General features: G+C 55.8%; 43 protein-coding genes and 7 pseudogenes (1 of these 50 only partly in view). 17 read left to right on the forward strand and 33 right to left on the reverse strand.

Translation table 11 applies throughout. The annotated features are described in order from the left end of the window. Positions 1–65: 65 nt before the first annotated feature. The gene (locus tag H6973_08935) at positions 66–338 is read left to right on the forward strand and encodes a hypothetical protein (protein ID MCP5125742.1); all 273 of its coding nucleotides are present in this window, start codon (positions 66–68) and stop codon (positions 336–338) included. A gap of 131 nt (positions 339–469) precedes the next feature. On the opposite strand, the gene H6973_08940 is transcribed toward H6973_08935, so the two are convergent. Continuing rightward, positions 470–3,061, reverse strand: a complete 2,592-nt coding sequence (locus tag H6973_08940) for a protein kinase (protein MCP5125743.1) — start codon at positions 3,059–3,061, stop codon at positions 470–472. A 215-nt stretch (positions 3,062–3,276) separates the two neighbouring features. On the opposite strand from H6973_08940, the gene aroC reads away from it, so the two are divergent. Then, positions 3,277–4,386, forward strand: a complete 1,110-nt coding sequence (aroC, locus tag H6973_08945) for a chorismate synthase (protein ID MCP5125744.1) — start codon at positions 3,277–3,279, stop codon at positions 4,384–4,386. A gap of 48 nt (positions 4,387–4,434) precedes the next feature. Here aroC and H6973_08950 read toward each other — a convergent pair whose 3' ends face one another. Continuing rightward, positions 4,435–5,028: a DUF3782 domain-containing protein gene (locus H6973_08950; GenBank protein ID MCP5125745.1), complete on the reverse strand. Its 594-nt coding sequence runs from the start codon at positions 5,026–5,028 to the stop codon at positions 4,435–4,437. A gap of 233 nt (positions 5,029–5,261) precedes the next feature. On the opposite strand from H6973_08950, the pseudogene H6973_08955 reads away from it, so the two are divergent. Together H6973_08955 and H6973_08960 are read left to right on the forward strand one after the other, a co-directional pair. Further along, a pseudogene (locus H6973_08955) lies at positions 5,262–6,436 on the forward strand (IS630 family transposase). Between the two features lie 70 nt (positions 6,437–6,506). Beyond that, positions 6,507–7,681: pseudogene (locus tag H6973_08960) on the forward strand (IS630 family transposase). Positions 7,682–7,834: 153 nt separating this feature from the next. Here the strand turns inward: H6973_08960 and H6973_08965 are convergent. The 3 genes and pseudogenes from H6973_08965 to H6973_08975 form a co-directional block, all read right to left on the reverse strand. Further along, positions 7,835–8,554: a hypothetical protein gene (locus H6973_08965; protein ID MCP5125746.1), complete on the reverse strand. Its 720-nt coding sequence runs from the start codon at positions 8,552–8,554 to the stop codon at positions 7,835–7,837. A 61-nt stretch (positions 8,555–8,615) separates the two neighbouring features. After that, a pseudogene (locus H6973_08970) lies at positions 8,616–9,796 on the reverse strand (IS630 family transposase). 48 nt (positions 9,797–9,844) lie between these two features. Further along, positions 9,845–10,864 carry a hypothetical protein gene (locus H6973_08975; protein ID MCP5125747.1) on the reverse strand — a complete coding sequence of 340 codons (1,020 nt, stop codon included), beginning with the start codon at positions 10,862–10,864 and terminating at the stop codon, positions 9,845–9,847. A 296-nt stretch (positions 10,865–11,160) separates the two neighbouring features. Here H6973_08975 and H6973_08980 point away from each other — a divergent pair. Further along, a pseudogene (locus H6973_08980) lies at positions 11,161–11,940 on the forward strand (transposase). 11 nt (positions 11,941–11,951) lie between these two features. Here the strand turns inward: H6973_08980 and H6973_08985 are convergent. From H6973_08985 to H6973_09000, 4 genes and pseudogenes are all read right to left on the reverse strand, one after another. Next, positions 11,952–12,488, reverse strand: a pseudogene (locus H6973_08985) (IS630 family transposase). Beyond that, positions 12,443–12,823 carry a transposase gene (locus H6973_08990; GenBank protein MCP5125748.1) on the reverse strand — a complete coding sequence of 127 codons (381 nt, stop codon included), beginning with the start codon at positions 12,821–12,823 and terminating at the stop codon, positions 12,443–12,445. The pseudogene H6973_08985 and the gene H6973_08990 overlap by 46 nt, the downstream one beginning before the upstream one ends. A 31-nt stretch (positions 12,824–12,854) precedes the next feature. Next, complete coding sequence (locus H6973_08995) at positions 12,855–14,672, reverse strand: DUF4214 domain-containing protein (GenBank protein MCP5125749.1); 1,818 nt, start codon at positions 14,670–14,672, stop codon at positions 12,855–12,857. Between the two features lie 350 nt (positions 14,673–15,022). Beyond that, positions 15,023–15,841: a carbonic anhydrase gene (locus H6973_09000; GenBank protein ID MCP5125750.1), complete on the reverse strand. Its 819-nt coding sequence runs from the start codon at positions 15,839–15,841 to the stop codon at positions 15,023–15,025. 117 nt (positions 15,842–15,958) lie between these two features. Between H6973_09000 and H6973_09005 the strand changes: the two genes are divergently transcribed. After that, a complete protein-coding gene (locus H6973_09005; protein MCP5125751.1) occupies positions 15,959–17,098 on the forward strand; it encodes an MFS transporter in 1,140 nt (379 codons plus the stop codon). Between the two features lie 151 nt (positions 17,099–17,249). Here the strand turns inward: H6973_09005 and H6973_09010 are convergent, their stop codons facing one another. From H6973_09010 to H6973_09040, 7 genes are all read right to left on the reverse strand, one after another. Next, entirely contained in the window at positions 17,250–17,660 is a 411-nt protein-coding gene (locus H6973_09010) for a ClpXP protease specificity-enhancing factor (GenBank protein ID MCP5125752.1), read from the reverse strand. 120 nt (positions 17,661–17,780) lie between these two features. Next, positions 17,781–18,524: a cytochrome c1 gene (locus H6973_09015; GenBank protein MCP5125753.1), complete on the reverse strand. Its 744-nt coding sequence runs from the start codon at positions 18,522–18,524 to the stop codon at positions 17,781–17,783. Then, positions 18,521–19,765: a cytochrome bc complex cytochrome b subunit gene (locus H6973_09020; protein MCP5125754.1), complete on the reverse strand. Its 1,245-nt coding sequence runs from the start codon at positions 19,763–19,765 to the stop codon at positions 18,521–18,523. The genes H6973_09015 and H6973_09020 overlap by 4 nt, the downstream gene beginning before the upstream one ends. Continuing rightward, positions 19,765–20,364: a ubiquinol-cytochrome c reductase iron-sulfur subunit gene (gene petA / locus H6973_09025; protein ID MCP5125755.1), complete on the reverse strand. Its 600-nt coding sequence runs from the start codon at positions 20,362–20,364 to the stop codon at positions 19,765–19,767. Before petA ends, H6973_09020 begins: the two co-directional genes overlap by 1 nt. A gap of 274 nt (positions 20,365–20,638) precedes the next feature. Continuing rightward, positions 20,639–22,117 carry a RimK family protein gene (locus tag H6973_09030; protein ID MCP5125756.1) on the reverse strand — a complete coding sequence of 493 codons (1,479 nt, stop codon included), beginning with the start codon at positions 22,115–22,117 and terminating at the stop codon, positions 20,639–20,641. 37 nt (positions 22,118–22,154) lie between these two features. After that, entirely contained in the window at positions 22,155–23,276 is a 1,122-nt protein-coding gene (locus tag H6973_09035) for a GNAT family N-acetyltransferase/peptidase C39 family protein (GenBank protein MCP5125757.1), read from the reverse strand. Positions 23,277–23,353: 77 nt separating this feature from the next. After that, complete coding sequence (locus tag H6973_09040; GenBank protein ID MCP5125758.1) at positions 23,354–24,253, reverse strand: phosphoribosylaminoimidazolesuccinocarboxamide synthase; 900 nt, start codon at positions 24,251–24,253, stop codon at positions 23,354–23,356. Positions 24,254–24,484: 231 nt separating this feature from the next. On the opposite strand from H6973_09040, the gene H6973_09045 reads away from it, so the two are divergent. Both H6973_09045 and H6973_09050 read left to right on the forward strand, forming a co-directional pair. Then, on the forward strand, positions 24,485–25,615 hold the full coding sequence (locus tag H6973_09045) for a tetratricopeptide repeat protein (GenBank protein MCP5125759.1): 1,131 nt from the start codon (positions 24,485–24,487) through the stop codon (positions 25,613–25,615). Between the two features lie 27 nt (positions 25,616–25,642). Continuing rightward, positions 25,643–27,559 (forward strand): ATP-dependent DNA helicase, encoded by a 1,917-nt coding sequence (locus H6973_09050; GenBank protein ID MCP5125760.1) that lies wholly within the window; start codon positions 25,643–25,645, stop codon positions 27,557–27,559. A gap of 6 nt (positions 27,560–27,565) precedes the next feature. Here H6973_09050 and H6973_09055 read toward each other — a convergent pair whose 3' ends face one another. The 4 genes from H6973_09055 to H6973_09070 form a co-directional block, all read right to left on the reverse strand. Beyond that, positions 27,566–28,039 carry a GNAT family N-acetyltransferase gene (locus H6973_09055; GenBank protein ID MCP5125761.1) on the reverse strand — a complete coding sequence of 158 codons (474 nt, stop codon included), beginning with the start codon at positions 28,037–28,039 and terminating at the stop codon, positions 27,566–27,568. 14 nt (positions 28,040–28,053) lie between these two features. Next, positions 28,054–29,919, reverse strand: a complete 1,866-nt coding sequence (gene recD, locus H6973_09060; protein ID MCP5125762.1) for an exodeoxyribonuclease V subunit alpha — start codon at positions 29,917–29,919, stop codon at positions 28,054–28,056. Positions 29,920–30,063: 144 nt separating this feature from the next. Continuing rightward, on the reverse strand, positions 30,064–31,518 hold the full coding sequence (locus H6973_09065; protein MCP5125763.1) for a TRAP transporter large permease subunit: 1,455 nt from the start codon (positions 31,516–31,518) through the stop codon (positions 30,064–30,066). A 1-nt stretch (position 31,519) separates the two neighbouring features. Further along, positions 31,520–32,053 carry a TRAP transporter small permease subunit gene (locus tag H6973_09070; protein MCP5125764.1) on the reverse strand — a complete coding sequence of 178 codons (534 nt, stop codon included), beginning with the start codon at positions 32,051–32,053 and terminating at the stop codon, positions 31,520–31,522. A gap of 239 nt (positions 32,054–32,292) precedes the next feature. Here H6973_09070 and ubiD point away from each other — a divergent pair, with 239 nt between their 5' ends. Together ubiD and H6973_09080 are read left to right on the forward strand one after the other, a co-directional pair. Continuing rightward, a complete protein-coding gene (gene ubiD, locus H6973_09075) occupies positions 32,293–33,756 on the forward strand; it encodes a 4-hydroxy-3-polyprenylbenzoate decarboxylase (GenBank protein MCP5125765.1) in 1,464 nt (487 codons plus the stop codon). 71 nt (positions 33,757–33,827) lie between these two features. Then, entirely contained in the window at positions 33,828–34,844 is a 1,017-nt protein-coding gene (locus tag H6973_09080) for a CDP-6-deoxy-delta-3,4-glucoseen reductase (GenBank protein ID MCP5125766.1), read from the forward strand. Positions 34,845–34,876: 32 nt separating this feature from the next. Here the strand turns inward: H6973_09080 and H6973_09085 are convergent, their stop codons facing one another. From H6973_09085 to H6973_09100, 4 genes are all read right to left on the reverse strand, one after another. Continuing rightward, the gene (locus tag H6973_09085; protein ID MCP5125767.1) at positions 34,877–37,372 is read right to left on the reverse strand and encodes a response regulator; all 2,496 of its coding nucleotides are present in this window, start codon (positions 37,370–37,372) and stop codon (positions 34,877–34,879) included. Then, entirely contained in the window at positions 37,362–37,904 is a 543-nt protein-coding gene (locus H6973_09090) for a hypothetical protein (GenBank protein ID MCP5125768.1), read from the reverse strand. Before H6973_09090 ends, H6973_09085 begins: the two co-directional genes overlap by 11 nt. Before the next feature lie 86 nt (positions 37,905–37,990). Continuing rightward, positions 37,991–39,907: a TonB-dependent receptor gene (locus H6973_09095; protein ID MCP5125769.1), complete on the reverse strand. Its 1,917-nt coding sequence runs from the start codon at positions 39,905–39,907 to the stop codon at positions 37,991–37,993. Then, entirely contained in the window at positions 39,907–40,821 is a 915-nt protein-coding gene (locus H6973_09100; protein ID MCP5125770.1) for a diguanylate cyclase, read from the reverse strand. Before H6973_09100 ends, H6973_09095 begins: the two co-directional genes overlap by 1 nt. A gap of 172 nt (positions 40,822–40,993) precedes the next feature. Between H6973_09100 and H6973_09105 the strand changes: the two genes are divergently transcribed. After that, a complete protein-coding gene (locus H6973_09105) occupies positions 40,994–41,683 on the forward strand; it encodes a hypothetical protein (protein ID MCP5125771.1) in 690 nt (229 codons plus the stop codon). A gap of 320 nt (positions 41,684–42,003) precedes the next feature. Here the strand turns inward: H6973_09105 and H6973_09110 are convergent. Then, positions 42,004–42,858: pseudogene (locus tag H6973_09110) on the reverse strand (IS5 family transposase). Positions 42,859–43,054: 196 nt separating this feature from the next. Between H6973_09110 and H6973_09115 the strand changes: the two are divergent. Then, a complete protein-coding gene (locus H6973_09115) occupies positions 43,055–43,942 on the forward strand; it encodes an IS982 family transposase (protein ID MCP5125772.1) in 888 nt (295 codons plus the stop codon). A 67-nt stretch (positions 43,943–44,009) separates the two neighbouring features. After that, positions 44,010–44,591, forward strand: coding sequence for a transposase (locus H6973_09120; protein ID MCP5125773.1), 582 nt, complete (start codon positions 44,010–44,012; stop codon positions 44,589–44,591). Between the two features lie 94 nt (positions 44,592–44,685). Here H6973_09120 and H6973_09125 read toward each other — a convergent pair. The 6 genes and pseudogenes from H6973_09125 to rsmD form a co-directional block, all read right to left on the reverse strand. Next, positions 44,686–45,860 (reverse strand): annotated as a pseudogene (locus H6973_09125) (IS630 family transposase). Positions 45,861–45,966: 106 nt separating this feature from the next. Then, positions 45,967–47,682: a hypothetical protein gene (locus H6973_09130; GenBank protein ID MCP5125774.1), complete on the reverse strand. Its 1,716-nt coding sequence runs from the start codon at positions 47,680–47,682 to the stop codon at positions 45,967–45,969. Positions 47,683–47,864: 182 nt separating this feature from the next. Continuing rightward, positions 47,865–48,524, reverse strand: coding sequence for an NAD(P)H-binding protein (locus H6973_09135; GenBank protein MCP5125775.1), 660 nt, complete (start codon positions 48,522–48,524; stop codon positions 47,865–47,867). 124 nt (positions 48,525–48,648) lie between these two features. After that, positions 48,649–48,900, reverse strand: coding sequence for a YfhL family 4Fe-4S dicluster ferredoxin (locus tag H6973_09140; GenBank protein MCP5125776.1), 252 nt, complete (start codon positions 48,898–48,900; stop codon positions 48,649–48,651). A gap of 65 nt (positions 48,901–48,965) precedes the next feature. Continuing rightward, a complete protein-coding gene (gene coaD / locus H6973_09145) occupies positions 48,966–49,454 on the reverse strand; it encodes a pantetheine-phosphate adenylyltransferase (protein MCP5125777.1) in 489 nt (162 codons plus the stop codon). Positions 49,455–49,514: 60 nt separating this feature from the next. Next, on the reverse strand, positions 49,515–50,117 hold the full coding sequence (rsmD, locus tag H6973_09150; protein MCP5125778.1) for a 16S rRNA (guanine(966)-N(2))-methyltransferase RsmD: 603 nt from the start codon (positions 50,115–50,117) through the stop codon (positions 49,515–49,517). 254 nt (positions 50,118–50,371) lie between these two features. Here rsmD and grpE point away from each other — a divergent pair, with 254 nt between their 5' ends. The 4 genes from grpE (at position 50,372) to H6973_09170 (ending at position 55,231) form a co-directional block, all read left to right on the forward strand. Then, on the forward strand, positions 50,372–50,917 hold the full coding sequence (gene grpE / locus H6973_09155) for a nucleotide exchange factor GrpE (GenBank protein ID MCP5125779.1): 546 nt from the start codon (positions 50,372–50,374) through the stop codon (positions 50,915–50,917). A gap of 111 nt (positions 50,918–51,028) precedes the next feature. Further along, the gene (gene dnaK / locus H6973_09160) at positions 51,029–52,945 is read left to right on the forward strand and encodes a molecular chaperone DnaK (GenBank protein ID MCP5125780.1); all 1,917 of its coding nucleotides are present in this window, start codon (positions 51,029–51,031) and stop codon (positions 52,943–52,945) included. Positions 52,946–53,057: 112 nt separating this feature from the next. After that, complete coding sequence (dnaJ, locus tag H6973_09165) at positions 53,058–54,182, forward strand: molecular chaperone DnaJ (protein ID MCP5125781.1); 1,125 nt, start codon at positions 53,058–53,060, stop codon at positions 54,180–54,182. An 86-nt stretch (positions 54,183–54,268) separates the two neighbouring features. After that, positions 54,269–55,231, forward strand: coding sequence for an endonuclease/exonuclease/phosphatase family protein (locus H6973_09170; protein ID MCP5125782.1), 963 nt, complete (start codon positions 54,269–54,271; stop codon positions 55,229–55,231). Positions 55,232–55,355: 124 nt separating this feature from the next. On the opposite strand, the gene phaC is transcribed toward H6973_09170, so the two are convergent. Together phaC and H6973_09180 are read right to left on the reverse strand one after the other, a co-directional pair. Continuing rightward, entirely contained in the window at positions 55,356–57,176 is a 1,821-nt protein-coding gene (gene phaC / locus H6973_09175) for a class I poly(R)-hydroxyalkanoic acid synthase (protein MCP5125783.1), read from the reverse strand. Between the two features lie 169 nt (positions 57,177–57,345). Continuing rightward, positions 57,346–57,671: the 3' portion of a phasin family protein gene (locus tag H6973_09180; protein ID MCP5125784.1), read on the reverse strand. Its footprint extends 136 nt past the window's final position; the window shows 326 of its 462 coding nt (coding positions 137–462); its start codon lies off the right edge, out of view — the gene reads right to left on this strand; the stop codon is at positions 57,346–57,348.

The raw sequence follows: 57,671 nt of genomic DNA on the forward strand, positions 1-57,671 counted from the left end.
AATGATACAGGGTACAGTAATAAAACCATTAACTAACTAACTACCAAAGCGAGGAACCCGACCTGATGAAAAATGAGATTGCTCGACCTGTGAAGGCCAAACGCTACGCCAACGAGGGATTGATGCCTGTCGATAAGTACAGTTGTCCCTATCGTGGCGAGGCCTCCTGTGTCAGCGCGAGTGGCGGCAGTTACTGCGGCGGTTACGGGGGCGATGCCCCCATCAAAGGCACACAACTTCACTCGGTTCGGTGTCTGGAGGAGAACAACGCGGATTTTGCGCTCTATCATTGGTTGAAAATGCCGCGCCGCTTGGCTTATCCCTTGTCCCATCGTTAGTAGAAGCATTTTTCCGGTAATCACGCACCCGTCAAACGGGCGTTCAACATAGACATAATGCGCCAAGGTCGGCTTGTAACTCCCTGGTGGTGAATGCAAATTCACTCTGGATTCGCCACCATTCTTATCGCCTATTGCGCAATCTGGACCCGAACCTTCTGGTCGTTGCGCCATTCGCCAACAATTTTCTGGCCACCCTCGTAGAGCACTCCCTGGCCGTGCTTGCGGCCGTTGCGCCATTCACCCTCGTAGCGATCCCCGTTGCTGTAATAATAGGTTCCCTGACCATTCGGCCGATCGTTAGCGAATTGCCCTTCATAGCGATCGCCACGATTGGCGTAAAGGTAAACTCCCTGGCCATTCTTGCGACCGTTCCGCCATTGTCCATCGTAGCGGTTACCGCTGCGATAGTAGTAGGTTCCTTGCCCATTGATGACTCCGTTGCGCCATTCACCTACATATTTTTCGCCCCGTCCGGCGTAGACATAAGTCCCCTGACCATGCATTTTGGCGTTGCGGAAGTCCCCAGAATACTCACTGCCATCCGGGTAACGGTAGGTTCCCTGACCATTTTCGCAATTGCCGCTGAGACAGTTGGGCGCTTGGCGCCCGAGAGTGGCGACTTGGCGCTCCGGCGATTCGGGTTTAACCGGTTTAACTGCTGGAGGCGGTGGTTTCGGGGTAACGGCGGGCGGTTCTGGCGAGGTCGTTGCAACCATTTCCGGTTTCTGCTCTAGCACGGTCCTGGATGCTTGCTCCGCAGGTTGCGGCACCGACACCAGATCAATCGGCGGCACAACCGGCATTTGCGGTTCAGGAGCGGGAGGCGGTGGTTCCGATTTAGGCGCGGGCGGAGCAGCAATTGGTTTTGGAATTTCGGCCAGCGCCAACTGTTGGCGCAACCGGGGCAGTTGCGCGTAGTTTGGGTCGATGGACTCCATCCGGCTCAGGTAACTCCTAGCGCGAGAGAGATTGCCATCCTTGATTGCTGCACTCACCAGCTCCGCGTAGCGCTCGGCGATGCGGTCGATTCCGGCTAAGGCTTCCGCGTTGCCGCGATCCAGCTTTAGCACTTCGTTGTAACAATCCGCCGCATTACCACCTTGCCCGACGGTCAGCCGATTGGCCCGTAGGTGGGCCGCGCATTCGTTTAATAACGCAGCAATTCTAGCGCTGTCATCGACGGGTGGTTTAACGACTGGCGCAGGCGGCGCGGCCCGATCCTCACGCAATTGCTTGCGGACCGCCTGGCGCAACGCCAGCAAGCGTTGATGGTCGGGAACCTGCTGCAAGCCCTGCTCAATGCGCAACAGGCTGGTCTCATAGGCGTGTCGGCGCTGTTCGTCCAGCGCTTGAGTCAGGTACTCATCCGCCTGGCGCTGGCGCTGCGCCGTTTCAGCCTTCTCGCGCTCCATCGCCTCAGCCTGTCGACGGGCCTCCTCTTCTTGGCGTTGCAGGTCCATCTGCTGCCGCAAAACGTTCTGCTTCAAGCTCAACAGGTCCGGATGATCGGGCATCGCCTGCAAGCCCTGCTCAATGTACGCCAGACTGACTTGCAAGGCTCCATCCTGGCGGGCGCGCTGCGCCTGTTCAAAGAACTGTTCGGCTTGCAAACGGGCTTGACGTTGCTGTTCCTGCGCCTCCACCGGTGGAGTCTGAGTATCAACATCTACTGCGGGGGTCTGAACCGGCGCGGTGGCTGGCGGTATTGCCGCGACGGGCGTTTCAAGCAGCGGCTTCACTGGCGTTGAAACCACCGGCGGTGGTGCGGGTCGGATCGTGGGCCGGTATAGAAACCAGTAGCCGCCCGCCAGCGCTGCGCCCGCCAACGCCGCCACAGGTATGCCGATTTTCCAGCCCAGTCCACGGCTCGGTCGCGCCCCGGGAGTCACAACCGGTTGCGCTGGATCGGTCACGCTGAGCAGATCAAAGTCGCCAGCTTCGACAGCGTCAATTGCCGCGATCACTTGCTGACCGCTTTGAAAACGCTGGTTGGGATCTTTCTCCAACAATTTGTTCAGTAAGGGCTGAAAACGCCTGAGATGCGGCGGCACTTCAGGCACGGGCGACGTCACATGCATCATAGCCAGCGCAAAGCTATCTTCCGCCGTGTAGGGCACATTGCCGGTCAGCATTTCGTAGAACAGGACGCCGAAACTGTAGAGGTCGGCGCGAGCATCCACCCCCTGACCGCGAATTTGTTCCGGACTCATGTAGCGTGGGGTGCCTAGCGATAGCCCGGTGCGCGTCATGATTGAATTCGCGCCCAAGGTCTTGGCGATGCCAAAATCGGTCAGCACCGGCTGGCCATTTTCGCGGAACAGGATATTTTGCGGTTTAATATCCCGGTGGATCACGCCGCGTCGATGCGCATAATGCAAAGCGCCCGCGATCGCCCGTCCAATGCTCAAGGTCTCCGTCAATTCAAGGCCCTTGCGGATGCGCTGTTGCAAGGTGCCACCCGGCAAATACTCCATCGACAGATAATAATTACCTTCATGGGAGGCAATATCATAGACCGTGACGATATGTGGATCGCTGAGTTGCGCGATGATACGGCCCTCGCGCAGGAAACGCTGGGCGAATTCTTCATCAGTAGTCAACACTGGCTTGATGACTTTCAGCGCGACGTGGCGATGCAATGACTGTTGAAGGGCGAGATAAACGATCGCCATGCCGCCTTGTCCGAGTTCGCGCTCAATCTGAAAACCTGGAATATGCATGTCTGAATCCCGGAATGCTGGTCTCGATGGCCGCAACCGATGGTCGGTTCAACCTGCGGTGTCGCCTGATGCTGTGGTGCGTTATGATAGGGTTCAATCGACCTGATTGATGATCGTTAACCCGGTTTACGGCAAGCGATACCTGGATATTTTTTATTGAATTTATAGATAGCAAATCCTGTGCCGCCGTTCCGCATTCGAGGATCCTTTTTTCCATGTCCGGTAATACCTTTGGCAAGCTGTTCACGGTCACCACCTTTGGCGAAAGCCACGGTCCAGCGCTTGGGGCGATTGTGGACGGTTGTCCCCCCGGTCTGGAGCTGTCCGAGGCCGACTTGCAACAGGACCTGGAGCGGCGGCGGCCGGGCAAAAGCCGGCATACCACCCAGCGGCGTGAACCGGATGCGGTGCGCATTCTGTCCGGAGTCTTCGAGGGTCAAACGACAGGCGCGCCTATTGGGCTGCTGATTGAAAACGTGGACCAGCGATCGAAGGATTATAGCGAGATTATGGATCGTTTTCGTCCGGGTCACGCTGACTATACCTATCATCACAAGTACGGGTTACGCGATTATCGGGGCGGGGGACGGTCCTCGGCGCGGGAAACAGCGATGCGGGTGGCGGCTGGCGCCATTGCCCGGAAATACCTGCGCGAACGCTACGGCGTACAAATTCGCGGCTATCTGGCCCAGCTTGGCCCGATCCGTCCCGCCAAAGTGGTCTGGGAGGAAGTCGATAACAATCCATTCTTTTGCCCGGACCCGGATAAAGTGACCGAACTGGAAGTATTCATGGATGCGCTGCGCAAGTCCGGCGATTCGATTGGCGCGCGGGTGACTGTTGTGGCGACGGGCGCGCCGCCGGGCTGGGGAGAACCGGTGTTCGACCGGCTGGATGCGGACATTGCCCATGCCTTGATGAGCATCAACGCGGTCAAGGGCGTGGAAATCGGCGCGGGGTTCGCCTGCGTCGAGCAGCGCGGCACAGAACATCGCGACGAGCTGTCTCCTGAAGGATTTTTAAGCAATCACGCCGGGGGGATGCTGGGCGGAATTTCCACCGGCCAGGACATCATCGCCAGCATCGCCCTGAAACCGACCTCCAGCATTCGATTGCCGGGGCGGACTATCAACATTCATGGTGAACCGGTGGAAGTTGTTACCGAGGGCCGGCACGATCCCTGTGTCGGCATCCGTGCAACGCCGATTGCCGAGGCCATGCTGGCGCTGGTGCTGATGGATCACGCCTTGCGCCACCGTGCGCAGAATCTAGATGTGCGTTCAACGACGCCGGTGATTGCGCCCTCTCCGCCAACCCCACTATAGCGATTCCTCGATAAGTTGTGGAATCATCTCACCGACGAGGTAACAAAACTACCACGCTTTAGGCTGAAAGCGTTCATCGTTGCGAATCACTAACTGTTCCCCGCTCTGGCCAATCACATAAAATCCTTGTCGATAGGCATATTGGGCCACATTGTCCGGAATCACCATCGCCGATACAGCGCCAAGCACCCGTTTGTTCGCATAAGTCGGCAATAACCGTTTAAGTTTGTCCAGTCGCTCGCGATGTTCATTCACATCGTCCACCGACAGCAGGCTTTTGCATTCAATCGCAATCACGTCCGTGTCATTGACCACCAGTAAATCCACTTCAATCCCTTCGATTCCGCGTTGTGCGCTGACGTTCTGGTGCACTTCATGAACCGCGATCCCGCGTTCCTGAAACAGTCGCACCGCTGCTGGCCGCACGGCGTCTTCAATGTAGTCGCCTAAACGATCACCCAATTTATGAATCGCCGTCGCCATGGATTTGATCTTCTGATCGGTCTCCTGAAACTTGCGGTCCGTGTCTTGCGAACGCTCTTTGAGCAACCGCTCGGTCTCCTGAAATTTGCGCTCCGTCTCTTTTTGCGCTTCGGCAACTTCTCGAAATAATTGCAAGATATCTTCGTAAGTGGTGGACATCATTCGTTCCTCCGGTCGTAAATGGCTCCACTATATCGCTCATTAATCCTTTGGATAAAAAAACCACCCTGGCTTCCCAAAGGCGGTTCATCGACTTACGTTCTTTTCTCGCCCCTTTGAAAAAGCAGCATCCAGTTCCCCCCTTTGAAAAACGAGCATCTAGTGGGCTGACACAGAAGTTTTGACAGGTAGCGGTGGGTGCCCTATGGTTGAGATCAACAGGAGGAATCACCATGGCCCACAAGTATCTGGTTGATCTAACTGAAGAGGAGCGGGAAGACCTGCTGAAGGTCATTCATAAAGGCAAGGCAGCGGCGCGCAAGGTTGCCCGTGCCCATGTGTTGCTGCAGGCTGCGGAAGGGGCGACGGATGAGGCCATTGCCCAAAGCCTTCACTTGGGGATTTCGACCGTTCATCGTACCCGTCAACGGTTTGTCGACGAAGGGTTGCTGGCGGCGTTAAGCGAGCGGCCACGAGTCGGTTTGCCCCCGGCCTTGACCGGCAAACAGGCCGCCTTTCTGGTCGCCTTGGCCTGTAGTACCCCGCCCGCTGGCCGTTGTCAGTGGACTCTCCAATTGTTAGCGGACCGCTTCATGGAACTCCGGCCCATCGAAGCCATTTCCCGTGAGAGTGTGCGGCGCATCCTTAAAAAAACGACCTCAAACCCTGGCAACGTCAAGAATGGTGTATTCCCAGTGTCAGTCCCGATTATGTTTGGCATATGGAGGATGTGTTGGACCTGTACGCCGAACCCGATGATCCTCAATACCCCCAAGTGTGCTTCGATGAAAGTCCGGTGCAATTGACCAGCGAAACCCGCTGTCCTCAACCCGCCCGCCCGGGTCAACCGGCGCGCTATGACTGTGAATACAAACGCGAAGGCACCGCCAATTTATTTCTATTCGTACAACCCTTGCGCGGGTGGCGTCATGTTAATGTCACGAAACAGCGCACCAAACGCGATTTTGCCCAGCAAATGCAGCAACTCGTTGATGTGTACTTTCCGAAGGCGGAGCGAATCCGGTTGGTCGTGGATAACCTCAATACCCACACTCCTGCGGCCTTGTATAGTGTCTTTTCTCCAGAGGAAGCCCGCCGGATCACCCGCAAGCTCGAATTTCATTACACCCCCAAGCATGGCAGTTGGCTCAATATGGCGGAATGTGAGTTCGCTGTTCTCGCCGGCCAGTGTTTGAATCGCCGCATTGCGAACCTCGAAACTTTGCGGAAGGAAATCGCCGCTTGGCAAGGCCCACGCAACCTACGTCAGACCAAAATCCACTGGCAGTTCGGCACCGACTTGGCCCGGGTCAAACTCAAGCGCCTCTATCCTCCCTTGAAATCTTCTGAAACCCCGGTGGACCTAGAAACCTCTGAACCTGTCAAAACTTCTGTGTCAGCCCACTAGTGGGCTGACACAGAAGTTTTGACAGGTAGCGGTGGGTGCCCTATGGTTGAGATCAACAGGAGGAATCACCATGGCCCACAAGTATCTGGTTGATCTAACTGAAGAGGAGCGGGAAGACCTGCTGAAGGTCATTCATAAAGGCAAGGCAGCGGCGCGCAAGGTTGCCCGTGCCCATGTGTTGCTGCAGGCTGCGGAAGGGGCGACGGATGAGGCCATTGCCCAAAGCCTTCACTTGGGGATTTCGACCGTTCATCGTACCCGTCAACGGTTTGTCGACGAAGGGTTGCTGGCGGCGTTAAGCGAGCGGCCACGAGTCGGTTTGCCCCCGGCCTTGACCGGCAAACAGGCCGCCTTTCTGGTCGCCTTGGCCTGTAGTACCCCGCCCGCTGGCCGTTGTCAGTGGACTCTCCAATTGTTAGCGGACCGCTTCATGGAACTCCGGCCCATCGAAGCCATTTCCCGTGAGAGTGTGCGGCGCATCCTTAAAAAAACGACCTCAAACCCTGGCAACGTCAAGAATGGTGTATTCCCAGTGTCAGTCCCGATTATGTTTGGCATATGGAGGATGTGTTGGACCTGTACGCCGAACCCGATGATCCTCAATACCCCCAAGTGTGCTTCGATGAAAGTCCGGTGCAATTGACCAGCGAAACCCGCTGTCCTCAACCCGCCCGCCCGGGTCAACCGGCGCGCTATGACTGTGAATACAAACGCGAAGGCACCGCCAATTTATTTCTATTCGTACAACCCTTGCGCGGGTGGCGTCATGTTAATGTCACGAAACAGCGCACCAAACGCGATTTTGCCCAGCAAATGCAGCAACTCGTTGATGTGTACTTTCCGAAGGCGGAGCGAATCCGGTTGGTCGTGGATAACCTCAATACCCACACTCCTGCGGCCTTGTATAGTGTCTTTTCTCCAGAGGAAGCCCGCCGGATCACCCGCAAGCTCGAATTTCATTACACCCCCAAGCATGGCAGTTGGCTCAATATGGCGGAATGTGAGTTCGCTGTTCTCGCCGGCCAGTGTTTGAATCGCCGCATTGCGAACCTCGAAACTTTGCGGAAGGAAATCGCCGCTTGGCAAGGCCCACGCAACCTACGTCAGACCAAAATCCACTGGCAGTTCGGCACCGACTTGGCCCGGGTCAAACTCAAGCGCCTCTATCCTCCCTTGAAATCTTCTGAAACCCCGGTGGACCTAGAAACCTCTGAACCTGTCAAAACTTCTGTGTCAGCCCACTAGTTCCCCCCTTTGAAAAAGGGGGGTTAGGGGGGATTCAGTCACAACGACCAGGCAAGACGGAAACCCACAACGTCACGGTGTAACTGGAACCGCAGTTGATACCACCCGGGCTTGCTAGTGATGGTGACATTGCTATACCGATCTTAGTGATGGTCAAGGCAGCAGCGGCACTGCTCTCAATGCTTGTGGAATGGCTATGCCTGTTAGTTTAGGAGGTGGGTTTTTCTGAATTTCTCCTGTTGATAAATCAAACGCATAGATAAGTGTACCTCCACCCAAAATATAAAACCTGTTATTCTCAGGGTCTGACGTGAGAGTATTAGCATAAAATCCACTTAACCTAATAGTAGTCTCCAGAATGGTTGATGCCCCACTCAACGGATTAATAACGTAGAAATTACCGGAATTACCATCAGAAACCCGAGCTAGAAGCTTTCCTTCTCTTCCTAACACAACGCCATTTATACTCACATAGTCTAAATCTAATTGTTTGACAGTCTCAGCTCCTGTTGATGAGTCGAAACTATGGAGTACCTTAGAGCCATTAACACCAATGATATAAAATTTACCATTAGCTATATCAGCGGTAAACGTCCATGGAACAAAGGTGCTTGAACTGGCAATAGTAAACGGTGAGTTTATGCCCGTTGAAGGATCAATCTTATAAATTGTCCTATTCTCCGGCCTGAATCCCATCACAACTCCGGAACCTACAGTTATTATTTCTGCAAGATTTGGTACTGGAGGACTCAGTTTTTGTTGCTTTAGGAACGATCTTGTTGCTAAATCAAAAGTGTAAATGCTTTGGTCAGCCGTGGTGATGTAGAAATGGCTAGCTTCAATGTCAATTGCGAGTGAACTCCACGCGCCCAATGAAACTTCGACAGGTGAAGAAGCTACCCCAGTTAAAAAGTTGACATTGTAAATCAGATTTTTACCCGTAGTGGGCTGACACAGAAGTTTTGACAGGTTCAGAGGTTTCTAGGTCCACCGGGGTTTCAGAAGATTTCAAGGGAGGATAGAGGCGCTTGAGTTTGACCCGGGCCAAGTCGGTGCCGAACTGCCAGTGGATTTTGGTCTGACGTAGGTTGCGTGGGCCTTGCCAAGCGGCGATTTCCTTCCGCAAAGTTTCGAGGTTCGCAATGCGGCGATTCAAACACTGGCCGGCGAGAACAGCGAACTCACATTCCGCCATATTGAGCCAACTGCCATGCTTGGGGGTGTAATGAAATTCGAGCTTGCGGGTGATCCGGCGGGCTTCCTCTGGAGAAAAGACACTATACAAGGCCGCAGGAGTGTGGGTATTGAGGTTATCCACGACCAACCGGATTCGCTCCGCCTTCGGAAAGTACACATCAACGAGTTGCTGCATTTGCTGGGCAAAATCGCGTTTGGTGCGCTGTTTCGTGACATTAACATGACGCCACCCGCGCAAGGGTTGTACGAATAGAAATAAATTGGCGGTGCCTTCGCGTTTGTATTCACAGTCATAGCGCGCCGGTTGACCCGGGCGGGCGGGTTGAGGACAGCGGGTTTCGCTGGTCAATTGCACCGGACTTTCATCGAAGCACACTTGGGGGTATTGAGGATCATCGGGTTCGGCGTACAGGTCCAACACATCCTCCATATGCCAAACATAATCGGGACTGACACTGGGAATACACCATTCTTGACGTTGCCAGGGTTTGAGGTCGTTTTTTTAAGGATGCGCCGCACACTCTCACGGGAAATGGCTTCGATGGGCCGGAGTTCCATGAAGCGGTCCGCTAACAATTGGAGAGTCCACTGACAACGGCCAGCGGGCGGGGTACTACAGGCCAAGGCGACCAGAAAGGCGGCCTGTTTGCCGGTCAAGGCCGGGGGCAAACCGACTCGTGGCCGCTCGCTTAACGCCGCCAGCAACCCTTCGTCGACAAACCGTTGACGGGTACGATGAACGGTCGAAATCCCCAAGTGAAGGCTTTGGGCAATGGCCTCATCCGTCGCCCCTTCCGCAGCCTGCAGCAACACATGGGCACGGGCAACCTTGCGCGCCGCTGCCTTGCCTTTATGAATGACCTTCAGCAGGTCTTCCCGCTCCTCTTCAGTTAGATCAACCAGATACTTGTGGGCCATGGTGATTCCTCCTGTTGATCTCAACCATAGGGCACCCACCGCTACCTGTCAAAACTTCTGTGTCAGCCCAGTAGTTGAATCGTAACCAATAGCGATGCCATTACCACCAGACGGGCAATGATTCGCCGTTACGTCAAAATTCACCGTCAAGTCTTCATACTGACGGATGAAGCTCCCCAAAGCGCTGTGGCCGCTAAACCGCAGCGTATATTCACCGGAGGCATCGGCGCTGAACCAGACATCACGGTTAGTCGCGCCCTGAATCAAGCGCACCCCGTTGCTCGGCATCACCACCGACCACTGGGCGCTGTCGTTCTCAAAGGCATTGAAGGTCACCGGCCCACCGAACAGTGTGCGGAACGGATTGGCGATATTTTCAACATCGGCGGTCAACGCCACCGCCCGGCAATCCTCGGTTGTGCCACCCGTGGTCTGGCGCGGGGTCAGCTTGGGCAGCCCAAGGATCGTTTCAGGTTTGATCAGCTTGAATTCATGGAACTGGCTTGGGTCCTTCGGATAGCCCGCAATCGTTTTATCAAATACTTCCAACCCTACGCGGAATTTGCCATCCATGCCGCCGCCGAAGTTCAGTTTGGTAAAGCGGTAATCAACATCCGTACCCTCGTTCACGCCGCTGCCGTCCGCCAGCAACTCATAGAGGAAATGGCCCTGCAAAGCGGTTTCCGCATACAGATACGGTTCCAGAATCAACCGCCCGGTAGCCACATCATAGAAGCTGATTTGCAAATCCGGCACGAAGCGCAGTTCCGCGTAAGCATGCGTATCCGCCTCACCCGACAACTCGAAGCGTTGCCACGGTTGCGCGTCGTGCAGAACCTGCCATTCCCCGTTGCGGTATTCCAACCCGGCTTTCAGGTCATAGCCGATATTCAAAGTCTGAGTCAGGTCGAGCGCCGCGTCCGCACTGGCCTGATACTCCAGATTCAGCAAAAACCGCCCGTTGATGATGATCGGCACACTGCCGGCCCAGAAGATTTTGGTGAAGCGCTTATTGACCAATGTGTAGCTGTTAGCGTAGGACGCCTGTCCGGTCGCCTGTACCCGCACCTGACTCTCAAAGGATACCGGTCCCTGGACGACAACTTGGCCGTAATCCCCCCGCCCCCCACGGATGTGAGACTCGGCGTGAATCGCCGGCTGAAAATCGACCTTAACCGTGGCGTCCAGGCTAATCTGGCCGTTGCTACTGGTGATACGGCGCTCCTCGGGAGGCGGCAGATCCCCCCAGGAGACGGCAATGGGTACCTCGAATTCGATTATAGTCGAACAGTTTTTGGATAGTTTGCCATGTGCTCAGGCCACTACAGTATTCCTTGCTGGAAGGGCAATCAACATAAAACTGTTTGACTATAACGCTACTGTGCCCGTCCGAGCGTTATTATCGGCGCTATCAGCGCGCGCATCGACCGTTGACCGAGCGAGCACGGCAGGTGTTGCACCGGGTACAGCGCTAGTTACCGCGTCGGTCCATGGTGGTGGTGGCCGATAGCAGCTTTGCGGTGTTGGAGCTGTTGGCGGCGGTCACCTGCGAGACGTTCAGCGTCGTAACGCGGCTGCGGTTGGATGCAGCGCTGTATGCGCCGGCACCGTCACGCGTGGCCGGTCGCGGGGGACGGCCGCGCAAAAAAGGCCAGCGTCTGCCCACACTCGCGCAGGTGGCCACCGACCCGACGACCGACTGGCAGCCTTGAACCGTGGCCCTGTGGTATGGCGAGGTCCACCGGATGGTGGAGATCGCTTCGGGCACAGCCGTATGGTACCACGCGGGCAAACCGCCGGTGGCCGTCCGCTGGGTGCTGATCCGCGATCCCCAGCAACGCTTTGATACTCAAGCGCTGCTATGCACCGATCCCAACGCGCTGGCAGCGGATGTCGTGCGCTGGTTTGTGCGTCGCTGGTCGGTTGAGGTTACCTTCCAAGAGGCGCGAGCGCACCTCGAGATCGAGACCCAGCGCCAGTGGTCGTGGCATGCGATCGCGCGCACCACGCCGATACTCCTCGGGTTATTCTCCCTCGTAACACTCATCGCCGATCGGCTCGTTGTCGGTTGTGCGATACCGGTACGCACCAGCGCTTGGTATCGAAAAACCCAGCCCACGTTTAGTGATGCGTTGGCGCTATAGTCAAACAGTTTTTATATAGTTTTGAAAACTGCCGCCAGCGCATCAAAGAGATTTTGAAAATTTCCAATAATTTTCCTCAACTTTCCCTTAAGAATAGCCCAGTAATTTTCGATAAGATTTAAATCCGGTGAATAAGGAGGCAAAAACAGCAATCGATGACCATTGTCTTCAATGATTTCTCGTGTTTCTTCGGATTTGTGAAAACGGGCATTATCCATCACGATCATGCAATTTTTTGGAAGCACAGGAATTAAGCATTTCTCAAGCCAGGTATTAAATATCTCGGTATCTGTATAAGATTGATAGGCGAGTGGCGCAATAATTTCATTGTTGAGTAGTCCACCCAATAAATTTAGTTTTTCAGTAGGTCTGCTTTTCCTTTCACCAAAAATAATTTCGCCCCTTGGACTCCAGCCATATTCATTTCTGATATTGTTATGAAATCCAGATTCATCCACATAAACAACTTGTTGAGATTCTTCCCCTCGGGATGCATTCGCCTCTAATTGCTGGGCAAACTCCGTCCTTTTTTGTTCATCCCTTTCTTCGTAGAGAAATTGTTTTTTTTATAGGTTATTTTTAGGGCTTTCAATCTTGCTTGAACCGATGAGGGTTTAACAGAAAAATGTTCCGCAATTTGTTTAAGGGTCGCCGAAGGATTGTTTCTAATGTAATCCGTTAAATCAGAGTCACTAAATTTTCTTGCACGAAATTTGGTTCTTTTTTTGGGTTTAACATCCCCCGTTTGCAGATACTGACGAAGCCAACGATTCAGGGTGTCCATCCCTATTTTGAAAAGCGTAACAATATCAATTTTCGACAGGCCATTTAAGTAACTCTGTATCACTCTTGTTCTTAAATCTTCACTATACGGCTTTGACATTACAGTACTCCTTATTGAGCTAACTTCTTCATTATATATTAACTAATAAAAAACTGTTTGACTCTACTTTAGAGTCGCAGACAAAACCAAATACGCAGTGTTCTTTACGTTCACTGGCTTTGGCAACAAAGCGGGCGGTGTAGGGCCGAAGCTGATCATCGACCTGCGATTCTTGCGGGGTCCAGCGCAGCGTACCCTTGCCCAGCGTATCGCTCCCGGAAGCGTTCGACGTCCACTCCGCGCCATAATTGGCGGTGTTCTTGGGAACCTTGGGGTGGGTCATCTCCAGAAACAGCAGTTGAGTAACCTCATAGTCCGCCGTACTGCTGGACTCGATTTCAGCGCTGACATCAATGATTACCTCACTGCGCGGCTCGACGCAGATCGTGCCCGGATAGGTGACTTTGAGCGGGGTATCGTAACTGACGCGCCGTTGGCCGTTGGGACTGCCGTTGCACACCACCGGCGTATCGGCAGCGGTGGGCGTAAGCCGCATCTTCACCGTGGGCGTCACCGGCGCGGGCGGATCGGTCTGAATCAGGGTCAATCCGCTCTCGGGCCAAGTGAGTTGCCGCGTATTGCCGCTGCGCTTCACCCGCAATCCCCGACTCAACGCCTGCATCCCGTTCGTCGTTTGCGGGACATCAATCAACCGGACATCGGTCGAAAACTCCAGGTTATCAAACGCCTCGTTCAGCGCCGCCGGTTCGGTCTGCACCGTGACTTGACTGCCGCTCTGGTTGACCGACGTCGCCCGGCGCAAAAAGCCCTCGCCTTCCGGGGACACCAGCAGATCACCAATTTGTGGCGCAGTCTGCCCGGTAGGCAATTGATAACGCACCTGATCCACGGTCACCGTCTGCCCCAGCGCGTGGTCTGCATCGAGAATCTGGCGCGGCTCCGCGCTTTCATCGGGTGTGCTGGCCGCCGTGGTCACGCTCAGTTCATTGCTCCAACTGCTGTGACCCTGACCGTCGCTCGCCTCGACCTTGACGTAGTACAGCGTTTCTGGACTCAAACCGGTCATGGTCGCGGTAATGGCGTCCACGACCTCCGCATAAACGGTGGCGCGGGTCGGGACAAAGCGCGGCGTCAAGCTGGCATGAAGGAGATAGCGAATTTGCGAACTCGGTGTGTCGTTATCAAACGTCGCCAGCCAATCCATTTGAATCCGGTCGCTCTGCAAGGAGGTCGCCGAAACCAACTCCACCCGTTGCGGTGCTTCCGATACGCCGGTTCCATCGACAATCGCCCCATCCAGGCTCGGATTCGCCGCCAGCCACGTCGCCGCCTCGGTCGGTGTAATCGTTCCATTCGCATCTGCCGCGATGAAGGCGATAAATGCTTGGAGCGCGGCCTTCCGCGTCGCATTACTGTCCTGGTTCTCCAGCGTGTTGGCAAAATTAGCGAGCACCGTCCCCCGTGAATCGCCCGCCTCTAGGCGACTCACCCAGAACGCAAAACCTTCCAAGTCCGGGCTTCGGCTCAGCATGTTTTCATACAAGGCTGTCACGAACTGTTCATTCGTCAAGGACGCTGGGTATTTCGCTTGAAACTCGTCCGATGCGACGAAGAAATCAGCAATGGCATTGACATTGCCCTGAAATGGCTCGAAACCTGCGCCCCCGTCCAGATAAACATCGGTCCAGAAGGTGAGTCCGGTAAGGTCGCCATAATCGGGCAACGTCGAGTTGGGCAACGGCGAGCGGCCAAACGCCGCCGCGTAGAACCAGGCAATCGTCGAAGCTGCTGGCGCACTGAACGCCGCTTGAGCCGGCCTTGATGCAACAAACGCCAGCGCCCCCAGTAATGTCAACAGAATGAACGAGAAACGAATCGAGCGCGTCATGATGTGTATTCCTCCATGTCCAGAATGGATAAAGTATAGGGGAAGAGTTGACAATTGCACCATTCAAATCCCCCCTCACCCCCCTTTGCTAAAGGGGGGAACCAACCGCAGGGGAAATGTCTCCCCCCTTTGAAAAAGGGGGGCTGGGGGGGATTCTGGCTGCGCGCCCCCCTCTCCCTTTATTAAAGGGGAGAGCCAACCGCAGGGGAAATGTCTCCCCCCTTTGAAAAAGGGGGGCCGGGGGGAATTCTGGCTGCGCGCCCCTCACCCCCCTTTGCTAAAGGGGGGGAACCGACAGCAGAGGAAATGTCTCCCCCCTTTGAAAAAGGGGGGCCGGGGGGGATTCCGACCTAAACTCCAAACAGCATTTCCACCGCGCCGCTATCCAGATCATAACGCGCTCCAACAATCTTGAGCCGACCGCTTTCCTCGGCGGCGGACAGCACCGGGGATTTCTTTAAGCGTTGGACGACCATTGAAACATTGGCGCGCATGGCGTTTTCCGCGATATCGCCCATGCCCCAGGACTGGGCTTTTTCGATGGCCGGTCTCAGGTTTTGCACAAGATAACCCAGATCGCCGGGTACGGCGCTATGTTCTCCCTTCTTCTTGCCGCCCTGGTGGCCGCCGCCATGTTCCAGTGCCTCAATAGCAGCCTTGACCGCACCGCACCGTTCGTGCCCCAGAACCACGATCAGCGGAATTTGTAATTCAAAGCTGCCAAACTCAATACTGCCCGTGACCGCTTCATCCAACACTTCACCGGCGCTGCGAATCACCAGCAAGTCACCTAAGCCAAGGTCAAAGAGGATTTCCGGCGGCACCCGGGAATCGACACAGCCAAGTACGGTGGCGAAGGGTTTCTGGGAATGGGCCAGGGCAGCGCGGCGCTGAGGGGTTCGGTTGGGATTGATGACGCGGTTGGCGACAAAACGCTGGTTACCTTCCATCAGGCGTTGCAGGGCTTCCTGAGGTGAATTCACCGGCGTTTCGGGGAGGCCATATCCTCCCGCGCCGGATGCATCCGATACTTGAGGCGGCTTCGGCGCTGAGTCCGGATTGGACTCCGCCATGGGTGGATAACCGACGCAAGCGCTCAGGGTGGTGGTCAAGGCCGTAGCGCTGGACAGGCGCAGGAAATCGCGGCGTGATAAGGTGCTTTCAGACATAAGATTCTCTTTCTCTCTGTGCGTGAAGAGTGAGTTTATGGTGGTTACCCGACTTATTGTAAGAGGTCTACCCGCCATTGGCGGCAGAAGGAGCAACTTTTGGGTGGAATCGTCGTGTTGACGCCAGTACTTTATTTGCGCCTGTCCGGTTTTTACCTGTTTTATTTCGCCACGCTAGGTGTTCTGCTGCCTTATTGGGGACTGTATCTGTTGGCGCTAGGTTTTGCGCCGGCGCGGATCGGCGAGTTGCTGGCCATCTCGCAAGTCACCAAAGTGATCGCGCCCAATCTATGGGGCTGGCTGGGCGACCATACCGGTCAGCGTATCCGCATTGTGCGCTGGGCTTGTCTGGCAACCGTGTTGTGCTTCGTCGGCATCTATGCCGCTGGCGGTTCCTACAGTCGTCTGGCGCTGGTGACATTGCTGTTCAGTTTCTTCTGGAACGCGGCGCTGCCCCAATTCGAAGTGGTCACCCTCAATCATCTTGGCGAACAGGTTCACCGCTACAGTCGAGTGCGGCTTTGGGGTTCTGTAGGGTTTATCGGTGCGGCGGTCGGCATGGGTTGGGTGGTCGAGGATTGGGGTGTGGCGACGGTGCCGACGGCGCTGCTCGGTCTGTTCACGGTATTATGGCTGAACAGTCTGGTCGTGCCGGAATCGATCAAAGCGCCCGATCCGCAACCAACGCCGCCGATCGGTCAAGTGTTGCGCCGACCAGCGGTCATCGCGTTCTTTATCGCCTGTTTTCTCAATCAGGCCGCGCATGGCCCGTACTACGGTTTTTTCTCGCTGTACCTGGAAACTTTTGGTTATTCACGCGAATTTATCGGGCTGATGTGGGGGCTGGGGGTTGCGGTGGAAGTTGCTATGTTCGTATTCATGCACCGCTTGCTACCGCGTTTCGGTCCACGCCGGTTGCTGCTGGCGGCGCTAACTATGGCAACGCTGCGCTGGTTGTTGATCGGCCATTTCGCCGCCAATTTACCTGTCTTGCTGTTCGCTCAGACCTTGCACGCTTTTACTTTTGGGGTGTTCCACGCGGCATCGATCCATCTGGTGCATCAATTTTTCCCCGGAGCGTTGCAGGGGCGTGGTCAGGCGCTTTACAGCAGTTTGAGCTTTGGCGCGGGTAACGCAGTCGGTAGCCTCGCCGCGGGCTATCTGTGGCAAGGGCTGGGACCCGCTATGATGTTCAATCTGGCGGCGATCCTGGCGGCACTGGGGGGATGGGTGGCCTGGCGGCGGCTATGGCCCTAGAAGGAGGCCGCGTTTGACCAGATGGTCATCGGCGCCGGATTCAGCGCGACAATCGCCAGCGCCTGACGATCGGAGCCGGTCAACATCAATACAGTTGCCGCCGTTGCCCCCAGATTCGGTATCTGGAGCGTACCATTTTCCGGACTAAACGCTACTTGACAATCTTCAGCTTCGGTTTGCCGCGACTCGGCTTGGCCGGTGGCTGATCGGATTGTGGCGCATCAGGCGGCGCGGGTGGTTCGTCGCCATCACTCTGTTCTTCGCTAAAGGCCATGCCCTGGCCGTTTTCGCGGGCGTAAATCGCCAACACTGCCGCCACTGGGATTTGCACCACGCGGGCGACCCCGCCAAAACGAGCGTTGAATTCGATCCAGTCGTTGCCCAATCGCAGATCGCGCACCGCCGCTGGATTGATATTGAGGATAATTCGGTTTTCGCGCACGTGTTGTTTGGGGACTTCCACGCCGGGTAGCTCGGTGTTGACCAGGATATGTGGCGTCATTCCGTTGTCTTCAATCCACTCGTAAATGGCGCGAATGAGATAGGGGCGGGTCGAAGTCATCGTGGATCGATTGAGATCATTGGAAAAATAAATTTTCCCCGCTGAAAGCAGGGGCCGAGCCGGTCAGCCGTTTCGCCAGGGAGTGAATAGGGTTGCCGCTCCCCGGCGAAATCAGCATTGTTAATGCACGTCCTTCCAGTATTCCCTCTTAAGCAGATAGAACACTACGAACGCTAGGAACAGGAACAGAACCACCCAGACACCGATCGCTTGGCGCTCCAGCTTAATGGGTTCACCAACATAAGCCAGGAAATTCACCAAATCCGCCATCGCTTCCTTGTACTCCGGTGGACTCATGCTGCCCGGTTGGACCAATTCAAACCCCGTGAGCGTTTTGACTTCATGACCCTCGGCATTTTTATGGACTTCATAGACCGGCTTCTGCATACCCTGGAGTTGCCAGAGAACATGCGGCATCCCCGCATTTGGAAAGATAGCGTTGTTTACGCCAAAAGGCCGGCTGGAGTCCTCGTAAAAAGTCAGCAGATAGGTGTAAAGATAGTCCACTCCCCGAGAGCGGGCGATTAGGGTCAGATCGGGCGGCGTTACGCCAAACCATTGCTTAGCTTCGGTTTTTGGCATGGCATTCTTCATCAGATCGCCAACCTTGGCGCCGGTGAAGATCAGGTTCTCCTTGACCTGCTCGTCGGTCAGGCCAATATCGCGGGCCATGCGGTTATAGCGCTGGTGCTCCAGAGAATGACAGCCCATGCAGTAATTGACGAACAGCTTGGCGCCTTTTTGCAGCGATGCATCGTTGTGCGGGTCAATGGGCGCGGTCATCGGATGGAAGCCGCCGTCACCGGACGCAACAGTCAGACCCGGCAGAGTGAGTAGCGCGAGTGCAATCAGGATTTTTTTCATTGCTCAGTCACCCTTTCCGGTACGGGCTTGGTCTTTTCAATCGCCGGCAGGAACGGCAACACGGCGAAAAAGGCAAAGTAAATGCAGGTGCAAAGTTGCGCCAGACTGGTGCGGGCGGGCGTGGTCGGCAACGCGCCCAAATAGCCCAGGATCAGGAACGACACCACAAACGCCGCTAACACGAGTTTGAAGGCAAGACCGCGATAACGGATGGATTTGACCGGACTGCGATCCAGCCAGGGGAGGAAGAACAGGACGACGATGGCGCCTCCCATGACCAGCACCCCCCAGACCTGGGTGCCCGCGAAGGAGGGCACGGCCCGCAACATGGCGTAAAACGGGGTAAAATACCAGACGGGCGCAATGTGCGGCGGCGTCTTCAATGGGTCAGCCGGATCGAAGTTTGGATGTTCAAGGAAATAACCGCCCATCTCGGGGATGAAGAAAATAACCACTGAGAAGAAAATCAGAAAGACCACCACGCCGACCAGATCCTTGACGGTGTAGTACGGATGGAAGGGAATACCATCTAGCGGGATGCCATCCGGGCCTTTGACTTTCTTGATCTCGATGCCATCGGGATTGTTGGAGCCGACTTCGTGCAGCGCGATGATGTGAGCGACCACCAAGCCAACCAGCACCAGCGGCACGGCAATGACATGCAGCGAGAAGAAGCGGTTCAACGTCGCGTCGGACACCACATAGTCGCCGCGAATCCAGATAGACAGATCAGGACCGATGCCGGGAATTGCGCTGAACAGGTTAATAATGACTTGGGCGCCCCAGTAGGACATCTGGCCCCAGGGCAGCAGATAGCCCATGAAGGCTTCAGCCATGAGGCATAAGAAGATGATGACCCCAAAGATCCAGATCAACTCGCGCGGTTTCTTGTGCGAACCATAAATCAGCGCGCGAAACATGTGCAGATAGACCACGATGAAGAAAGCCGATGCGCCGGTGGAGTGCATGTAACGAATCAGCCAGCCCCAATCAACATCGCGCATGATGTATTCCACTGAGGCGAAGGCGTCAGCGGCGGCGGGCTTGTAGTTCATGGTGAGCCAGATGCCGGTCAAGATCTGGTTAACCAACACCAGCAGCGCCAGGGAGCCGAAGAAGTACCAGAAGTTGAAGTTCTTTGGCGCGTAATATTCCGTCAGATGCTCGCGCATCATCTTGGTCAGCGGGAATCGCTCGTCAATCCAGCCGAGCAGCCCGGTCGTACCTTGTGTATTGGCCATTATGCAGTCTCCGGGTCAACGCCGATTAACACACGGGATTCGCTCAGATACCGGTAGGAGGGCACCACCAGGTTGGTCGGGGCGGGGACGCCCTTATAGACCCGCCCGGCCAGATCAAAGCGCGAACCGTGGCAAGGACAGAAGAACCCGCCTTTCCATTCCGGTCCCAGATCGGCGGGCGCCACATCGGGACGGAAGGTCGGCGAACAGCCAAGGTGAGTGCAGATGCCGACCAGCACCAGGGTTGCCGGGTTAATGGAGCGATAGGCATTCTGTGCGTATTTAGGTTGCTGGCTAGCCACCTCGGAGCGGGGATCGGCCAGTTCGCCATTCAGGGTAGGCAAATCATCCAGCATCTTTTTGGTGCGTTTCAGCAGCCAGACCGGTTTACCACGCCACTCGACGGTCATCATGGCGCCGTCTTCCAGTTTGCTGATGTCGGCTTCCACCGGGGCGCCGGCAGCCTGAGCGCGCTCGCTGGGCGACCAGGATTTTAGAAAGGGGACAGCGACGAACGCCACACCTACGCCGCCGACCACGGTTGCCGTGGCGGTCAGAAAGCGGCGTCTGCCGAGATCGACGGCACCTACCGTACTCATAAGCAGTCTCCCGATTATCGGTTTATCGTTGATATAAAAAGAGTTGGCAGCCCGGAGGGCGTCACGGTCGCGCTGGAACCGGATCATGCGCCGCCGCCGGGCCAAAAATGGGGGCTTCTGCAAAACCCACTGCGGTGATGCTTGGTTAGTTAATCGGCTCAAGCTTCCGTGATGACCACGGTACGAAACAGGATATTACCGCAGTGTGGGTATAGGGTCTATGCGCTTGTCCGGGATGTTTGGATCCAGCCTGGATAAATATTGGGAATTGACGTCACTTTCCCTTCTTCCGATCCAGCCGCCAGACAAAGTCCTCGACGATCCGGCGATACAATTCCTCCTTGAGCACCAGATCCTCAATGCCATGATCGAGATTAGGGTTGTCGTTGACCTCGATCACCACGACGCCCTTGGCAGTTTGCTTCAAATCGACGCCGTAAAAGCCATTGCCGATCAGATTAGCCGCCTTCATCGCATTTTTGACGACGATTTCCGGCGCATTCTCGACCCGGAAAGTCTTGGCCTCGCCTTCGCGGAAGCCGCGACCCTTGCCCGGTTCATGATGGTAAATCTGCCAGTGTTCTTTCGACATAAAGTATTGACAGACAAATAAGGGAACTTTGTTCAGAATCCCTACCCGCCAATCAAACTCGGTGTAAAGAAATTCTTGCGCTAACAGCAAGTCGGACGCTTTGAACAGCTTGCCGGCCATGTCCAGTAGTTCGGCGCGGTCGTTGACCTTGAAGACGCCGCGCGAGAAGGAGCCATCGGGAATTTTCAGCACAATGGGATAGGGAATCTCGCTGTCCACTCGTTCCAGATTATCGCGGCGAACGATCACGGTTTTCGGGGTGCGTACCCGATGGGTGCGCAGCAGTTCGTCCAGATAGACCTTATTGGTGCATTTGAGAATCGAGTCGGGATCATCGATCACCACCATGCCCTCGCTCTCGGCCTTCTTGGCGAACTGGTAGGTGTAGTGGTCGATGCCGGTGGTTTCGCGGATGAACAGAGCATCGAATTCGGCCAGTCGGCCATAGTCTTTTTTCTCGATCAGTTCGATATTGACGCTGCACTCGCGCCCCGCCTTGACAAAGTATTGCAGGGCCTTGGGGTTGGAGGGCGGCATTTCTTCCTTGGGATTATGCAACACCGCCAAGTCGTAGCGATAATTGCTGCGCGCCCGGGGTTGCCGCCAGCGTCGGCTGAGATAGGTCGTTAAGGCGCTCAGAAACATTTCGCCCTGTTCCGCCGACAGCGAGTGCAGGTGCAGGGCCTTGACGGTATCGATGCGCCATTTGCCTTGCCGGCGAAATTCTACCCTCAACAATGGCGAACGGAAGGCGTCGAACAATTGCCGGGCCAGCTCCTGTAGCTCCTTGGCGACGCATTGACCGAAAAAAATGTCCAGTTCGAAGGCGGTGGCGGTAAATCCGGAGCGAGGTTTACCCAGCACCTGCTGAACATGGTCGTCCAGATCCTCGATGTCGAGACTATAAATGGATTTGCGGCTGAGATCGTTGAGGGTGCGCACGCTGGGGATCACCCGGTGATGCCGCGCCTCGGCCAGCAGGGAACAGTAGTAGCCCACGCTCAGATAGCGGTAACTGCGGCACAGGTTCAGCACGCGCTGGCTGCGCCCCGTAGAATATTCCGGTTTAGCCAGATAATCCTTGGCGGCCACCACGGGCAGTTTCGGGAAGTGATTTTTCCAGTCGGTGGGATTTTCCACCAAAATGATGTGATCGGCCATCGGTGTAAAACGTCCTGATAAAGCAGGGGGTATGAGGTTAAAACAGCGCCGGCGGTTCCGGTCGGCGTTGGGAACGGTAAAGAATTAGCACCGCCTTCTGAGCGGCTTTGCCATAGCGGGCCATGCGCTGGAACTCCCGGTGAGGGATCGGCATGTTGATGGAGTCCGTGACGGTTTCGCCTTTCTCGGTATCCACCAGTGGATCATGGACGTAGATATAATGGTCATCGAAGCCGGTAACGACTACCCAGTGTGGGAAACGTTCGCCATAGATGCGGTAGGAGCTGATCAGCACCAGTGGAATACCGCCCGCTTCAAACTTCTGGCGCAGTTCATCCACGCTCAGGCTGCCGCAATGCAAGGCGACCGGTAGTCGTTGCAATTCCTCAATCCAGTCTTCCTGCACCAGCCGCATGACTTCCTTTTTTTCGGGGTTGCGCACCGAGTCCACCAGAAAAACGCCATCTTCATTGACGTAAATTTCGAGATCGAAACCGCGCCGGTAAGCTGACAGCGCCAGACCGTAGGGGCCGCAGCCGCCATGCCCGGAGGTCATAAAAATCGTCGTCGCTTCGCGCCACAGACGCAGCTCCAGTTTGCGGCTCAGCTCCAGCGTTGGGTCCAGGGCTTTCATGGCCATCATCAGCGCTGCCGGGCCGCAGGTGAACTCCAAAGTTTGCTGGTAATATGGTGTTTTGACCAGATCGAGCTGGAGTTGCGGAACCAGGCGCTTTTCGAAGCGCAGCGCCGTCATGTGGTCTTCGTAATAATCCAGCACTTCCTTGAATTGACGATAACCGTGACGACGAAACAGGTTCAGCGAAGGGGGATTGTCGCGGCGCACTTCGAGGCGCATGGACACACAATCGCGCTCCAGCGCTGCGGCTTCGGCGGCTTCCAGCAACCGGTCGCCGATCCGGCGCCGGGCGAAATCCGGATGGACGGCGATGGAATACAGCCGAGCCATCGAAGCGCCGCGCGAAAACAGCAGCAGCACATAGCCGCAAATCTGCTCCGCTTCTTCCTCGACCAGGGTGGTCGCGTGACCACGGGTCAGTAGATGACGGAAACTGCGGCGCGAAAGCCGGTCTGAGTGAAAACAGCGGTTTTCAATCGTCAGCAGAGCGGGAAGATCGGCCAGGGCGGCAAGACGCGGCATAACAGTTCGGAGCGGTTCTACAAGCAGGGAGCCATTAGGCGATAAACAAGAATGAGGAAAGCCAGTGGGATGAAAAATTACTGGCCGGTTAACCGCTCCAGCGCTTCGCGGTACTTGGCGACCGTCTTCTGGACAATCTCCGGCGGCAGCTCCGGTCCAGGCGGTTGCTTGTCCCAATCCAGCGTTTCCAGATAATCGCGCACGAACTGCTTGTCGAAACTGGGGGGATTGACGCCCGGTTGGTATTGATCTGCCGGCCAGAAGCGGGAGGAATCCGGGGTTAGCGCCTCGTCCATCAAAACCAGACTCCCATACTCGTCCAGCCCGAATTCAAACTTGGTGTCAGCAATAATAATGCCTCGCGCCAGGGCGTAGTCGGCGGCTTCCCGATAGAGCCGCAGGCTGATCTCCCGCATCTGTTCTGCTAAATCCCCCCCGATTTTGGCTACGACATGGTCAAAGCTCACATTCTCGTCATGCTCGCCCAGCGCCGCTTTGGTAGAGGGGGTAAAGATCGGCTCCGGCAACCGATCCGCTAACTGCAACTGGTCAGACAGGCGAATCCCGCAGACCATGCCGCTTTGCTGATAATCCTTCCAGCCCGAACCAATCAGATAACCGCGAACAATCGCCTCCACGGGTAAACATTGAAGCCACCGCGCCACCACGGTTCGACCCGCGATGTTTCGACGCTCATCGGGATCCGGCAGCGCTTGCTCCAGGGTCCTTCTGGCCAGTTGCAGATGGTTGGGGACGATTCGCCGGGTGCGTTCAAACCAGAAATTCGATACTGCGGTCAATACCGCGCCCTTGCCAGGAATCGCCGTCGGCAAAATGACATCAAACGCCGACAGGCGGTCGCTGGCCACCATCAACAGGTGTTGATCATCCACGGCGTATAAATCACGGACTTTGCCGCGATAAACCAGCGGCAGGCTGGTGATATCGGGTACAGCGGCGGCATCGGAAACAATCATGCGCGGGTTACTCCTGACCTGAATAAAGCAGAACAACAACGCCGCGCATTTTAATACGATTCGTGTATCGGCGTCGGTATTTTGCATACCTCCGGCGCTTTAGTTCATTGTGCGACCCGATGTTTACCGTCATTTGACCGATTGAGCGTACAATCAATAAAATCTGGAGCAACCCTAAAATTAATCATTTTGCATGGTAATCAAGACCAAGAATAAGATAGAGTTAAATAGATGACCGATTTCGTTGAAGTTTGGCATAACTCAGTTCATCCGCCGAATCAATGGAGGAAAATGATGAACCGGTTTTTACAACCTGGCGCAGGGTTATTGGCGCTCATCGTGGGAATCGCCGGTTGTGCGGCGCCTTATTTACAATCGCCCAGCAAGCCGGTCGCCAAGGCGCCGATCGTCGATCGCAGTACGCGCAGCGCCCGGCGGACGCCAACCTATCCTGCCCAACCCGCTCAACCTGCTCTCCCATCGCCTCAACCTCCGGTGGAAGTCGGGCAGTTGCCACGCGAGGATCCGTTGATGCCCCGCGAATATGCTTCTCCCTATCCAGGGACGCGCTATTCGGCTGAGCGTTATCCATCTGCGCCAACCCCTTACCCGACGCCGACGCCGGCCTATCCAGACGCCTATGGCGCGGCGCCCGCGGGGTCGTTGAACCCGACCTATCCAACCACGCCAGACGCGGCCTACCCGTCGCCGGCCTATCCACCCGGCGCGGCCTACTCCTCGCCCAGTTATCCCTATTACCCTGACGCGCCAGGTGTCGAGCAGGATACCGATGCGCTTTATGAAGCCGCACCAGCGCCGGACGCGCTGCCCCCATCCAGTCCGGTAAGTTCGCAGCCAGCCCGTCCGAAACCAGTGGAGAAGCCGGTGGAGAAGCCGGTTGCCTTGGCGCCGCCCGTCGAACCCGAGCCAGAACCGGAAGTGCCCGAGGTTTCGCTGCCGCTAGCGCCCCCCCCTCAGCGACCTGCGCCGCCGCCCCGTCCTGCGGAATTGCCGCCGGCGGAAATTACCCGCGAAGGCAATCAGGCGGTGGTAGCCCTGTTGGACAGCGCTGATAAATATGTCAAGAGCAACCAGTTGGACAAGGCTGGCGCGGCTCTGGAGCGGGCGCTGCGCATCGAACCTCGTAACGCGGGCATCTGGCATGATCTGGCGCAAATTCGCCTGCATCAGGGTCAGTATCAACAAGCCGAGACGTTGGCCAGCAAATCCAATAATCTGGCGGGCGGCAATCGGGCACTGCAGGCCCGTAACTGGAAATTAATTTCGGTCGCGCGCCAGGCCAGTGGGAACAAGTCCGGCGCTGAAGAAGCCGAGGCGCAGGCTTCGCTGCTATCGCGCTGAACGACGATCACTGGATGAAATAGCGCAATGGACATGGCTGAACTGTTGGGATTCGATGGCCCCCTGGCGCGTCATGCGCCAGGGTTTGCGCCACGCTTTCAACAGCAACAAATGGCCACCGCTGTGGAAGCTATCCTGAATGAAGGAGGGACCTTGATCGTTGAAGCGGGTACGGGTACCGGCAAAACCTATGCGTATCTGGCGCCCGCGCTCCTGTCCGGGAGACGGGTGATCATTTCCACCGGCACCCGCCATTTGCAGGATCAACTCTACCATCGTGATTTGCCCATAGTGCGTCGGGCGCTGAAAAATTCAGCGAAAGTTGCGCTGCTCAAGGGGCGCGGGAATTATTTATGCCGGTATCGCCTGCGTTTGACTGCACAGGAAGGCCGGTTGACCTCCCAGGAACAGGTTGCGGAACTGCGGCGCATCCACACCTGGGCGCGGCGCACCCGGCGCGGCGACATTGCCGACGTTCCCAACGTGCCGGAAAACTCGCCCATCTGGCCGCGCGTCACTTCTACCACGGATAACTGCCTGGGGCAGGAGTGTCCGGATTGGAGCGACTGCTTTCTCGCCAAGGCGCGGCGCGAGGCGCAAGCGGCGGATGTGCTGGTGATTAACCATCACCTGTTTTTCGCCGACATGGCGATTAAGGAAACCGGCTTCGCGGAATTGTTGCCTGGAGCAGAAGCCATTATTCTCGACGAGGCGCATCAATTACCGGAGATCGCCAGCCACTTTTTTGGCCAGTCGTTGAGTAGCCGGCAATTGCTGGAACTGACCCGGGATACGCTAGTGGAACAGGTTCGGGATGCGCCAGATTTTCCGGAGTTGCGTAAACGCGCCTTGGCGCTGGAAATCGCCCTTGCCGTTCTATGCCAGACGCTGGGTTCAACCGATCGCCGGGCGCTCTGGCGTGAAGTGGCTGATGAATCAACGGTACAGGAAGCGATTGCCGAGGTGACTTTGAAGCTGGATGCACTGCGCGCCGCATTGCGCGAAGCCGCCGGGCGCGGCAAAGGTCTGGAGAATTGCTGTCGGCGCGGCGACGATCTCGGGCAACGGTTGCAGACGCTGACGGGAACTGATCGCGATCCCGGCAACGTCTGCTGGTTCGAAACGCGGGGACGGGGGGTGATGCTGACCTTGACGCCGCTGGATATTGCCCCGACCTTCCAGGGACGGATGACGGCGCAACCGGGCGCATGGATTTTTACCTCGGCGACGCTGGCGGTAGGACAGAGTTTTGGCCATTTCGCGGCGCGGCTGGGTTTGGCGGACTATGCAGCGCTCTGCTTGGACAGTCCGTTCGATTTTGCTGGCCACGCCCTATTGTATCACCCACCGGACTTGCCCGATCCAGCGATGCCGCGCTATACCATCGCGCTCCTGGAGGCGGTATTACCGGTGCTGGAGGCCAGTCAGGGGCGGGCATTTCTGTTATTCACCAGTTACCGGGCCTTGCATGAGGCGGCGGAGTGGCTGGCGGGGCGGGTGGACTATCCGCTGCTAGCGCAGGGTCAACTGCCCAAGGCGGCGTTGTTGCAACAATTCCGGGAACTGGGTAACGCCGTGCTACTGGGCACGACCAGCTTCTGGGAAGGGGTGGATGTGCGCGGCGAGGCGTTGTCCTGCGTGATCATCGACCGATTGCCGTTCGCCTCGCCTGGCGATCCAGTGATGCAGGCGCGCATCGAATCGCTGCGTCAGCGCGGCGAGAATCCATTTATGAGTTATCAGTTACCCCAGGCGGTCATTACTCTGAAACAGGGCGTTGGCCGATTGATCCGCGATGTGAGCGACCGGGGGGTGCTAGTGCTCGGCGATCCCCGGTTGTTGAGCAAATCCTACGGGCAAGTTTTTCTGGACAGTCTGCCGCCAATGCCGAGGACAAAAAAGCTGGAACGGGTGCAGGCGTTTTTTAGCAATTCGGAATCATGATCTCGTTCAGACACTACCCACCAGTAGCCTTGTTTTCGATGTTTGTGAATTGAATTCCATGTGATACTGAAAATTATCTTGTGATATGACCTGAAATCCAAGTTTCTGGTAAAGAAAATATGCCGGGTTTTTGAAAAGAACGCTTAATTTTAGTGGCTTGCCTTGCTTTGTTGCCTTCGCTATCTCTTGCTTGAGAATGGCGCTTCCAATTCCGCAATGTTGAAAATCCGGATGGATCTGTATCTCAGTTATTTCATGATAATCGATTGATTCCTTTAACCAAATACCGCCAGCCAACTGGCCGTCCAGCATAATTTTTCTGAATCCCCGCTGACGCCACTTTCTATCGAATGCGCAAAGCTGTTGACTTTCGCTCCATCCGCCAAACTGGTCTTCAATCACCGTCCTGTACGAAAGCTCATACAGTTCCCAGAAATATCCCTTATCAGTTTGATCCGTTTTCTCGAACTGAATGTCCATCTTTCCAGTCTCCATCAGGCGTTTGCGGAATCGCCCGCTCTGCGGCGCTGGAATTGCTCGCTCCCGCGCCGTTCCAGCCACAACCGATCCCGCAACCCCGACGAGCGCCGCAATCGCCGCTCCACCGCTGCTTCAAACACCTCCGGCGCGCCATAAAATACGGCTTGCTGTTTGGCCCGGGTCAAGGCCGTATAAATCAGTTCGCGGCTTAATACCGGTGACGGCTCATTTGGCGTCACGACCAGCACGCATTCAAATTCCGACCCCTGACTTTTATGCACGGTCATTGCGTACACGGTCTCATGCTCCGGCAAACGCGCCGGCGCGAAACTGCGCAGCGCGCCATCGTTCCCCAGGAAGAATACTTTCATCCGCTCCGGTTCCTTCGCATCAGGCAGGGTGACGCCAATGTCACCGTTAAACAGGCGCAGGTTGTAATCATTGCGGATCACCATGACTGGCCGGCCCGGATACCAGGTCTGTCGGGCATCGATCAGCTTTCGACTCTGTAATATCTGTTCACACAAAGGGTTCAGCGCCTCCACTCCAAACAGTCCACTCCGCACCGCGCATAACACCCGAAAGCGGTTAAATTGTTCAAAGATTATTTCTGGAGCAGCGCCAGTCCGCACCGCGTCCAGATAGGGCGCGAATCCGGCGGCAACCGGTTCTTGCAACTGCTCCGGCAATGCTTCTGCGCTCGCCAGGGTGCGCCAGTCAATGTCTGCATAACGACCGTCCAGTAGCATCGCGATTTCTGTTGCCCGGCCCCGGTTCACTGCCTGCGCCAGCGCGCCAATGCCACTGGCGGCGCTGAATCGGTAACTGTGCCGCAACAACACAATGGCGTCGACCAGGGAGGAGGACGATTCCTTGCCGCGCGGCAGCGCTTCGCCGGTCAATGTCGCCAACCGGTTTTGGAATTCGGGGGAAAATCGTCCAGCGCCGGTGCAGAGATCGCCGAGCACTGACCCGGCTTCCACTGAAGCTAGTTGATCCTTGTCACCCAGCAGAATCAGCCGCGTCGAGGGCAGCAGTGCGTCCACGGTCTTGGCCAGCAGCGCTAGTCCGACCATCGACACTTCATCCACGACCAGCACATCCAGAGGCAACGGATTATCGCCATTGTAGCGGAAATACACGGAATCGGGCCGACTGCCCAGCAAGCGATGCAGCGTGGATGCCTCTTCGGGAATTTGCGCCGCCTGGTCATCCGATAAACCGAGTCCCGGCTTGGCGGCGCGTATGGATTCCTGCATCCGCGCTGCTGCCTTGCCGGTCGGTGCGGCCAGCGCAATGCGCAACGGACGCTCGGCCTGCCCAGTCAACAACGCCAGAATGCGCAGGACGGTGCTAGTTTTGCCGGTCCCCGGACCGCCGGAAATTACGCAAACCTGTTTCAGCGCGGCCACCACGGCGGCGATCTTTTGCCAGTCCGGCCCGGTCAATGTCGGGTGACGCGGGAAGAGTCGATCGAGATCGGCGCGCAGTTGGGTTTCATCCATTGGCGCTGGCGCTTCTTTAGCGCGTCGCAACAGATCGCGAGCTAAGCGTTGTTCGTATTCCCAATAACGGTAGAGGTACAATCGACCGCGCCGATCAAGCACCAGGGGCTGACGTTGACCGGGTTGACCAACCACTGGACTAGCGCGCAAGGCGTCCAGCCATTCATTGGTGGGAGGCAGGGTGAATGAGGCTGGCGCTTCCGTTTTGTCGGTCATAATCTGCCAGCGTCGCGCCCATTGGCGTAGATTGACGCAGATATCGCCCTGACCGGTCGCATGGCTGGCTAATGCCGCCGCCAGCGCCAGATCCGGGGAGGGACTGCCGGTCAAACGCTCCATGAAGCGCGCGAAATGCCAGTCCAGATCCGTCACCATCCCCAAGCTGTGGAGAACGGGCAGGGCGTCATCGTGGTTGGCGAGCGTTGCAGGCTCACGCAAATTCATAGCTTCATTATTCAAGGTCGTATCTTCAGAATCCGACTTCTTCGATAAACTTGGCAGCCGAGGGTCAGCGGGCGTTTACTGTCCAGCCGGCTGGAGTTGCCGGAAGAGATCAGCTGCATCGTCGCGGTTGACGCCGCCCCGGTTGTTATCCTGCGGCATCAGCAGTTGAATCGGCGCGGGCTGGCCGGTATGGGTGGGACGATCCAGCCCCAACGTCACCAGCGACGGGAAGGCGATGATTAACGCCACCATGATCACCTGAATGACTACGAACGGCACCGCGCCCCAGTAAATGTCCGTGGTGCGAATCGTCGGCGGCGCAACGCTGCGTAGATAGAACAGCGCAAAACCGAAGGGCGGATGCATAAACGACGTTTGCATGTTCACGCCCATTAAAATCCCGAACCAGACCAGATCAATGCCCAGCTTTTCCGCGACGGGCGCCAGCAACGGCAGAATGATAAAGCTGATTTCAAAGAAATCCAGAAAGAAGGCCAGCAGGAAGACCAGGATATTGACAAAAATCAGAAATCCCATCGTTCCGCCAGGCAAATCGAGCAGCAGATGCTCGACCCACAAATCACCGTCGACCCCGCGGAACACCAGGCTGAATACGCTGGAGCCGATCAGGATAAAGATCACGAAGCTGGCGATTTTTGCGGTGGAATGCAGGGATTCCGTAACCATCTTCCGGTTCAGCTTGCCTTTGGAAAGGGCCAGCAACAATGCGCCCACCGCGCCCATGGCGCCGCCTTCGGTCGGCGTGGCCCAGCCGATGAAAATAGTCCCCAGCACCAGAAAAATCAGTAAAAGCGGCGGAATCATCGCCACGATCACCCGCTTGAACAACCCCCAACCACGCAGAGTGCGCGCTTTCGGCGGCAAGGCCGGGGTCAGATGCGGTCGGAACAACGTATTCAGCAGCACCCAACCCACGTACATCGCGCCTAGAATCAGGCCGGGCAATACCGCACCCTTGTACATATCGCCGACAGAACGGCCCAGCACGTCCGCCATCACGATCAGCACCAGCGAGGGTGGAATAATCTGCGCCAGGGTTCCGGATGCGGCAATGACCCCGCAAGCCAGCGATTTGTCATAGCCGTAACGCAGCATGATCGGCAGCGAGATCAACCCCATTGCAATCACCGAGGCGGCAACCACGCCGGTCGTGGCCGCCAATAGCGCGCCAACGAAGATCACAGCAAACGCCAGTCCGCCGCGAATGTTGCCGAACAACTGACCAATGGTGTCCAGCAAGTCTTCGGCCATGCCGCTGCGCTCCAGCACCAGGCCCATGAAGGTGAAAAACGGGATCGCCAGCAGGATCTCGTTCTTCATGATGCCAAATACGCGATCCGGCAAGGCTTGCAGCAGATTGGGCGTGAGCAGACCCAGTTCAATGCCAATCAAGCCGAACATCATGCCGACCGCCGCCAGTGAGAACGCGACGGGGTAGCCGATCAGCAGAAACAGCATGAGTGCTGAAAACATGATCGGCGCCATGTTGGCGATCAGGAATTCAGCCATGTCAATGTCCTCCGTGGAAGGTTGGCATGGGCCGATCGCCGGTCAGTGCCGCGATGCTCTTAATCACTTCGGAAACCCCCTGCAGGCTGAGCAGGGCGAATGACACCGGAATCGCCAGTTTCAGCGGCCACCAGATCAGGCCGCCTGGATCGGGCGAGGCTTCGCGGGTCTGGAAAGAAATCAGAAAGTAATTCCAGGAATCGGCCACGATCAACAGGCAGACCGGCAACAGAAAGAGCAATCCGCCCAGGATGTCAATCCAGACTCGCGCAATCGGCGGCAAGCGCGACGACAGGACGTCAATCCGCACATGGCCGCCTTGTTGCAGCGTCCAGGCCGAGCAGAATAGAAACACTAGACCGAACATGAACCATTGTGCTTCCAGCAAGGCGTTCGATCCCCAGTCAAAGGCATAGCGCAGAGTAGCGGCGGTGGCGCTGGTTAGGATGCAGAACAGGATCAGCCAGGTCATCCAGCGGCCAATCATGGAATTCAGGGCGTCAATGGCCGCCGCGATGCGAAGCAAAAACTTCATGCGGTCTCCTTGGACGAAATAGGTGTGGCGAGGCGGATAGCTCAGCCCTCTCCCCCAACTCCTCTCCTGCCAGTGGGCGAGGGAAATGCACGGTTACAATCAGTCATTACAGCTTCCAGCAAGTGTAGTTGCTGGGCATGGACCTGCCACGCGCTGGCCAGAGAAGGAAGGGCATTTACTGGTAAAATAAACTTGTCTTCTTGGAGTTTCCATCACACCCTTCGTTCAGGACATAATCTATGCGCTATCAGGACTTACGCGATTTCATCGCTCAACTGGAACAGCTCGGCGAGTTGAAGCGTATTCGGATCGCCATCGATCCTCATTTGGAAATGACCGAGATTTGCGATCGAGTATTGCGCGCCGGCGGGCCGGCGATTCTCTTTGAAAATCCTAAAGGTCATACGATCCCGGTGCTGGGCAATCTGTTCGGCACGCCGCGCCGGGTGGCGCTGGGCATGGGTGCTGATGATGTGGACGCCTTGCGGGAAGTGGGCAAACTGCTCGCGTTTCTCAAGGAGCCTGACCCACCGAAAGGGATGCGTGACGCCTGGGAGAAACTCCCGATCTTCAAGAAAGTGCTGGATATGGCGCCGAAAAAGGTAGGTCGTCCGCCTTGTCAGCAGCGCGTGATCGAAGTTGCTGATGTCGATCTGGCGCGGTTGCCGGTGCAACACTGCTGGCCGGAAGATGCCGGGCCGCTGATCACCTGGGGTCTGGTCGTCACGCGGGGACCGAACAAGCCGCGTCAGAATCTGGGTATCTATCGCCAGCAGGTCATTGGACGAAACAAGGTTATCATGCGCTGGCTGGCCCACCGGGGCGGCGCGCTGGATTTCCGCGACTGGCAACAGGCCCGGCCCGGCGAACCGTTTCCCATCGCCGTGGCGCTGGGCGCGGATCCAGCGACGATTCTAGCAGCAGTGACGCCAGTGCCCGATACGCTGTCGGAATACGCCTTCGCTGGTTTGCTGCGAGGATCGCGCACCGAACTAGCGCAATGTCTGAACAGCGATTTGCAAGTACCGGCCAGTGCGGAGTTTGTGCTGGAAGGACATATCGCGCCGGGCGAAACGGCGCTGGAGGGACCGTTTGGCGACCATACCGGTTATTACAATGAAACCGATCATTTTCCGGTGTTCACTATCGACCGCATCACCCATCGCGAAAATCCGATTTACCACAGCACCTACACCGGGCGACCGCCGGATGAACCTGCCATTCTTGGCATGGCCTTAAATGAAGTGTTCGTGCCGATTCTGCAAAAGCAGTTTCCTGAAATTGTCGATTTTTACCTGCCGCCGGAAGGCTGTTCCTACCGATTGGCGGTGGTGGCGATGCGCAAGCAGTATCCGGGACACGCCAAGCGGGTGATGCTGGGCGTGTGGTCGTTCCTGCGGCAGTTTATGTACACCAAGTTCGTGATCGTCGTCGATGAGGACGTGAACACCCGCGACTGGAAGGATGTGATCTGGGCGATGACCACCCGCATGGACCCAGCGCGGGATACGGTAATTATCGAGAACACGCCGATTGATTATCTGGATTTTGCTTCGCCGGTATCGGGACTCGGTTCAAAAATTGGCTTTGACGCGACCAGTAAATGGCCGGGTGAGACGACGCGGGAATGGGGCCGGCCCATTGCGATGAGTATTGAGGTGAAACAACGGATCGATGCGCTGTGGGGGGGGTTGGGGTTGTAACGCCGACGAACCGAACGAATGAATATGCTTCTAAACAGACTATGTCCAAAATCCAAGAGATGAGTCGATCAATGCCTTATCACGTCACTATCCAGCCGAGCGGCCACGAGTTCCAGGTTGCGGATCATGAATCGGTGCTGGACGCCGCCCTACGTGAAAAGGGCAGCGTTCTGCCCTATGGTTGCCGCAACGGTACCTGCGGTTCCTGCATGGGCACGCTTCTGTCTGGTCAGGTCGTTTACCCCGAGGGTCGTCCGCCGGCGCTCAGCGAACGCGAAGAGACCGAGGGTAAAGCGCTACTCTGTCAGGCTCGACCCGCCTCCAACCTGGTGATCGAAGCGCGCGAGGTGAAAACCTGTGGCGATATTCCGGTAAAAATTCTGCCTTGCCGGGTGGAGCAACGGGAATTGCTAGCGCCGGATGTCATGCGGCTGTATTTGCGGCTACCGAGCGCTGAGCGTCTGCAATTCCTGGCGGGCCAATACATCGACATTCTACTGGCCGATGGGCGGCGGCGCGGGTTCTCGCTGGCCAATCCACCTCATGCCGACGATCTGCTGGAATTGCATATTCGCCATGTGCCAGGTGGCTTTTTCACCGGTTACATCTTTGAACGTATGAAGGACAAGGCGCTGTTGCGCTTTCAGGGGCCACTGGGAACGTTCTTTCTGCGCGAGGATTCGCCACGCCCGGTTATTTTGATGGGCGGCGGCACCGGTTTCGCGCCGTTAAAGGGTATGCTGGAGCACGCCTTCCATATTGGCTGGGATCGCCCGCTGCATCTGTACTGGGGTGCACGGGCTAAAGTGGATTTATACCTGGATGCGTTACCGCGCCGCTGGATAGAGGAACAGACCAACTTCCGCTATACCCCAGTGCTATCGGAACCGCACTCGGAAGATGATTGGCAAGGACGGACGGGCTGGGTGCATGAAGCGGTTGCCGTCGATTATCCCGATCTCAGCGGCTACGACGTTTACATGAGCGGCCCACCGCCGATGATCGAGGCTGCCAAGCCGGTTTTTGCAGCCCAAGGGTTGTCCGCTGAACAGTTATTTTACGATTCCTTCGATTTTTCAGCGCAATAAGATGGATATGCAGGATTGCGAGTGAGACGAAGTCAGTCCACTACGTTGCTCCCTGAAGACGTCATCACTTGATTCAGGATTTGCAAAGCGTCAGCAAAATGCAACCGTTCGATCTGTTGACCAACGGGTTGTAATTGTTGATGGATCTGTGGATCAGTGATTTGCCGCATCAGTTCCGCGAAGTAGCTTTTGGCTTTCAAGTCGCGCGCGGTGAGCAGTTCCGCCAGGACGGCGATCTGCGCGGCCCAGGGTTCCCGATCCGACAGCGGGGGTTGATTCGCTCGCGCGTCATGGGACGCCCCGATTTCGCCCGTGGTTTCAGTCCTTGAATTGAGTTGATCGATTCCGGTCAAAACCTCTTGCCATCGCGCTTCCGCATAACGGAAGTGTAAGCGGATACCGTTAGCACCCTCAATAATTGCTCGCTCCAACTGCCGCATCGCCTGCTCCAAGGATGTCGCGGCAAGATTTCCCGCTACTCCAGCCAGAGCATGCGCCTGGTGCGCCGCTTGTTCCTTGTCGCCGGCGTCCAGAGCTGCCTGGATTTCCGCCAGCACCGCGCCGTGTTGATCGGGAAACCGGGCCAGGAGCCGTCGATAGAGTGCTTCGTTGCCGCCAACCCGCTGGAGTCCAGCGGCTAGGTCAAGGCCAGGCGCGGCATTGGGTAAAGTAGAAGCGGTTGTCTTATTAATCGGGGATGGGGCCTCCGTCCGGGCGTTCGCATCAACCGCTGGCGGTTCAACGGCAATGTTTTTAACCCAAAGCCGCAACTTTTGATATAAATTGGACACATCAATCGGCTTAGCCAGGTAGTCATTCATACCGGCTGCCAGACAGCGTTCCCGCTCACCGGCCAGTACATTGGCGGTCATTGCGATAATGGGCAACCCGGCAAAACGCGGATCAGCACGCAATTGTCGGGTTGCCGCATAGCCGTCCAACACCGGCATTTGCAAATCCATTAACACAACATCAAATCCGCTGGGATTCGCCTGAAGCGCTGCTAACGCTTCCTGTCCTTGATCGGCGATTTGTACCTGCAAGCCAGCCTGACGCAATATCTCCGCCGCCACCTCTTGATTGAGCGGCTGATCCTCAACCAGCAACACCCTCGCTCCACGCAGCCGCTGCATTTCTTTAAGCACGTGACTCGATTCCTGCCGAGTTTCCACCTCTTCCGGTGCGGCATGACCAAATGCTGCGGTAAAACGAAACGTACTGCCTTGATCGGGAACGCTGGCGACGACAATGCGTCCTCCCATCATTTCCACGAGGCGCTGGCTGATGACTAGACCCAAACCGGTGCCGCCAAACCGTCGGGTGATGGAAGCATCCGCCTGATTGAACATTTGGAACAGCCGGCCCTGCTGCTCTGGCGTCATGCCAATGCCGGTGTCCCGAATCGAGAATTCCAAGCGAATCTGTTCCGGAAAATTTTCTATGACCTGGATAGAGATTACGACCTCGCCTTGTTCAGTAAACTTGATCGCGTTTCCCACCAGATTCAACAGGATTTGACCCAGGCGATGCGGATCGCCGCGTAGATATTTGGGCGTTCGCTCGTCCTGATGAAACGTGAGCGCCAGTCCTCTTTCAAGGGCGCGAAAGCCTACAATGCTGCGGATTCGATCAAGAACCGCCTGCAAATCAAAGGGGATATTGTCCAGATCGATATGTCCCGCTTCGATTTTAGAGAAATCCAGAATATCGTTGATGATGGTTAACAAGGTATGCGCCGAATGCTCCATCTTGTTGAGGTGATTTCTCAGCTTCGGCGACAGCTTATTTTGTTGCGCCAGATAGAGCAGTCCTTGAATAGCATTGATCGGAGTACGGATTTCATGGCTCATATTGGCCAGAAACTGGCTTTTGGCCTGGTTGGCTTCTTGCGCTTCCTGTTCTGCCCGTTGCCGCTCAAAAACTTCACGGCGCAAGCGACGCCCTAAGGACAGCACCCAACGCCAGACTACCAACAACAGTATGAGGATGAGCACGAATTCGGCGATCAGGGTTTGACGGATGTCCTGCTCCAAGGTCTGAAAAAACAGAGGGCTGATATGAAATCGGGCGATGCCCAGCAGTTCATCCGTCAAAGGTGCGTAAAGGGGGACTGGAACACAGAAGCAGCCTGGATGACCCATTTTCCCGCGTTGCAAATTCAAGGTCTTATCAGCGGCGAGGACGACGTTATAGTCCAATTCTAATGCAAGTCCAACGATGAGCGGTTGATCGGTTGCAGGATCGGTGGCGAGCAGAATTTTGTCCATCGCCGCCTCGACTTCACTAACGGAAACGGGATCGCCGCGCGGCTGCAAGACTTCCGCCAGGGAAACCGCCTGTGCCTGGGCCAACAGCTTGGCGTTAGTTTCCGCCGCCAGAAGCAAACGAGGTTGCAGAAGAAAAAACCAATAAAAGACGGTGACGCCCCCAACCGCCAGCGCGAGTAACAGAAACGACAGAGTCAATTGGAAAACGATTCGTCCGACATGCCGCCGGACGCGATAACTCCGATTCTCCTCATGGTTCATGAATTTTGGCTACCTTCAACAGGAGACTCTTCAGCCGAATTCCGGATCGCCTGAGGGTGGTCTGGTTGATATAAGGCAGTACCCGCACTTCGATGGCCAAACCCGCTAAAACACCCCTTTCCACATGTCCCTCGAAAGGTGAAAACACGACCCGCTGGTGATCGATACCATATCGAATCACTTCCTCCAGCACAGGGTCCGGCAACGATTGCACCAGATAAATGGCTGCTGGAACCTGCTCTTGCAGCGTACTGAAGTGAGCGCCATCGGCGAGAATCACCTGGATGGGATAATTTTTAATTTTACCTTGCTCACGGCCATGCCCGGATGCTTGCAATGCAGCGGCGAACTTTTCGGCTATTCTCCGGTCGTTCCGGTAAAGCAGCGCCAGTAGCAGTCGGCCCTGAGCATCGATTTTTTGTCCCAAGTCCTCATCCGCTGCCAGCAGGGCGCGAAACAACCGCAACCCGATCTGCGCGCGCTGTTCCTGCGGATCGCCCAACGCGCCATACGAAGCGCTTAGAAGACTCAACAGGATTCCCAACAAGAGCGCTAAACGCCTGGACCCGGAGTAACCGGACATTGCAGGTCGATTACCCTGATGATTGACGGTCGGCATTAAAAATCATAAGAAATCTGCCCCCAGACGAGGCTATCAGGAAAATCACTGCTTTCCACGCGACCCGGTTCGCTCACCAGGAACTGCTGATCGACTTGCAACAGATTATGCACTCCAAACCGCAGGGTCAGTCCTTGGGTCCAGACATCGAACAGGCTTAGAGTCAGCGCAACGCGATGCTCAGGGTCAGTATCGATGCTCGAGGCATGACGCGCGCCCACATAATTCCAATGGGCAGCCAGCAACATGTATTCGTAAGGGCGGTAAAACAGCGCCAGATTGCCCAGCCAATCCGCAGTGCTAGGGTCTGTCCCAATCGTTTCTCCACCCAACAGGTAGGGATGAAGACCGGACCGGCTGTCGGCATACGAGAGATTGAACCAGGACTTAAGTCGGGGGGACCATTGCTGTTCCCATTCGAATTCCACACCGGTTGTTTCTGAAGTGCCGGTGTTAATAAAAATAGGAGCAGATGGTGGAGGATTTATGCGGTTGATATTATTTTTTATTTTTGAATAAAACAGGGTCAACCGCAAGGTCCGTTCAGGCTGTCGGTGGATATAGCTTAATTCCGAGGTATGGATATTCTCGGGCTCAAGACCCGTTTGGTAGGTCGGTATAACAAGCTCCCAGAAAGTCGGGGCGCGATAGCCGCCCGCATACTGGGCTTTCACAATATGCCCCTCAGAAACTTGCCATACAACGGCCAAACGCGGATTCCAAAGATTCTGTTCCAAATCGTCGCGTCGATCAAAGCGCAGACCTGCCGTGAGCGCGAGTTGATCAGAGGCTTCGTATTGATCTTGAAGGCTAATTCCATAATAACGACGTTTGATATCGTATATGAATCCATTGTTAGGGCGGACATTGAAAGGGAGAGCTCTGCGGGCCTCCTCTGTGTGATCGTCCGTGTACGACAACTGCGACAACCACTGATGACGTTCCATCCCTTGCCACGCAAGTTCCGCTTGGCCTTCCCAGGCATATCCTAGAAAGCGCTGAATGCCTTCTTCGAAATCATTATTGAGATAAGAAAGCGAAAGGCTTAGCTGCGCGTCGCTGGCTAGATCGAAGGATTGGCGCGCGATGATGGTTTCCGTGTGTTGATCGCGGCTGACGCCCTGATCGATGGCATAATCTTCGTTGATCGCCTGCGCTGTCAGTTCAAAGCCGCGGTGCGCGAATTTGAGGATCGCTGACTGTTGGTCATTCTCCGCATCAATGCCAATGGGCGCTTCCACCGAAGAGCCTGTGAGACCGGCAACATTGAGACTCAATCGAGTCGCCCCATCTTCGCTTTGATCAGCGTACAGACCGTTCACGGTGGTCGCGCCATGCTCATCCACGCGCGTGGCGACTTGAGAGGTTTTTTGCCGGGTTAGAATATTCAATACACCGTAGTAGGCAAAATCCCCATATAATAATGCATTGGGACCCCGGATAAATTCGATGCGATCCACTTGTTCAATAGGCAATGAAAGCGCTTGGGAAGTCAACCCGGAACTTTCCCGGCTCATGGGGGATGAGTTCAACAACACCTTGATATTTCCGGAGTTAAACGGGGAGGTGAATCCACGGACCCCAACGAAGAGTTCTCCTTGCTTGTTTTGAAGGAGCATCACGCCAGGAATCAGCGCCAACGCCTCCCACACCGTGCGCATACCTAAGGTTTCCAACTCCCGACCCTGCAGCACCGTCACCATGCCCGGCACGTAATCTACATTCAACCGGCTCTTTGTGGCGATTTCCGTGCTTTCGTCCAGCACTTGCATGAACTCGCCTAACCAGGCTTCATCTTGACTGTCCGAATTCGCCGCCAAATTAACCAGGGCTTCCTCGGCTCGCAGAGCAAAAGTACCAATGACCAGCAAAAACATTCCTGCCGATGTCAGCCAGAACTTTGGTTGATTACCCATTATTGATTCCCCACAATCCGGTTTCTCCCCATTTGTTTAGCCTGATATAGATGTTGATCGGCTTTTTCGATCAAGGCTTGGGGGCTAATGTGTTGATCGGGTTCCAGAGTCGCTACGCCCATGCTGACGGTTATGAAAGAATGCTTTGGCGAGCGGGCATGGTCGAGACGCAGGGACGCTACCCGCTGCCGTAATCGTTCTGCAATGACCAATGCGCCCGCATGGTGAGTCCCTAGCAGCACGCAAGCGAATTCTTCGCCGCCGTAACGAGCCGCTAAATCGGTGCGCCGGGTTAATCCATTCGCTAGAGTGGTTGCAACGACCTGTAAACAGCGATCGCCGGCGACGTGACCGTAGTGGTCATTGTAGGCTTTAAAATGATCCACATCCGCTAGAATGAGCGACAGCGCCGCCTCGGAGCGAACGGTATGAAGCCATTGGGTTTCGAGAAACTCATCGAAACAGCGGCGGTTAGCAATCCCGGTCAAGCCGTCGGTCATTGAAAGCCTGGCCAGATGCTCCCGGTAGCGTTTCAGTTCCAAATGGATGCCCACTCGTAACTTGACGATGCCGGGACGCACCGGCTTGGTCAGGTAATCGACAGCGCCCAAGTGCAGGCCAATCTCCTCATCCTCTTCCTGATCCTTCGCAGTCACGAAAATTACCGGTATTTCCCGAGTCAACGGGTTCTGTTTTAGTTGTTTGCAAACCTGGCGCCCATCCATACCCGGCATGATGACATCTAACAGGATGAGATCCGGCGATTGCTCTTGCACCACCGCCAGCGCCTCCAGACCATTCGTGGCGAACAGAATGCGATAGCGATCGCACAGTGCATTGTTTAAAATTTCAATATTTTCAATCATATCGTCGACCACCAGAAGAGTCGCCTGATGTTCATCGGGTATGGTCATTTCTATTCCTCAACTTTGCAGAACTGCTGAAACCTTTTTCACTACCATTAACCATGCAAACAGCGCATGGTAATTTGCATCTCGAAATTCAGACTTCCTGCCCAAGCGCTCTATTCGCGCCCTGAGCCCTGGGTGAACAGCGCGCTGGCGATGATTGTTGGACGCCTCGTCTATGCTGGCAGCAAGCTCTCATTATGCAACCATCACCCCAACACCTGCCTGTGAGAGGCTTCTGGATCTCAGCGTAACCGCCTTGACTGCGATGGGGGCGTACCAACGTGCAACCACCGTGGAGAAGCGCGGTGCGCGGGTGGGTAAGGTCTTGGCCAAATACAAGATGGGCAAGTTTATCCGCTGGTCCATTGAGGCCGACCAGACCATGCCGGCCTTCCGGACGCACCGCTTGGTATGGTCGATTAACGCCGATCAGGTGGCGCAGGAAAAGCGATTCGACGGGTGCTATATCATCACGAGCGATGTTGACCAAGAGCAGATGAATACCGTGGAAGTCGTCGCCGCCTACAAGAGTTTGACCTTTATGAAACGGGCCTTTCGTAATCTAGAGACCGTTCAGTTGGAGATTTGTCCCGTTTATCATAAGCATGATGAGCGCATTCGTAGTCATGTCTTCCTATGCATGTGGGCCTATTATCTGCAATGGCACCTGGAGCAACGTTTATACCGTTTACCGATAGATTCTGAATCTTTCTTTCCCTGGGTAACCCTGGCGGCCCCTCCATTTTTCGGGTTAAACCTAACGGTAATTGGTATTAGCACCCTGGGTTGCCAAGGATGGAGAGGGGCAAGAGAGATGTTGGACATTGCGCGATGTGCTCGATTATCTGACTCAGATAACCCATAACAAGGTCTCTGTAAACGCCGCTGAGTTTTATCAGAACAGCACACCGACACGAGAGCAAGAAGAGATACTGGACTTGTTACAGGTCAGCATGTAGCCACCCGCGTGAAATCCAAAATTGCCGTCTAGCCCAGTGGCGATCAGGGCTTTCGCTGATTCTGCTAGGGGAAAATCTGTCAATAGTAAGCGACGACATCAGTCGCTGGGGTATAAAACCCTCAATCACGTCTACACGACCGGTCAGGGTGGTGGTGCAGAAATCGTGGACAAATGGAGTGGTCTCCCGGAGCCAGTATCAGAAGCTGTCGAAAAACCTTATTATCCTAAGCAGACTCTAAAACCGGCTCTTGCAATAATGCACGATTTTTACACATTTTTCGCAGCATCAGTCGAATCGATGCGATATAAACATGACCTTCGCTTGATGTGGGCTTTCGTTCATAGTCTTTGCTCAGTCGCCGAAATCTTCCTAACCAGGCCAGCGTTCTCTCCACAACCCATCAACGAGGTAATACCTGAAACCCACGGCCTGTTTTATTGTTATTCTGTACAATCTCAATCATACGATTAAATTCTTTTTCAACCCACTGAATAAATTCTTCACCTCGATAGCCACAATCCGCCCAAATTTTCTTAATCGTATCGATCACTGAAAATCCAGCATTTAACACGGCGCGTGCCATGCCCATCGTAAGTATTCGCAGCATGAACACGAACAATAATGATATAACCTATTGTATCAACTAATATATGTCTCTTGCGTCCTTTAACGAGGTTACCGCCATCAAATCCCGTTTCATCCACACATTCCTGCGTTCTTTTCACCGATTGACTGTCAATAATGGCCGCACTAGGCGTTTCATTCCGATCCAATTCTTTGCGAAGATTTCGATGGATCGCCGTATTAATTTTCTCCAGAACACCGTTGTCCAACCACCGATGATAGTAGTAACTGACCCGCGTGTAGGATGGAAAGTCCTTGGGTCAGTATCGCCATTGACAGCCTGTCTTGTTCAGATAGAAGATCGCATTTAAAATTTCACGAAAATCCACTTCTCGAGGGCGTCCTCTACTTTTACGTGGTTCGAGTTCTCTAAAATCGGTTTGATGATTTCTCATTCCTCCTGGGTCAGATCACTGGGATAACGGTTAAAAGGGATTTCTTTCGGCCAAGACATCGGTACACCTCGAATGGGATTTTTGGGATTAAAATATTTTTTGCCTTTTTGGGGCCTTTCCAGGGAATCATAGCAAAATAAAATTATAACGCGATGTTCGACTTTTCCGAGGGGAGATGAGAGCAGGCGGATGCGGCATGGCGATGTGAGCTAAGCTGAGAGGAACCAACCGCCTCAACCGCACGGAGAGACCGCCATGCCGCTCGAAGACTTTATCATCACGGTGTTTTGTTGGGTAGACGAACACCTGAATGCCCTGCTCGGGGATCACTGCTTACGCTCGCGAGGCTTCGCCCCCAAGCTGAATGATAGTGAAGTGATCACGATGGAAGTCGTCGGCGAGTTCTTAGGGCTGGATACGGATGTGGGCATCTGGAAGTACTTCGGTCGTCATTGGCCGTCGTGGTTCCCGGAACTCGGATCGCGGACGACGTTTGCCCAGCAGGCGGCGAATCTGTGGGTGATCAAGCAGCGGCTTCATCAGCAGCTGCTGATCGAGTTGGGGGCGGCGACGGACCCGATTCGCTTGGTGGATGGTTGCCCTCTGCCCCTCTGTGTGTTGACCCGTGCCCCGCACTGTCGGTTATTTCCTGCGGTGGCGGATTTTGGCTATTGTGCGGCAAAGAAGCAGTACTATTACGGGCTTCACGGTCATCTGATGGTCACGATCCATGGCGTCATCACGGCGTGGACGGTGACGCCCGCTACGGGTGATGAACGCGAGGCGTTGTGGGATTTGACCGAAGGTGTTCAGGGTTGGGTGATCGGCGACAAAGGTTACCTGAGCGCCTTTCTTCAGACGGAACTGGCCACGACCGGGATTGACTTGCAAACCCCCTTGCGGGCCAACATGATCGATCCGCGTCCCCCGTGGGCTGTCCAGCAGCTTACGAGAACCCGCCGCCTCGTGGAAACGGTCATCGGTCAGCTCACCGAGCCATTCCATTTTGAGAAAATCCGGGCGCGGGATGTGTGGCACTTGACGAGTCGGATCGCCCGAAAAGTCTTAGCGCACACCTTGGGTATTTTCATGAACCGACAAGTCGGTCGGTCAGACCTCCAGTTTGAGGGCCTGATCGCCTGAAAGTCGAACATCGCGTAATTATATAAATTAATTGCTTATTTTTTATACAGCTTCTAACGGGTGGTTGATGAGCGATGGGTGGTGCGCCTATCGGCATTTCGAGCCGCGGTTGCGGTGCTGGGCGCATCTCCTGCGCAAGGCGCAGGGGTTGATCGACAGTTACGGTCAGGAGACCTGCGCGTTTGGCCGCCACGTGCTCGACTTGTTGAAAGTCCTGATGGCGGCAGTGTACGCCACCCGGGAAGGATCACCTACCGACGACTTGCCGACCCGGTATGCCGAGGACTTGGCCTGCCTGCGGATGACCTGCGAACCCCTCAAAGACCACACCCATGCGAAGACTCGGGCGTTAGCGGTGGAGTTACTGAATGACTGGGACGCGATCTTCCAGGTCTTGCATCATCCTGAGTTACCGCTCACCAACAACGAGGCCGAGCGTGCGCTCCGTCACTGGGCGATTCTTCGTAAGATCAGCCGCGGCACCCGCACACCCACCGGTTCGCGCACCTTCACCGTACTGGCCAGCGTCATGACGACCTGCCGACAGAGGGGCCATTCCCCGTCGCCCGATCGCCGCGCCGCCATCGCCGATCGCCGCGCCGGACGCCCCTTGGCCTCTCTACCCACTCCCGTTATGCAGGGAGTGTGAACGGTTACAAGCGTTCCAGATCAGCGCCAGTGACGCAGGCGATGCGAATTTCATCATTCATTTGTCTTTTCCACGAAATAGCTTGGCTTTGAGGCTAGTGGGCTGACACAGAAGTTTTGACAGGTTCAGAGGTTTCTAGGTCCACCGGGGTTTCAGAAGATTTCAAGGGAGGATAGAGGCGCTTGAGTTTGACCCGGGCCAAGTCGGTGCCGAACTGCCAGTGGATTTTGGTCTGACGTAGGTTGCGTGGGCCTTGCCAAGCGGCGATTTCCTTCCGCAAAGTTTCGAGGTTCGCAATGCGGCGATTCAAACACTGGCCGGCGAGAACAGCGAACTCACATTCCGCCATATTGAGCCAACTGCCATGCTTGGGGGTGTAATGAAATTCGAGCTTGCGGGTGATCCGGCGGGCTTCCTCTGGAGAAAAGACACTATACAAGGCCGCAGGAGTGTGGGTATTGAGGTTATCCACGACCAACCGGATTCGCTCCGCCTTCGGAAAGTACACATCAACGAGTTGCTGCATTTGCTGGGCAAAATCGCGTTTGGTGCGCTGTTTCGTGACATTAACATGACGCCACCCGCGCAAGGGTTGTACGAATAGAAATAAATTGGCGGTGCCTTCGCGTTTGTATTCACAGTCATAGCGCGCCGGTTGACCCGGGCGGGCGGGTTGAGGACAGCGGGTTTCGCTGGTCAATTGCACCGGACTTTCATCGAAGCACACTTGGGGGTATTGAGGATCATCGGGTTCGGCGTACAGGTCCAACACATCCTCCATATGCCAAACATAATCGGGACTGACACTGGGAATACACCATTCTTGACGTTGCCAGGGTTTGAGGTCGTTTTTTTAAGGATGCGCCGCACACTCTCACGGGAAATGGCTTCGATGGGCCGGAGTTCCATGAAGCGGTCCGCTAACAATTGGAGAGTCCACTGACAACGGCCAGCGGGCGGGGTACTACAGGCCAAGGCGACCAGAAAGGCGGCCTGTTTGCCGGTCAAGGCCGGGGGCAAACCGACTCGTGGCCGCTCGCTTAACGCCGCCAGCAACCCTTCGTCGACAAACCGTTGACGGGTACGATGAACGGTCGAAATCCCCAAGTGAAGGCTTTGGGCAATGGCCTCATCCGTCGCCCCTTCCGCAGCCTGCAGCAACACATGGGCACGGGCAACCTTGCGCGCCGCTGCCTTGCCTTTATGAATGACCTTCAGCAGGTCTTCCCGCTCCTCTTCAGTTAGATCAACCAGATACTTGTGGGCCATGGTGATTCCTCCTGTTGATCTCAACCATAGGGCACCCACCGCTACCTGTCAAAACTTCTGTGTCAGCCCACTAGGAAACGAATCTGGTAAGGACAAGTGCCTGCCTTCAGGGCAGGGTAGACGATGCAAAACAAGACGTCGGTTGCTCCACTGGCAGATGCACCGTCAACTGATCGAATGGAATCGTCCAGCCGTACCGATTACAGGCGCTGACCGTGGCGCGTTGCAGAAAGCGGCGAATCGGCCAGTAGTCGCCAGCGCCGGCCCCAGTGAACACTGCCACAATCAACAGATTCAGCGAGGAACTGGCGGCTTCATTGAATTCCACCAACAGGTTCGTCAAGTGCGGACGGAATGGTTGTTCCTCCAGTTGCGCTTCCAGATAGGCCCGCAGCGTGGGAACAATAGTGCTCAAAATTTCATGTTGATGCTGATAATCCAGGCCAAAAACGACGGGTACAGCAAATCCGTCGCGCGACAAATTGCGCGGGTTCTTGCCCAGATACTCGGCAATCGGGAAAGTAGTGGTTGAACCGACCACTTGAAGTTGCACAATTTCCGGGGTTTGCAGCAATACCTTGCCGTAAATATCCCCGTCTAGGATAACAATATCGTTTTCCTGACTGGGGAACCAAGGTTCTTCCAGAGCATAGGGACGCGACTGCAAATCGACCATCCTGTCCAGCGGCAACCGCAAGCTGCCGCCGCGCAGCAGTGAATTCTGCAAAGTTGAGTACAGGTTAAGCGAGGTGATTTTCCAGGGCGCTCCATTGTAAATAACCCGCTCGCCCTCGCGAACGCCCCCCATGTCCAGCAAGGTGCGGATTTCCCGCATATAGCGCGGCAACGATTGCCGCAGTCCCCATAAAAGGCCGATCACTATCAGAACCAACAGGCCCAGCAGCAGCCAGTCACCCTGCACATATAAAATCAGCGTCGTGACAAACAGGGCCAGAGCCAGGGTCAGCAGCCGGAAACACCAGGCGATCACCCGCCCCATCCGATGGGGTCCAGGTTCACGACCCCGGCGCGTCAAATTTCCGACCAGATGACCGAACCCTCCCAGGATTAAATAGGTGAGTATGAAACCACCCAGCGCCAGCGCCAGATTCAATCCTCGACCGTGGGCAAACTCCTCAAGGGTCACCAGCAAGCCCTTGCTTTGCTGCTTGTCGGGAGCCGTCAAGCGCTCCAGCTGGACATTGATGCGTTGTAGACGGTCTTCGACGCTTCCACGTTGATCCTGCCATTGCCCAAGCAAGGATTTAAGCGCCTTATCGACCACCGGCGCTTTGATCTCGGCCTGCTTTTTTTCCAGTTCGGTAATCGCAGATTCGATAATTTGCAGCTGATCTTTGTATAAGGCCTGTTCGCTTTTCAGCCGCTCCATGATGCGAGGCCGTTCGGTGAGCCGTTTCAGTTCTTCCAGCAAGGGTTGAACGACCGCCTCCAGCTCCTTTTGCCAGTTGAACTGCGCTTCCTCGGCTCTCCTGTCAAGCGCCGAGATACTGAATCCCCCCGTCGCCAATTCTCCAAAGGAAATTTTTAAATCCTGAAGACGTTTTTCAATCAGATCTATTTGTTGGTTAATCTGTTGTGCGTTCGCAGGGTCTTTCGTGCGCTTCAGTTCCCGGCTCAGTTGAGCGTCCTCACTTTCGACCTGCTTGATAGTGTCGAGCAGCGTCCGTAATTGCTCTTCATGTGAGGGATTTTTTGCCGGTTGCACGGTTTTATTTTCTGGGGAGGCGTCAGCCGATTGCGCGTACAGATTTGGCGTCAGTGCAACGCAAAGAAAAATGAGGATTAATCCGCGAAAAAGCATGAAGTTCCTCCTGTGGATGGACATGAGGCAAACAGTCGTTGGTTGAACCCGGAAGGTCCGGGTATACCGACCAATCGCCGACGTTTAACGCCGGATGGGATTACGCCCCAGCAGCAGGGCGCGGGGAGTCAAGGCGATGTGAAAGAAAAGCAGGCATGGGCATCTAGGGGATGGGAGAAAGTTCAAGAATTGAAGTAGTGGATATGGACGCCTTCCAGATCGCTTTTGGCCAGTTCCACCATGCGCGAAGCGACCGTTTCCGCTTCGACAGGCCGGTAGCGGCTGAATGGCCCCCATAAGAGCCAGGACCAGTACGGCGCAAATTGCTTACCCCAGTCCTCGGTGGGCCGGGGTTCCCAGCGTTGGCCTAACAGCAGTGAGGGCCGCAGGATGTGAACCGCCTTGAATGGAAGTTCGCTAACGGCTGCTTCGGCGCGGCCCTTAACGCGATTGTAGAAGACTGGCGAGGCTGGATCGGCGCCGACCGTCGAGACCAGCACAAAACGCGAGACGCCGCGAGACGCCGCGAGACGCGCCAGTTCGGCAACGTAGATGTGATCGACCTTGGCAAAGGCTTCGGGCGAACCTGCGGCACTATGCGTCGTACCCAGGCAGCACAGCACGACGTCGGCATTAATCGCCTCGACGTAATTTTCGAGGCAATCGAAATTCACGACATGGACAGCCAGTTTGGGAGGAATCCATTCCAGTGGACGGCGCACAAAGACGGTTACTGCACTAAAATCGTTGTCGTACAGCAATTCGCCCAGACAATGGCCACCGACCAGACCGGTCGCACCGACTAACAAGGCGCGCATTCCCGAAGGTTGCTCTACCTCCATTTCGCCGCTCCTGAATGTTCGATTACCCCTTTAAAGAATAGCATAAGGCCAAACAGTCCCCTCTTCTCTAAGAGAAGGAGGGGCGTGATACATCGCATTTGCATGAATCCCTGGCCGATTAAACTCAAGCCGCGCTGGTCAGCTGATCATACTTGGCTTGCAGTTGTTCGTGGGTCTCGGTGTAATTGGGATCGACGAGAATACAATCCACCGGGCAGACTTCGATGCATTGGGGTTCGTCAAAATGACCCACGCACTCCGTGCAAAGCTTGGGATCAATAACATAAATTTCATCGCCTTGGGAAATCGCTTCGTTCGGACACTCTGGCTCGCACACATCACAATTGATACATTCATCGGTAATCATCAGCGCCATGACGAGGCTCCTCTTCTGTTTTAACGGGAATTACATGGGAGTCAATTTCCGAGTATTTTACTCAATTATTTTCGCAATGCGAATTTTGCCGCCAACGCCGCTTCAACTTTGGGATGGACGAAGGGGGCAATATTGCCGCCTAGCTTGGCGACTTCCCGCACCAGGCTGGAAGAAATAAAGGCGTACTGTTCGGCGGGCGTCAAAAAGATTGACTCAATCTGTGGATTCAGGCGACGGTTCATGCTGGCCAACTGGAATTCAAATTCAAAGTCGGCGACGGCGCGCAAGCCACGCATCAGCACATTCGCGCCAATGCTTTTGGCATAGTTCACCAATAGGACATCGAAGCCGCGCACCTCGACATGCGGTAGATGCGCGACGACTTCGTTAACCAATTCCACCCGTTCCTCCAGCGAGAACAGAGGCTGCTTGTTGGGATTAGCGGCGATACTGACGACCAGCCGTTCGAACATGCGGGCGCCGCGTTCGACCAGATCAGCATGACCGTTGGTAATAGGATCAAAGGTGCCGGGGTAGATAGCGACGACGGACATAGAAATTCCTTCAGTGCAAATAGTGCGGATGGTTTCGCCGATTATCTGGAAAGCTGCGGGCTAAGGCAAATCCGGCAACTGGAGCGGTGAAGAGAGTTCTCGTCGCGCCAGTCGGTAGGTTACCATCCCAGCGGTTTTCTCCCGGTGGAAAGTCCAGTGTGCCGGTAATAGCGGTCGAGGTTGGTCTGCTTGGGTTTCCAGATAAATCCAGGCGATTGCCGCCAGCCAACCGCCCTGTTCCAGAAGTGCGCACGCGGGTTCCAGCAAACCTTCGCCGAAGGGTGGATCGAGCCATACAATATCGAACGGGGTTCCCGACGGGCGCAACCAGGTAAGCGCATCAAGCGGATCGACTCGGGCGTTTGAGGCAGACAATCGATCAAGATTGTTCCGCAGGGCGCGAACCGCCAGTGGCTGGCGTTCGACAAACACCACTTCCGCCGCGCCGCGCGAGAGCGCCTCGATACCCAGCGCGCCGCTGCCGGCGAACAAATCCAGACAACGCGCACCCGGCAAGACCGGGGCTAACCAGTTGAATAGCGTCTCCCGCACCCGGTCCGGGGTGGGCCGCAATCCGGGCAAGTCTGGAAATTCCAGGCGCCGGCTGCGCCATTGCCCACCGATAATCCGCAAGGCTTGCGTCGAGCGCCGATGTGATTTCATATCTTCTTCCCATAGCAAAATTCGTTATCAAGGCTGAAGACGCTCCGCAGCCCAGCCGTTTGTCCTCCAGTCCTGACACCCTTGAAATCCCAGGATTGAACCCTATTACCTTCTCCAAAGGGAGGCCAAGCCTACCCGCCCGATTTGCAGAGTAACGGAGGAGAATACCCACCATGCCCGCCACTGAACCGACCTTGGATGCCCGCACCCAGCCGGAGGCGACCGGGACGAATCGCTCTTTTGCGGAATCCACCATGCCAGAAGCCCCCATGCCGGTTGACGGGGAAGATACGGAAATTCTGGTGAGCCGCGAAGAGTTTGATACGCTCCAGCGTGATTTGGATCAAGCATTGGCTAAAGCTGATGAACACTGGAAGTTGTATTTGGGCGCCCACGCCGAAATGGAAAACCTGCGCAAACGCACCGAGCGTGATGTGCAGAACGCCCACAAATTTGCCCTGGAACGGTTTTTTAATGAATTGCTGCCGGTGCGCGACAGTCTGGAAATGGGACTGGCGGCGGCTGACGAAACCACCAATATCGCCAAATTGCGCGAAGGCGTTGACCTGACCCTCAAGCAACTGACTGCGGCGATGGAAAAATTCGGCGTTCATGAAGTCAATCCGGTGGGCGCACGGTTTGACCCGCACCGGCACGAAGCCATGGCGATGGCGCCGACCGATCAGGCTGAACCCAATACGGTCATGCAGGTGGTGCAAAAGGGCTATGTTCTCAATGAGCGTTTAATTCGCCCGGCCAAGGTGATTGTCGCCCAAGCCCCTCCGCCGCCTGCCCGTTGACGAATTCCTCATTCCTGGACAATCCACTACCTTGAAAATGGGTCTGTTCACCCCCACCTATTTCAGCAGGCAAAGATTTTAAGCAGCGAATTCGATTAGAGAGTACAAACCATGAGCAACATTATCGGCATCGACCTGGGCACTACCAATTCCTGTGTAGCCATTATGGAAGGTGGCAAGCCCCGGGTGATTGAAAATAGCGAAGGCGACCGGACTACGCCGTCCATTGTCGCCTTTATGGAAGACGGCGAGATCACCGTCGGTCAACCCGCCAAGCGTCAGGCGGTCACCAATCCCCAGAACACCCTGTTTGCAGTCAAGCGATTGATTGGTCGTCGCTTTAATGAACCCGAGGTGCAAAAGGACATCGATCTGGTGCCCTACAAAATTGTCAAGAATGACAACAATGACGCCTGGGTTGAAGCGCGAGGCAAAAAGATGGCGCCGCCGGAAATTTCCGCGCGGGTGCTGATGAAAATGAAGAAAACTGCCGAGGACTATCTTGGCCACCCGATCACCGAAGCGGTGATCACCGTGCCGGCTTACTTCAACGACAGTCAGCGCCAAGCCACCAAAGACGCCGGGCGCATTGCCGGCCTGGAGGTCAAGCGCATCATCAACGAACCGACGGCGGCGGCGCTGGCCTTTGGCATGGACAAGTCCAGTTCCAAGGATCGCAAGATCGCCGTTTACGATCTGGGCGGCGGCACCTTCGACATCTCGATCATCGAAATCGCCGAGGTCGATGGCGAAAAGCAGTTCGAGGTGCTCTCGACCAACGGCGATACCTTTCTGGGTGGCGAGGACTTCGACAAGCGGATCATTGACTACCTGATTGATCAGTTCCAGAAGGAAAGCGGTATTAATCTGACCAACGATCCGCTGGCGCTACAACGGCTGAAAGAAGCCGCGGAAAAGGCCAAGATTGAACTGTCCTCTAGCCAGCAGAGCGAGATTAATCTGCCGTACATTACCGCTGACGCCAGCGGGCCGAAGCATCTGAATCTGAAGCTGACCCGCGCCAAACTGGAGTCGCTGGTTGAAGATCTGGTCGACAAAACCATCGGTCCCTGCCGGGTGGCGCTCAAAGACGCCGGTCTGGGCGTAGGACAGATCGATGACGTGTTGCTGGTTGGCGGCCAGACGCGCATGCCGAAGGTGCAGGAGAAAGTGCGCGAATTCTTCGGCAAGGAACCGCGCAAGGACGTGAACCCCGACGAAGCCGTCGCCGTCGGCGCGGCGATTCAGGGTGGCGTGCTAGGCGGTTCGGTGAAGGATGTGTTGCTGCTTGACGTGACTCCGTTGAGCCTGGGTATCGAGACCTTGGGCGGGGTGATGACCAAGCTGATCGAGAAGAACACCACGATTCCAACCAAGGCGCAGCAAGTCTTCTCCACTGCCGACGATAATCAGACGGCAGTGACCGTGCATGTCCTACAAGGCGAGCGCGAAATGGCGTCGGCCAACAAGTCACTGGGCAAGTTCGATTTGCAGGATATCCCGCCAGCCCCGCGTGGGGTGCCACAGATCGAAGTCACCTTCGACATCGATGCCAATGGCATCCTGCATGTTTCGGCGAAAGACAAGGCCACCGGCAAGGAGAATCGTATTGTGATCAAGGCGTCTTCCGGTCTGTCCGAAGAAGAGATCAAGCGGATGGTCGGCGATGCCGAGGCGCATGCCGAGGAAGACAAGAAATTCCACGAACTGGTCAATGCTCGCAATCAGGCGGAAAACCTGATCCATGCGACCGAGAAAACCCTGCGTGATCTGGGTGACAAGGTGGAAGGCGGCGAGCGGGCGGAGATCGAATCGGCGATCAGCGATTTGCGCACGACAGTCAAGAGCGACAACAAGAGCGCTATTGAGGCCAAGACCCGGACGCTGGGCGAACTGTCCGGCAAGATGGCTGAACGTATTTACGGCGCTGGCGGCCCCGGCGGTCCCGCAGGTGGTCCAGCGGGCGGTGCTCACAAACCGGCTGACGAGGGCGTGGTGGATGCTGAATTTGAGGAGATCAAGAAGTAAGCGCGCCAATTGCGGTAAACTATGAATCCGGGAGAGCCAAATGTGCTTTCCCGGATTCTTTGGTTTTTAAACGGGCATGACCTGATTAACGCCCGCAACGCAAGATCCCAACATGGCCAAACGCGACTACTACGAAATCCTCAATGTGGCTCACAACGCCAGTGAGGCGGAAATCAAGCAAGCCTATCGACGGCTGGCAATGAAGCACCATCCCGACCGGAACCCCGGCGACAAGGTGTCCGAAGAACACTTCAAGGAAGCCAAGGAAGCGTATGAAATACTGAGTGACGCCCGCAAACGGGCGGCTTATGACCAATTTGGCCACGCGGGCGTGGACGGTTCGGCGGGTGGCGGATTTGGAGGCGGTCCGGCTGATCTGGGTGATATTTTTGGGGGCGTGTTCCGCGACATTTTCGGCGGGATGCGCGGCGGTAGCCAGAGCTATCGCGGTTCGGATCTTCGCTACACCCTGGATTTAACGCTGGAGGAGGCTGTCTTCGGCACGACCGCTAAAATTCGCGTACCGACCCTGGTGACTTGCGCAAGTTGCGCGGGCAACGGCGCCAAACCGGGTACAAAGCCGACGACCTGTCCCACTTGCCGGGGTGTCGGCCAAGTGCGCATGCAGCAAGGCTTCTTCTCAATCCAGCAGACCTGTCCGCGCTGTCAGGGGCGCGGCACGATCATCCCCGAACCCTGCGAAACCTGTCGCGGCAGTGGCCGGGTCGAGGAACAGAAAACGTTGTCGGTCAAGGTGCCAGCGGGTGTTGATAATGGCGACCGTATCCGGTTGGCTGGCGAGGGCGAGGCGGGGGAGAGTGGCGGACCGCCCGGTGATCTGTATGTGCAGATTCGCGTCAAGCCGCATCCCATCTTTACCCGCGAAGATAACGACCTGTATTGCGAAGTACCGATCAGTTTTACCACGGCGGCGCTGGGCGGCGAACTGGAAGCGCCTACCCTGGATGGTCGTATCAACCTGAAAATCCCCTCGGAGACCCAGACCAGCAAGGTATTCCGCTTGCGCGGCAAAGGTGTGCGGCCAGTGCGCGGCGGCGCGACCGGCGATCTATTGTGTCGCGTGGTGGTGGAAACGCCGGTGAATTTGACGAAAGAACAGAAAGAGTTGTTGCAACAGTTCGCCGAAACCATGCAGGCTGGCGGCAAGCAGCACGCACCGCAGGAAGGCAGTTGGCTGGATGGGGTGAAGAAGTTCTTCGAAGAAATGAAATTCTGAAAAGCTTAAAAAGCGGCTTTTAGCGAAGTTGCGCCGCCTTGACGGGAGTTGATCGCCCCATGGTCTTGCGATGCCAGGGAATTTGATTGCTTGCAAATACCGCCGCCATGCCAGCTATCGCGACCTTTAATGTCTGCAATCTGAGTGCGGATGCGCTGCCCGAGCGGTTAGCGCGCCTGGGTGCGGTTATCCTTCGCGATCTGAGCGCGCCCGACATCGTGGCCTTGCAGGAAATTATGGCGGAAGGCCCGATCTTGCCGAATGGTCAAGCGCCTGCCGATGCGGCGTATCAGGCATTGATCGCCGCGATCGAAGCGGACGGCGGTCCCCGCTACGCTTTCCGGGAAATTCCGCCGCTGGCGGGTCAGGATGGAGGCATGGCCGGCGCCAATATCCGGGTGGGTCTCCTGTTCAATCCTGCGCGAGTCGATTTTCCTGACCGAGGCCACGCCGGTCCCACGGATAGCGTGGGCATTCGCTATCGTGGTCTTCAACCCAGCCTGACGCTTAATCCCGGACGCATTGCCCCCCAACATCCTGCCTTCGCCGGTGACGAGAGCCACCACTGGGCGCCCAGTCGCAAGGCGTTGGTAGCGGAATTCGTGGTTCGAGGCACGCGGGTGTTCGTGATCGTTTGTCATTTCAAATCGATGCGCTCGACCACTCGCCGCGAGGAAGATTATGCCAAGAAACAGCGTCACGCTCAGGCTGAAATCATCCACAGCTTTGCCGCTGATCTGCTGGTCTGCGATCCGCAGGCGGCTATTGTACTATTGGGCGATTTGAATGACGTACCGGGTTCCAGAACCCTGAAGCTGCTGAAAGGCCAACTGTTTCACAATTTGCTGGACGACCTGCCGCGTGGGCAATGTTATACCCGTCGGCATGGCGGCAAACCTCAGGCGCTGGACCATATTCTGATCAGTCCTGCATTGCGGCGCGGAGCCATCGCGCGCATTCCTCATCACTATAGCGATGCGGCGCCAGGCCAAGAACCAGCCAGCGATCACGATCCGGTGGTGGCGGAATTGCCGGCGCTGGATATTTAGCGAATAGCGAATAAAAAAGGCCGCCGTTTTAACGACGACCCTTTCTTCGATGGCGTCAGCCAGGGCGGCTGACGTTTCGTTCATCCACCCTGCGCATCAACCACTGATGACTACTGGCCACTCATCACTTAGCCAGCCGCAGCTTCACATACGAACCTGGGCCATCCTCAATAACCGGCAGCTTACCGGTTCCCGGCACCCGGGCCGGCACCTTTTCGCCCGAGTTCTTGCTCAGCCACTTGTACCAGTCCGGCCACCAGGAGCCTTCCGTCTGCTTGGCTTCCTTCAGCCATTCGTCGGGGTCGGCCACATGCTGTTTGGTGTTGGTCCAGTAGAAATACTTGTTGGCCGCTGGTGGATTGATCGGGCCGGCGATATGGCCGGAGCCGCTCAGCACAAACCGCACCGGACCACCAAGCATGAGCGTACCCGCATAATTGGACTTCCACGGTGAGATGTGATCTTCAATTGCCGAGAGGAAATAGGTCGGCACCTTGATCTGGGTGAGATCAATGGGCGTGCCCAGCAGGGAAATGCCGCCGGGATCTTTCAGCCGGTTATGCTGATAGAAGTTGCGTAGATAAAAACTGTGCATCTTCGCCGGCATCCGCGTGGAATCCGAATTCCAGTACAACAGATCGAAGGGGAAGGGATCCTTGCCCAGCAGGTAGTTGTTGATGAAGAACGACCACATCAGATCATTGGCGCGCAACATGCTGAAAGTCGTCGCCATCTCGCTGCCGTCGAGATAGCCCTTGACCGCCATGCGCTTCTCCAGCGAGGCAATTTGTTCTTCCTCAATGAAGACTTCCAGTTCGCCCGGCTGCGAGAAATCGAGCATCGTGGTCAGATGCGTGCCTGAATTGATGCGCGGTGTGCCTTTGGCCGCCAGATAAGCATTGGTGATGCCCAGCAACGTACCGCCCAGGCAGTAACCCAGCGCATTCACTTCACTTTCACCGGTCGCCTGTTCAATCGCGTCCAGCGCGGCCAGCGGACCGTCCTTTAAATAATCCTCAAAACCCTTTTCGGCCATCTTCTCGTCCGGGTTGATCCAGGACATCAGAAATACCGTGAAACCCTGATCAACCGCCCATTTGATCAGAGAATTCTTGGGTCGCAAGTCCATGATGTAGAACTTGTTAATCCACGGCGGGAAGATCAGCAGCGGCTTCTTGAAGACTTCGGGCGTACTGGGATCGTACTGGAGAAGCTGCATCATCTCGTTCTGATAGACGACCTTGCCAGGCGTAGTGGCGACATTTTTACCCAGTTCGAAGGCATTCAGATCGGTCATCCGAATATTGAGTTTGCCCTTGCCGCGCTCGAGGTCATCGAGCATGTTCTTCAGACCGTTGATCAGGTTCTCGCCGCCGGATTCAATGGTGGTGCGCAGCACTTCAGGATTAGTCATCACGAAATTGCTGGGCGACATGGCGTCGATGAACTGGCGGGTATAGAATTGGAGCTTCTTCTTGGTCTTTTCGTCGAACCCTTCGACGTTAGCCACTATGTCCTGTATCCAACCGGCGGTCAGCAGGTAGGATTGCTTGATATAGGAGAACAGAGCGTTGTCCTGCCAATCGTCGTGCTTGAAGCGCTTGTCGCCCTTCGGCTCACGGATAACCGCCTCCATGGGTTGTTGACTGAACATGGCAGGCACGGCTTTCTGCCACAGATCCATATAGTTCTGCCACAGGGACGTCTGCGCCTGCATCAGCTTGGCGGGATCCGCCATGATCTTCTGGGTCAATTCCATGAAGGACCGCGCCAGGGCCATGGTGTCCTGCAGGTCATATTTACCGTCGGTACCCTGACGGTTCATGAATTCCTTGACGATAACCTGACTTTTTTCAGCAATATGATTAAAGAGCTGCGTCATTTGCGCTGGATCAGGCATCTTTACTTCAGGCATTTTCAGTTCGGGACTTTTTTGCTCGGCCATGCATCGTTCCTCATCAGTTATGGTGGTTCGCTTAAATCACTTTTATTCTAGCTTATGTTGCATCCCTAACGTCAGCCGTGCGAACCAAAACCTGAAAAACAATCGGACAGGCCACCACGGAGATTCCGCGAGGGCCTGCCCACTCTGACATATAGCGTGAGGAGTCGCCTTACTTGGGGGCAACCAGCGACTTGAGTTCCTGCAAGCTTTCGGTCACGCGCTTGTTGATAATGGCGAAGGCGTCGGTATTGGACTTGTTCACCATTTCGGCCAGTTCGCGCATGTTGGCCAGCGCCTGCTCAAAAGCCTTGCGCGCCACTTCAGCCTGCTTGGTGCCCATTTCCTGTGGGTTACCGGCGCTGGAGAGCTGCTGGGCGATGGTCGACACTTCGTTCATGGCTTGGCTCAGGATTTCCGCCTGACGCTGGGCAACGGCTTGCATACCCTGCACGGCAGCCTGATTCGCCGCGGTCAGCGCTTCAATATTCTTGCGCT

The organism is Gammaproteobacteria bacterium (assembly GCA_024235095.1).
Classification (GTDB): Bacteria; Pseudomonadota; Gammaproteobacteria; order Competibacterales; family Competibacteraceae; genus UBA2383.

What these genes read in the sequence shown, in the direction of transcription:
- H6973_09050 (MCP5125760.1), top strand. Translation starts at nt 25,643, where the DNA reads ATGGACATGGCTGAACTGTTGGGATTCGATGGCCCCCTGGCGCGTCAT.
- H6973_08995 (MCP5125749.1), bottom strand. Translation starts at nt 14,672, where the DNA reads ATGACGCGCTCGATTCGTTTCTCGTTCATTCTGTTGACATTACTGGGG.
- H6973_08950 (MCP5125745.1), bottom strand. Translation starts at nt 5,028, where the DNA reads ATGTCCACCACTTACGAAGATATCTTGCAATTATTTCGAGAAGTTGCC.
- H6973_09035 (MCP5125757.1), bottom strand. Translation starts at nt 23,276, where the DNA reads ATGCCGCGTCTTGCCGCCCTGGCCGATCTTCCCGCTCTGCTGACGATT.
- H6973_09100 (MCP5125770.1), bottom strand. Translation starts at nt 40,821, where the DNA reads ATGACCATACCCGATGAACATCAGGCGACTCTTCTGGTGGTCGACGAT.
- H6973_09065 (MCP5125763.1), bottom strand. Translation starts at nt 31,518, where the DNA reads ATGGCTGAATTCCTGATCGCCAACATGGCGCCGATCATGTTTTCAGCA.
- H6973_08935 (MCP5125742.1), top strand. Translation starts at nt 66, where the DNA reads ATGAAAAATGAGATTGCTCGACCTGTGAAGGCCAAACGCTACGCCAAC.
- H6973_09070 (MCP5125764.1), bottom strand. Translation starts at nt 32,053, where the DNA reads ATGAAGTTTTTGCTTCGCATCGCGGCGGCCATTGACGCCCTGAATTCC.
- phaC (MCP5125783.1), bottom strand. Translation starts at nt 57,176, where the DNA reads ATGGCCGAGCAAAAAAGTCCCGAACTGAAAATGCCTGAAGTAAAGATG.
- rsmD (MCP5125778.1), bottom strand. Translation starts at nt 50,117, where the DNA reads ATGAAATCACATCGGCGCTCGACGCAAGCCTTGCGGATTATCGGTGGG.
- H6973_09095 (MCP5125769.1), bottom strand. Translation starts at nt 39,907, where the DNA reads ATGGGTAATCAACCAAAGTTCTGGCTGACATCGGCAGGAATGTTTTTG.
- H6973_09010 (MCP5125752.1), bottom strand. Translation starts at nt 17,660, where the DNA reads ATGACTTCGACCCGCCCCTATCTCATTCGCGCCATTTACGAGTGGATT.
- H6973_09020 (MCP5125754.1), bottom strand. Translation starts at nt 19,765, where the DNA reads ATGGCCAATACACAAGGTACGACCGGGCTGCTCGGCTGGATTGACGAG.
- H6973_09055 (MCP5125761.1), bottom strand. Translation starts at nt 28,039, where the DNA reads ATGGACATTCAGTTCGAGAAAACGGATCAAACTGATAAGGGATATTTC.
- H6973_08940 (MCP5125743.1), bottom strand. Translation starts at nt 3,061, where the DNA reads ATGCATATTCCAGGTTTTCAGATTGAGCGCGAACTCGGACAAGGCGGC.
- ubiD (MCP5125765.1), top strand. Translation starts at nt 32,293, where the DNA reads ATGCGCTATCAGGACTTACGCGATTTCATCGCTCAACTGGAACAGCTC.
- H6973_09080 (MCP5125766.1), top strand. Translation starts at nt 33,828, where the DNA reads ATGCCTTATCACGTCACTATCCAGCCGAGCGGCCACGAGTTCCAGGTT.
- H6973_09120 (MCP5125773.1), top strand. Translation starts at nt 44,010, where the DNA reads ATGAGCGATGGGTGGTGCGCCTATCGGCATTTCGAGCCGCGGTTGCGG.
- dnaJ (MCP5125781.1), top strand. Translation starts at nt 53,058, where the DNA reads ATGGCCAAACGCGACTACTACGAAATCCTCAATGTGGCTCACAACGCC.
- petA (MCP5125755.1), bottom strand. Translation starts at nt 20,364, where the DNA reads ATGAGTACGGTAGGTGCCGTCGATCTCGGCAGACGCCGCTTTCTGACC.
- H6973_09000 (MCP5125750.1), bottom strand. Translation starts at nt 15,841, where the DNA reads ATGTCTGAAAGCACCTTATCACGCCGCGATTTCCTGCGCCTGTCCAGC.
- H6973_08990 (MCP5125748.1), bottom strand. Translation starts at nt 12,823, where the DNA reads ATGTCAAAGCCGTATAGTGAAGATTTAAGAACAAGAGTGATACAGAGT.
- H6973_09030 (MCP5125756.1), bottom strand. Translation starts at nt 22,117, where the DNA reads ATGGCCGATCACATCATTTTGGTGGAAAATCCCACCGACTGGAAAAAT.
- grpE (MCP5125779.1), top strand. Translation starts at nt 50,372, where the DNA reads ATGCCAGAAGCCCCCATGCCGGTTGACGGGGAAGATACGGAAATTCTG.
- recD (MCP5125762.1), bottom strand. Translation starts at nt 29,919, where the DNA reads ATGGTGACGGATCTGGACTGGCATTTCGCGCGCTTCATGGAGCGTTTG.
- H6973_09115 (MCP5125772.1), top strand. Translation starts at nt 43,055, where the DNA reads ATGCCGCTCGAAGACTTTATCATCACGGTGTTTTGTTGGGTAGACGAA.
- H6973_09040 (MCP5125758.1), bottom strand. Translation starts at nt 24,253, where the DNA reads ATGATTGTTTCCGATGCCGCCGCTGTACCCGATATCACCAGCCTGCCG.
- H6973_09045 (MCP5125759.1), top strand. Translation starts at nt 24,485, where the DNA reads ATGACCGATTTCGTTGAAGTTTGGCATAACTCAGTTCATCCGCCGAAT.
- H6973_09130 (MCP5125774.1), bottom strand. Translation starts at nt 47,682, where the DNA reads ATGCTTTTTCGCGGATTAATCCTCATTTTTCTTTGCGTTGCACTGACG.
- dnaK (MCP5125780.1), top strand. Translation starts at nt 51,029, where the DNA reads ATGAGCAACATTATCGGCATCGACCTGGGCACTACCAATTCCTGTGTA.
- coaD (MCP5125777.1), bottom strand. Translation starts at nt 49,454, where the DNA reads ATGTCCGTCGTCGCTATCTACCCCGGCACCTTTGATCCTATTACCAAC.
- H6973_09015 (MCP5125753.1), bottom strand. Translation starts at nt 18,524, where the DNA reads ATGAAAAAAATCCTGATTGCACTCGCGCTACTCACTCTGCCGGGTCTG.
- aroC (MCP5125744.1), top strand. Translation starts at nt 3,277, where the DNA reads ATGTCCGGTAATACCTTTGGCAAGCTGTTCACGGTCACCACCTTTGGC.
- H6973_09105 (MCP5125771.1), top strand. Translation starts at nt 40,994, where the DNA reads ATGCTGGCAGCAAGCTCTCATTATGCAACCATCACCCCAACACCTGCC.
- H6973_09085 (MCP5125767.1), bottom strand. Translation starts at nt 37,372, where the DNA reads ATGAACCATGAGGAGAATCGGAGTTATCGCGTCCGGCGGCATGTCGGA.
- H6973_09135 (MCP5125775.1), bottom strand. Translation starts at nt 48,524, where the DNA reads ATGGAGGTAGAGCAACCTTCGGGAATGCGCGCCTTGTTAGTCGGTGCG.
- H6973_09140 (MCP5125776.1), bottom strand. Translation starts at nt 48,900, where the DNA reads ATGGCGCTGATGATTACCGATGAATGTATCAATTGTGATGTGTGCGAG.